The organism is Chryseobacterium piscicola, from assembly GCF_900156685.1.
Lineage (GTDB): Bacteria > Bacteroidota > Bacteroidia > Flavobacteriales > Weeksellaceae > Chryseobacterium > Chryseobacterium piscicola.
Genome location: NZ_FTOJ01000004.1, coordinates 230,686 through 288,356, shown reverse-complemented (window position 1 = coordinate 288,356; position 57,671 = coordinate 230,686). Strand labels below are relative to the sequence as shown.

The 57,671-nt window shown below is 34.2% G+C and carries 49 protein-coding genes (2 of these 49 only partly in view); 25 read left to right on the top strand and 24 right to left on the bottom strand.

Annotation, left to right across the window (positions count from 1 at the left end; translation table 11 throughout):
* Positions 1 to 363 carry the 5' portion of an orotate phosphoribosyltransferase gene (locus tag BW939_RS08740; protein WP_076451646.1) on the bottom strand. 27 nt of this gene lie to the left of the window's left edge, so the window shows 363 of its 390 coding nt (coding positions 1-363); it begins with the start codon at positions 361 to 363; the stop codon falls past the left edge of the window.
* Positions 364 to 393: 30 nt separating this feature from the next.
* Between BW939_RS08740 and BW939_RS08735 the strand changes: the two genes are divergently transcribed.
* Positions 394 to 1,005: an NUDIX hydrolase gene (locus tag BW939_RS08735; RefSeq protein WP_076451645.1), complete on the top strand. Its 612-nt coding sequence runs from the start codon at positions 394 to 396 to the stop codon at positions 1,003 to 1,005.
* Here the strand turns inward: BW939_RS08735 and BW939_RS08730 are convergent.
* Entirely contained in the window at positions 998 to 2,269 is a 1,272-nt protein-coding gene (locus BW939_RS08730; RefSeq protein ID WP_076451644.1) for a UDP-N-acetylmuramoyl-tripeptide--D-alanyl-D-alanine ligase, read from the bottom strand. The two genes, BW939_RS08735 and BW939_RS08730, sit on opposite strands and share 8 nt — an antisense overlap.
* 63 nt (positions 2,270 to 2,332) lie before the next feature.
* Entirely contained in the window at positions 2,333 to 3,934 is a 1,602-nt protein-coding gene (gene gldJ, locus BW939_RS08725) for a gliding motility lipoprotein GldJ (protein ID WP_076451643.1), read from the bottom strand.
* A gap of 162 nt (positions 3,935 to 4,096) precedes the next feature.
* Between gldJ and porU the strand changes: the two genes are divergently transcribed.
* From porU to BW939_RS08710, 3 genes are all read left to right on the top strand, one after another.
* Positions 4,097 to 7,990, top strand: a complete 3,894-nt coding sequence (gene porU, locus BW939_RS08720; protein WP_076451642.1) for a type IX secretion system sortase PorU — start codon at positions 4,097 to 4,099, stop codon at positions 7,988 to 7,990.
* 56 nt (positions 7,991 to 8,046) lie between these two features.
* Positions 8,047 to 9,210 (top strand): type IX secretion system outer membrane channel protein PorV, encoded by a 1,164-nt coding sequence (gene porV, locus BW939_RS08715; RefSeq protein WP_076451641.1) that lies wholly within the window; start codon positions 8,047 to 8,049, stop codon positions 9,208 to 9,210.
* Positions 9,211 to 9,474: 264 nt separating this feature from the next.
* The gene (locus tag BW939_RS08710; protein WP_076451640.1) at positions 9,475 to 11,736 is read left to right on the top strand and encodes an FUSC family protein; all 2,262 of its coding nucleotides are present in this window, start codon (positions 9,475 to 9,477) and stop codon (positions 11,734 to 11,736) included.
* On the opposite strand, the gene BW939_RS08705 is transcribed toward BW939_RS08710, so the two are convergent.
* On the bottom strand, positions 11,717 to 12,331 hold the full coding sequence (locus BW939_RS08705) for a 4'-phosphopantetheinyl transferase family protein (RefSeq protein ID WP_076451639.1): 615 nt from the start codon (positions 12,329 to 12,331) through the stop codon (positions 11,717 to 11,719). The genes BW939_RS08710 and BW939_RS08705 overlap by 20 nt on opposite strands.
* A gap of 310 nt (positions 12,332 to 12,641) precedes the next feature.
* Positions 12,642 to 13,172, bottom strand: coding sequence for a HugZ family pyridoxamine 5'-phosphate oxidase (locus BW939_RS08700; RefSeq protein ID WP_076451638.1), 531 nt, complete (start codon positions 13,170 to 13,172; stop codon positions 12,642 to 12,644).
* 163 nt (positions 13,173 to 13,335) lie between these two features.
* Between BW939_RS08700 and ahcY the strand changes: the two genes are divergently transcribed.
* The 4 genes from ahcY (at position 13,336) to BW939_RS08680 (ending at position 18,663) form a co-directional block, all read left to right on the top strand.
* A complete protein-coding gene (ahcY, locus tag BW939_RS08695) occupies positions 13,336 to 14,652 on the top strand; it encodes an adenosylhomocysteinase (RefSeq protein WP_076451637.1) in 1,317 nt (438 codons plus the stop codon).
* A gap of 190 nt (positions 14,653 to 14,842) precedes the next feature.
* Positions 14,843 to 15,235, top strand: a complete 393-nt coding sequence (yiaA, locus tag BW939_RS08690) for an inner membrane protein YiaA (protein WP_076451636.1) — start codon at positions 14,843 to 14,845, stop codon at positions 15,233 to 15,235.
* Between the two features lie 69 nt (positions 15,236 to 15,304).
* Entirely contained in the window at positions 15,305 to 16,981 is a 1,677-nt protein-coding gene (locus BW939_RS08685) for a BspA family leucine-rich repeat surface protein (RefSeq protein WP_159439261.1), read from the top strand.
* A gap of 11 nt (positions 16,982 to 16,992) precedes the next feature.
* Positions 16,993 to 18,663 (top strand): BspA family leucine-rich repeat surface protein, encoded by a 1,671-nt coding sequence (locus BW939_RS08680; protein WP_076451634.1) that lies wholly within the window; start codon positions 16,993 to 16,995, stop codon positions 18,661 to 18,663.
* A 42-nt stretch (positions 18,664 to 18,705) separates the two neighbouring features.
* Here BW939_RS08680 and purE read toward each other — a convergent pair whose 3' ends face one another.
* Positions 18,706 to 19,209 (bottom strand): 5-(carboxyamino)imidazole ribonucleotide mutase, encoded by a 504-nt coding sequence (purE, locus tag BW939_RS08675; RefSeq protein WP_076451633.1) that lies wholly within the window; start codon positions 19,207 to 19,209, stop codon positions 18,706 to 18,708.
* A gap of 147 nt (positions 19,210 to 19,356) precedes the next feature.
* On the opposite strand from purE, the gene BW939_RS08670 reads away from it, so the two are divergent.
* Positions 19,357 to 20,262 (top strand): DMT family transporter, encoded by a 906-nt coding sequence (locus tag BW939_RS08670; RefSeq protein WP_076451632.1) that lies wholly within the window; start codon positions 19,357 to 19,359, stop codon positions 20,260 to 20,262.
* A 224-nt stretch (positions 20,263 to 20,486) separates the two neighbouring features.
* Here BW939_RS08670 and BW939_RS08665 read toward each other — a convergent pair whose 3' ends face one another.
* Both BW939_RS08665 and BW939_RS08660 read right to left on the bottom strand, forming a co-directional pair.
* Entirely contained in the window at positions 20,487 to 20,951 is a 465-nt protein-coding gene (locus BW939_RS08665; protein ID WP_076451631.1) for a thiol:disulfide interchange protein, read from the bottom strand.
* Between the two features lie 215 nt (positions 20,952 to 21,166).
* A complete protein-coding gene (locus BW939_RS08660; protein WP_076451630.1) occupies positions 21,167 to 23,239 on the bottom strand; it encodes a TonB-dependent receptor plug domain-containing protein in 2,073 nt (690 codons plus the stop codon).
* A gap of 123 nt (positions 23,240 to 23,362) precedes the next feature.
* Between BW939_RS08660 and BW939_RS08655 the strand changes: the two genes are divergently transcribed.
* The 7 genes from BW939_RS08655 (at position 23,363) to BW939_RS08625 (ending at position 30,998) form a co-directional block, all read left to right on the top strand.
* Entirely contained in the window at positions 23,363 to 24,550 is a 1,188-nt protein-coding gene (locus tag BW939_RS08655; protein ID WP_076451629.1) for a homogentisate 1,2-dioxygenase, read from the top strand.
* Positions 24,551 to 24,728: 178 nt separating this feature from the next.
* On the top strand, positions 24,729 to 26,003 hold the full coding sequence (locus tag BW939_RS08650; protein WP_076451628.1) for an acetyl-CoA hydrolase/transferase family protein: 1,275 nt from the start codon (positions 24,729 to 24,731) through the stop codon (positions 26,001 to 26,003).
* A 294-nt stretch (positions 26,004 to 26,297) separates the two neighbouring features.
* Positions 26,298 to 27,428: a 4-hydroxyphenylpyruvate dioxygenase gene (hppD, locus tag BW939_RS08645; RefSeq protein ID WP_076451627.1), complete on the top strand. Its 1,131-nt coding sequence runs from the start codon at positions 26,298 to 26,300 to the stop codon at positions 27,426 to 27,428.
* A gap of 67 nt (positions 27,429 to 27,495) precedes the next feature.
* On the top strand, positions 27,496 to 27,975 hold the full coding sequence (locus BW939_RS08640) for a hypothetical protein (protein WP_076451626.1): 480 nt from the start codon (positions 27,496 to 27,498) through the stop codon (positions 27,973 to 27,975).
* Between the two features lie 176 nt (positions 27,976 to 28,151).
* On the top strand, positions 28,152 to 29,399 hold the full coding sequence (gene fahA, locus BW939_RS08635; RefSeq protein ID WP_076451625.1) for a fumarylacetoacetase: 1,248 nt from the start codon (positions 28,152 to 28,154) through the stop codon (positions 29,397 to 29,399).
* A gap of 118 nt (positions 29,400 to 29,517) precedes the next feature.
* A complete protein-coding gene (locus BW939_RS08630) occupies positions 29,518 to 30,339 on the top strand; it encodes a flavin reductase family protein (RefSeq protein WP_076451624.1) in 822 nt (273 codons plus the stop codon).
* On the top strand, positions 30,318 to 30,998 hold the full coding sequence (locus tag BW939_RS08625; RefSeq protein ID WP_076451623.1) for a hypothetical protein: 681 nt from the start codon (positions 30,318 to 30,320) through the stop codon (positions 30,996 to 30,998). Before BW939_RS08630 ends, BW939_RS08625 begins: the two co-directional genes overlap by 22 nt.
* Before the next feature lie 182 nt (positions 30,999 to 31,180).
* On the opposite strand, the gene BW939_RS08620 is transcribed toward BW939_RS08625, so the two are convergent.
* The 3 genes from BW939_RS08620 to BW939_RS08610 all read right to left on the bottom strand — a co-directional run bounded on the left by BW939_RS08620 (position 31,181) and on the right by BW939_RS08610 (position 33,949).
* Positions 31,181 to 32,626 carry an aminoacyl-histidine dipeptidase gene (locus BW939_RS08620; RefSeq protein WP_076451622.1) on the bottom strand — a complete coding sequence of 482 codons (1,446 nt, stop codon included), beginning with the start codon at positions 32,624 to 32,626 and terminating at the stop codon, positions 31,181 to 31,183.
* A 213-nt stretch (positions 32,627 to 32,839) separates the two neighbouring features.
* Positions 32,840 to 33,328 carry a hypothetical protein gene (locus tag BW939_RS08615; protein WP_076451621.1) on the bottom strand — a complete coding sequence of 163 codons (489 nt, stop codon included), beginning with the start codon at positions 33,326 to 33,328 and terminating at the stop codon, positions 32,840 to 32,842.
* A 15-nt stretch (positions 33,329 to 33,343) separates the two neighbouring features.
* Positions 33,344 to 33,949 carry an LURP-one-related/scramblase family protein gene (locus BW939_RS08610; RefSeq protein ID WP_076451620.1) on the bottom strand — a complete coding sequence of 202 codons (606 nt, stop codon included), beginning with the start codon at positions 33,947 to 33,949 and terminating at the stop codon, positions 33,344 to 33,346.
* Between the two features lie 175 nt (positions 33,950 to 34,124).
* Between BW939_RS08610 and recR the strand changes: the two genes are divergently transcribed.
* Both recR and BW939_RS08600 read left to right on the top strand, forming a co-directional pair.
* Positions 34,125 to 34,736: a recombination mediator RecR gene (gene recR, locus BW939_RS08605; RefSeq protein ID WP_076451619.1), complete on the top strand. Its 612-nt coding sequence runs from the start codon at positions 34,125 to 34,127 to the stop codon at positions 34,734 to 34,736.
* 1 nt (position 34,737) lies between these two features.
* Positions 34,738 to 35,577 (top strand): glycosyltransferase family 2 protein, encoded by an 840-nt coding sequence (locus tag BW939_RS08600; protein ID WP_076451618.1) that lies wholly within the window; start codon positions 34,738 to 34,740, stop codon positions 35,575 to 35,577.
* 234 nt (positions 35,578 to 35,811) lie between these two features.
* Here BW939_RS08600 and secG read toward each other — a convergent pair whose 3' ends face one another.
* From secG to BW939_RS08585, 3 genes are all read right to left on the bottom strand, one after another.
* Positions 35,812 to 36,180: a preprotein translocase subunit SecG gene (gene secG, locus BW939_RS08595; RefSeq protein ID WP_076451617.1), complete on the bottom strand. Its 369-nt coding sequence runs from the start codon at positions 36,178 to 36,180 to the stop codon at positions 35,812 to 35,814.
* Positions 36,181 to 36,302: 122 nt separating this feature from the next.
* Entirely contained in the window at positions 36,303 to 38,348 is a 2,046-nt protein-coding gene (locus tag BW939_RS08590; protein ID WP_076451616.1) for a M16 family metallopeptidase, read from the bottom strand.
* Positions 38,349 to 38,464: 116 nt separating this feature from the next.
* Positions 38,465 to 39,778, bottom strand: coding sequence for a M16 family metallopeptidase (locus BW939_RS08585; protein WP_076451615.1), 1,314 nt, complete (start codon positions 39,776 to 39,778; stop codon positions 38,465 to 38,467).
* A 114-nt stretch (positions 39,779 to 39,892) separates the two neighbouring features.
* Between BW939_RS08585 and BW939_RS08580 the strand changes: the two genes are divergently transcribed.
* From BW939_RS08580 to BW939_RS08570, 3 genes are all read left to right on the top strand, one after another.
* Positions 39,893 to 40,633 (top strand): hypothetical protein, encoded by a 741-nt coding sequence (locus tag BW939_RS08580; RefSeq protein WP_076451614.1) that lies wholly within the window; start codon positions 39,893 to 39,895, stop codon positions 40,631 to 40,633.
* A 78-nt stretch (positions 40,634 to 40,711) separates the two neighbouring features.
* Positions 40,712 to 43,048 carry an ATP-dependent helicase gene (locus BW939_RS08575; protein ID WP_076451613.1) on the top strand — a complete coding sequence of 779 codons (2,337 nt, stop codon included), beginning with the start codon at positions 40,712 to 40,714 and terminating at the stop codon, positions 43,046 to 43,048.
* Positions 43,049 to 43,129: 81 nt separating this feature from the next.
* Positions 43,130 to 43,519 carry a hypothetical protein gene (locus BW939_RS08570; RefSeq protein WP_076451612.1) on the top strand — a complete coding sequence of 130 codons (390 nt, stop codon included), beginning with the start codon at positions 43,130 to 43,132 and terminating at the stop codon, positions 43,517 to 43,519.
* Positions 43,520 to 43,754: 235 nt separating this feature from the next.
* On the opposite strand, the gene BW939_RS08565 is transcribed toward BW939_RS08570, so the two are convergent.
* From BW939_RS08565 to BW939_RS08555, 3 genes are read right to left on the bottom strand one after another with little or no spacing between them, the layout of a single operon-like run.
* The gene (locus BW939_RS08565) at positions 43,755 to 44,756 is read right to left on the bottom strand and encodes an alpha/beta hydrolase (RefSeq protein WP_076451611.1); all 1,002 of its coding nucleotides are present in this window, start codon (positions 44,754 to 44,756) and stop codon (positions 43,755 to 43,757) included.
* Between the two features lie 14 nt (positions 44,757 to 44,770).
* The gene (locus BW939_RS08560; RefSeq protein ID WP_076451610.1) at positions 44,771 to 45,154 is read right to left on the bottom strand and encodes a DUF3037 domain-containing protein; all 384 of its coding nucleotides are present in this window, start codon (positions 45,152 to 45,154) and stop codon (positions 44,771 to 44,773) included.
* Positions 45,141 to 45,914, bottom strand: a complete 774-nt coding sequence (locus BW939_RS08555; RefSeq protein ID WP_076451609.1) for a HipA family kinase — start codon at positions 45,912 to 45,914, stop codon at positions 45,141 to 45,143. Before BW939_RS08555 ends, BW939_RS08560 begins: the two co-directional genes overlap by 14 nt.
* Positions 45,915 to 46,102: 188 nt before the next feature.
* Between BW939_RS08555 and BW939_RS08550 the strand changes: the two genes are divergently transcribed.
* Positions 46,103 to 46,942 carry an alpha/beta hydrolase family protein gene (locus BW939_RS08550; RefSeq protein ID WP_076451608.1) on the top strand — a complete coding sequence of 280 codons (840 nt, stop codon included), beginning with the start codon at positions 46,103 to 46,105 and terminating at the stop codon, positions 46,940 to 46,942.
* A 152-nt stretch (positions 46,943 to 47,094) separates the two neighbouring features.
* On the opposite strand, the gene BW939_RS08545 is transcribed toward BW939_RS08550, so the two are convergent.
* Complete coding sequence (locus tag BW939_RS08545) at positions 47,095 to 47,424, bottom strand: 2Fe-2S iron-sulfur cluster-binding family protein (protein ID WP_076451607.1); 330 nt, start codon at positions 47,422 to 47,424, stop codon at positions 47,095 to 47,097.
* Between the two features lie 12 nt (positions 47,425 to 47,436).
* Positions 47,437 to 48,492 carry an NAD(P)/FAD-dependent oxidoreductase gene (locus tag BW939_RS08540; RefSeq protein ID WP_076451606.1) on the bottom strand — a complete coding sequence of 352 codons (1,056 nt, stop codon included), beginning with the start codon at positions 48,490 to 48,492 and terminating at the stop codon, positions 47,437 to 47,439.
* Positions 48,493 to 48,643: 151 nt separating this feature from the next.
* Between BW939_RS08540 and BW939_RS08535 the strand changes: the two genes are divergently transcribed.
* Complete coding sequence (locus tag BW939_RS08535; RefSeq protein WP_076451605.1) at positions 48,644 to 49,414, top strand: DUF3108 domain-containing protein; 771 nt, start codon at positions 48,644 to 48,646, stop codon at positions 49,412 to 49,414.
* Between the two features lie 755 nt (positions 49,415 to 50,169).
* On the opposite strand, the gene BW939_RS08530 is transcribed toward BW939_RS08535, so the two are convergent.
* The 4 genes from BW939_RS08530 to BW939_RS08515 form a co-directional block, all read right to left on the bottom strand.
* Positions 50,170 to 50,811, bottom strand: coding sequence for a response regulator (locus BW939_RS08530; protein ID WP_076451604.1), 642 nt, complete (start codon positions 50,809 to 50,811; stop codon positions 50,170 to 50,172).
* Positions 50,808 to 52,397, bottom strand: a complete 1,590-nt coding sequence (locus BW939_RS08525) for a sensor histidine kinase (protein WP_228417164.1) — start codon at positions 52,395 to 52,397, stop codon at positions 50,808 to 50,810. The genes BW939_RS08530 and BW939_RS08525 overlap by 4 nt, the downstream gene beginning before the upstream one ends.
* Positions 52,398 to 52,771: 374 nt before the next feature.
* The gene (pheS, locus tag BW939_RS08520; RefSeq protein ID WP_076451602.1) at positions 52,772 to 53,782 is read right to left on the bottom strand and encodes a phenylalanine--tRNA ligase subunit alpha; all 1,011 of its coding nucleotides are present in this window, start codon (positions 53,780 to 53,782) and stop codon (positions 52,772 to 52,774) included.
* A gap of 139 nt (positions 53,783 to 53,921) precedes the next feature.
* On the bottom strand, positions 53,922 to 54,584 hold the full coding sequence (locus tag BW939_RS08515) for a YceI family protein (protein ID WP_076451601.1): 663 nt from the start codon (positions 54,582 to 54,584) through the stop codon (positions 53,922 to 53,924).
* A gap of 73 nt (positions 54,585 to 54,657) precedes the next feature.
* Here BW939_RS08515 and BW939_RS08510 point away from each other — a divergent pair, with 73 nt between their 5' ends.
* Positions 54,658 to 55,593 (top strand): sulfate/molybdate ABC transporter ATP-binding protein, encoded by a 936-nt coding sequence (locus BW939_RS08510; protein ID WP_076451677.1) that lies wholly within the window; start codon positions 54,658 to 54,660, stop codon positions 55,591 to 55,593.
* A gap of 505 nt (positions 55,594 to 56,098) precedes the next feature.
* On the opposite strand, the gene BW939_RS08500 is transcribed toward BW939_RS08510, so the two are convergent.
* Complete coding sequence (locus tag BW939_RS08500; protein ID WP_076451599.1) at positions 56,099 to 56,431, bottom strand: zinc ribbon domain-containing protein YjdM; 333 nt, start codon at positions 56,429 to 56,431, stop codon at positions 56,099 to 56,101.
* A 375-nt stretch (positions 56,432 to 56,806) separates the two neighbouring features.
* On the opposite strand from BW939_RS08500, the gene BW939_RS08495 reads away from it, so the two are divergent.
* Positions 56,807 to 57,671, top strand: partial view of an RsmB/NOP family class I SAM-dependent RNA methyltransferase gene (locus BW939_RS08495; protein WP_076451598.1) — the 5' portion only. 341 nt of this gene lie beyond the right edge of the window; the window shows 865 of its 1,206 coding nt (coding positions 1-865); its start codon is at positions 56,807 to 56,809; its stop codon lies off the right edge, out of view.

Here is a 57,671-nt window from a genome sequence, read left to right as displayed (position 1 = left end):
CAAGGAGTTAATAAAATTCTGAAGCGGTTTTTCAACCATCATTTTTATGAAAGGATTAAATTTCCCCTCAAACAACATCTGAACCTCAGTCTGGTTTTCGTTTAAAGGATTCAAAGCCGCTGTAAGAGCAAAATCTAGGCTAGAACTTGCAGATTTCAACACAGCCTTCGTATCGGTAACTTCGTCTATTTTTAAAGCAATTTCAGGCATTCCCTGAAGTCCGAATTTGAAGCCATCTTCACGTGTTTCAAATTTCTGCAGACCGTCTGGCATAAACTGTTTGTAATTTTCCGGCGTTTTCAAAACCTCTGAAAGTTCTTTTGCAGATTTATTCACGATTATTTTTCGTCCTTCTAAATTCATTTTTTTATTTTTGTAATTAAATTATTACAAATGTATAAAGTTTTTGTCAACGAAAAAAAATTATTACTGTCTAAGAATCCCGAAAACTTAGAAAAAACAGTCGGTTACGAAAACCCTACCACATTAGAAATCGCTTTAGACCTTCTTCAGAACACATCTACTTCTGAACTGAATGTGCATGGTGAAAATCTAGAAAGAATTTGGGAAGAATTTAATCTACTTTTCAGAAAAATAGAAGCTGCAGGAGGTATTGTAAACAATGCTTCCCAAGAAATTCTTTTCATCAAAAGACTTGGAAAATGGGATCTCCCCAAAGGTAAAATGGAAAAAGGTGAATCTCGTGAAGAGTCTGCCATTCGTGAAATAGAAGAAGAAACCGGTCTTACGAATGTAGTCTTAAAAGATTTTATCAATACCACTTATCATATTTATATTGAAAGAAATGGCGACCGTGTGTTGAAATATACCCACTGGTTTGAAATGTTTTTTGATGGAGAAGACACTTCAAAACCACAAACCGAGGAAGGAATTACAGAAGTAGCTTGGAAAAACTGCGCACAGATTACTGCTGAAGTTTTCCCAAACACTTTCAAAAATATTAAGTTGATTTTAAGTGATTTTAATGAGAATAAGTTTAAATAAAATCTAACGCTTTCTCTAGAGCAATTCCTCTGGATGCTTTTAGGAGAACGTTTTTGGAATTAATATTATTCTGCTCGAGATAATCTATAAGTTCTGCTGTATTTAAGAATGCTTCAGAATATAAATTAACTTTTTTAAACTCTGCTCCAACGGTAATAATTTGATCAAAACTTAAACTTTGAGCCAGATTTATGATATTTTGGTGCTCATTCTCGCTTTCCTCACCAAGTTCTAGCATATCACCTATAATGATCGTTTTTGTACCTTCAAAACCTACAAAATTACGCAACGAAACACTCATAGAACTGGGATTGGCATTGTAGGTATCCAAAACCAAAGTTTTACCTTCTTTTTGCACTATTTGAGAACGCATATTAGTGGGTGTATAATTTTCTATTGCGTGTTTAATTTTATCTACATCAACTCCGAAATGCAAACCTAAACTGGCAGCTGCGCAGAGATTGGTAAAATTGTATTCTCCGGTAAGCTTTGAAATGATTTTTTGATGTTTAAAACTTAATCCTACAAAATGTTCTTCAGAAATTATTTCAAACTGATAATTAGAATTTTCTTTTCCAAAAGTGATTTTTGGAGAATACCCTTTAGTTTTATCTACTTGAATTTCATCATTTTCGTTAACAAGAATTGTTTGATGATTTGTTTTTAAATATTCGTAAAGTTCAGATTTTCCTTTAACAACACCTTGAAAACCACCAAAACCTTCTAAGTGCGCTTTTCCGAAATTAGTAATGTAGCCAATCTCTGGTTTGGCAATAGCGCAAAGCGACTCAATTTCTTTTTGATGATTGGCGCCCATTTCTACCACAGCCATCTCATGCTCTGGCTTAATAGAAAGGATTGTAATAGGAACTCCGATGTGGTTGTTTAAATTACCAAAAGTATATTGTACATTATATTTTTCAGACAAAACAGCATGAATAATTTCTTTAGTTGTTGTCTTCCCGTTACTGCCTGTAAGCCCAATAATTGGAATTCTAAGCTGATTTCTGTGATATATTGCTAACTCTTGTAGAAAATCTAACGTAGATTCTGTATAGAAAATATTTCTATTTTCATTTTCAAACTCTTTCTGCTCTACTATTACAGCTAAAGCGCCTTTATCTATGGCATCTTCAGCCAATGTAGCAGCATTGAAGCTATCTCCCGAAAAGGCAAAAAACAAGTCATTTTTGCTAATTTTTCTACTATCTATAGTTACCTTATCAGCCTTTAAAAATATTTTATAAAAGTCTTGTACATTCATAGTTCAAAAATAAAAAACCTTCTGAAAAATCAGAAGGTTTTTGTATAATATTTTGATAATAAATTATCTTCTCGTTCTACCTTTGTTTTTTGAAGTAGCATCTTGAGCTACACGGAAACCAATCCAAGCAAACCCTGTATTCTCAGCTTTGAATCTTCTTTGTCCTGGATCTAGCCAGTACGCTGAATCTTGCCAAGAACCTCCTTTTACCACTCTGATTTCATTTGAAATTTGAGTTGTTCTTTTACCACTATCTTTTTGCATTTTCACTTTTCCGTTAGCATCAACGAAGAAGTTTTTCTTAGCTCCGTTGTACATATTGTAAGATGTTGCAGAGTCTGAAGCATTTCTGTAGTTAAGAGAAGACTGCTTATCTCCATCTCTGAAGTTGGTGTAGTCTGCAATAGTTTCTCTTTCATACTGACCTGGAAGGTTTTTTGCAACCAATCTTCCGTCTCTTAAAGTATCATACTTCATATTGGTTTCGTCAACCATTTTGTAAGTACCATCTCCATTTCTTACAATTGCTTGAGGAGCATTACCTCTGTAATAGTTGAAATCACTGTATTCATCGTCAACGATTGGTCTGTACACATCAGCTGTCCATTCTGCAACGTTTCCATACATTCCATAAATACCTAAAGCATTTGAAGGGTATAATCTTACGTCTGAAGTTTTAGCTGAACCGTCGTTTTTCCAACCTGCAGGACCAGAATAATCACCTTGTCCTTGTTTGAAGTTTTCAAGAAGCATACCTCTGTCTCTTCCCTTCGTACCTCTAAGGTTTTGAATTTGAGGAGTTTTTCCCAGATAGTTGTTATATTCTCTATTTTTCTCCATTCCTAGAGCGGCATACTCCCATTCAACTTCGCTAGGAAGTCTGAATTTAGTTACCATATCTGCACCTGGAGCTCTGTTTGCAGCAATAAGTCTAGCATTGGTAGTTTTGATACCTGTTTTTTGCTGCCTTCTTTGCTCATTGATGTAGCCTTGCATTTCAGGATCATTCGATTTGAATTTATCCATATTAAATGCAGTACCACCTTGGTTATTAGATTCGTTAATATATAAATCTTTAGCAATAATACCTGCGTTCATCAAAGCTTTTTCGTTTGCTCTGTCTGTCAACCATTCACAGTATCTGTTTGCCTGAGCCCAAGCTACACCTACTACAGGATAGTAGTCATAGTTAGCATCTCTGAAATAAGTTTCATTGAAATCATTTCTAGAAAGCTTGTTGTCCCACAATAAAGTATCTGGCAAAGCGCCGTTGTAGATTTCTTTAAAACTAGGATCACTTGGTGGGAATACATACTTCAACCATGTAAGGTATTCGCGGTATTCGTAGTTAGTAATTTCTGTTTCACCGATATAGAAAGAGCTTACCTGCATTCTGCGAGGCGAGTTATTCCAATCGTGCATTACATCATCTTTCACTAATCCCATTGCAAAAGTTCCACCTTCCACATACACCATTCCCGGCCATCCTTTCTGCTCTTGTTGTTTTCCTGCAAAAAACCAACCTTGTTTTTCGTTTGGTTTCCAACCTGTTTTAGAGACAAAACTTTTGGTACCACCACCTTTGCCGGTACCCGAACCACCACAACTGGTTAATGCAAGTGTAGAACTCAATGCTATTAATGAAAACAACTTTAGTTTTTTCATAGTCGATATAAATATTATTCAAAGTACAAAGAAAAGTAAATTATTCAATAAATCAAATAAAGATTTGATTTTTTTGAAAAACCATGTGAAATTAGTTTTATTGTTTTCTATGTATTTCTAAAATTTTCGTTTATTTTGTAATTTGGAAATCCATACATAAACATGAGACTGAAAATAATTCTTATATCCCTGTTTTCTTTAGCAACCACATTAAAGGCGCAGCGTGTTGCCATAGAATGGAACGGCTCTAAAACTGAAGATTTTGGTACAGTAAAAAAAGTGTTGCCTGCTTTTAAAAACGAAGGCTTTGCTTTTAGCCAGAATAATGTTTTTATACACAATAAAGTAAAAACAGGAGAAACCCGATTGAAAATCACAAATTTGCAATGGGAAAACGTTTCTTACAAAGATCTTTTTGAGCTTAGTGAATCACAACTTCCAGATTACGAAATAAAAGATGTTACCTATGTTGATATTGAAGGTGAGCGATATGCTAGCTATAATGTTTCGCTATTTAAAAAAATAAATGGTGCAGTACAGAGACTATCCTCTTTTCAACTCGTTGATGACGGAGCTTCTCAAAATTTGAACACAGCAAAAATAGGCACTACAATAAACCCTCTTTCTGCGGGAGGATTTTATAAAATAAAAGTTGATAAATCTGGTATTTTTAAAATTACAACACAGTTTTTAAAAGATATTGGCATAAATCCCACGAATGTAAACCCGAAGAATTTCAGAATCTATGGAAATGGTGGTGTGATGCTACCAGAATACAATCAAGACACAAAATACAGTGCACTTCAAGAAAATTCTATTCAAGTTGTAGGTGAAGAAGATAATGTATGGAATGATAATGACTACGCATTATTTTATGCACAAGGCCCAAACGGATATAATTTATATGACACTTCAAATGGTAGCGGATTCAAGAGAGCAGACACTAGAATTGACAGAAGCAATGGTTTAAAAAATATCTATGAAGAATTTTCTTATTATTACATCAATTTTGATAAAGGCGCTGGAAAAAGAGTGCAAAATGTTGATGTAAATTTACCAGCAACTTCTCTTATAACTAGATATGATGATTATCAAGTCATTAATAATGACCAAAAAAACCTCTTGAAAGTAGGAAGAATTTGGGCGGAAGAAACACCATTTTCTGCTCCCAAAAATATTGTAATTAATGTAGCTACCCCCATTCAACCAGGTGATGTCATAAAATACCGTACTCAGGTAATAGGTTTCAATGCACAACAAAATAGTGTGTCTTTCAACATTAACAACTTGAACCCCTTCACTTCAGCAGTTCCTGCAAACACACCATTCTATAATTATGATTATTTCCAGATGAGATATTCTGGGAATATATCAAACCTCACAGGAAATCAAATAACATTTAATTATCTTCCTAATATTGGAACAAACCCAAATGGAGCATTTCATTTCGATTATCTTGAAGTACAATACAAACAAGATTTGACGTATAACGGATCTCAAATGATTTTCAGAGATTTCTCACTTCAAAGCGGAAGCAATACTACCTATGGTTTTGGAATCTCTAATACCGGAAGCCTTGAGCAAGTTTGGGATGTAAGTGATATTACCAACGCAAACAGAAGAGTAAATAAGGCCGGCTCTGGAGCATTTAATTTTGCATATACTACTTCTAATCTTTTTTTTAATAATGAATTTGTAGCTTTTAAAGCAGACGCTGCGTTTGCACCACAATTTGTTGAAAAGATAGGTAACCAAGATTTATCTGCTATGCAAAATGTAGATTATTTGATTCTTACAACGCCAGAACTCATGGGGCAAGCACAAAGAATTGCAAATTACCACCAAACAAAAAATAATTTTAATGTACAGATTGTAGATCCTACAAAAATTTACAATGAATTCGGAAGCGGAAGCCGAGACATTACCGCCATTAGAGATTTCATCACAAAGCTAAACACCCCGGCAGGACGATTGAAATATGTATTCATACTTGGCGATGCTTCTTTTGATTACAAAAATAGAATACCAAATAACAGCAACATTGTTTCTAGCTACGAAAGTGAAGAATCTGGAGACTTTGTAAGCTCTTATATTACGGATGATTACATTGTAATGACTAAACCTCAAACTAATATTACTCTTACCAGTAACCTTCCCGATATTCCTATTGGCAGGCTTCCAGCTGCAAATTCTACTGAAGCTGCAAATATGGTTGATAAAACACTAGCCTATTATAATGCTTTACCAGGACAATCCAACTCATTTGGAGAATGGAAAATGAAGCTGGACTTTGTAGTGGATGATGATAATGATGGCGGACCAGCTTTCCACACAGTGATGAATAATACTTTACAAAGTATTTTTGAAATCCCTGCAAATACCAACCTTAAAGAATACAATGTTCGAAAACTTTATTTAGATTCATTTCAAGGCCAGAGTACAGCTGGAGGCAGAAGATATCCGCAGGTAAACCAAGCCATAGCAAATGATATGGGTAATAGTCTTTATCTTTTTTATTTTGGGCATGGAGGTATCAGCGGATGGGCGCAAGAAAGAGTATTTACTACAGACGAAATTCAAGCCGCTAACAACTTTTCAAATATTTACAGTAGATTTCCTTTTGTATCAACCATTACTTGTGAGTTTACATTATGGGATGAGCCAGGAACATCTTCCGCCGGCGAGCAACTTATGAAATTAAAACAAGGAGGTCCAGCTTCCATGATTACTTCCAGTCGTGCAGTAGGTGTAGGGTATGGTATTGATTTTACCAATCTTTATACGAGAGAAATGTTTAAATTGACGAATGACGATTTTATTTCAATTGGTGATGCACACTTAAATGCTAAAAAACTTAAACCAAGCGATCCCAATCATTTCAAAGTAAATGTTTTGGGAGATCCTGCAATGAAACTCAGCAGACCAAAGAGACTTTTGGTTATTGATAATATTGAAAGCCCAATTCCAGGATTAATCAGAGGTTTAGATTTTGTGAAAGTAACCGGTCATATTAACAATGCAAACGGAACTTTAAATAATACATTCAACGGTCGTGTAGTCATTAATATTTTTGATAAAAAATTAAATAAGAAAACTTTAAACAATCCCGGTTACCTTACTCCTATTCTAAATTATACAGAAGAAGGAAATGCAATTGTAAAAGCTTCGGGAATTGCAAAAAATGGTCAATTTACAGTAGAATTTTATGTTCCTAAAGACATTAATTATACTTTGGGACAAGGTAGAATTTTAGGTTATGCTGACAATAAAGTTTCTGATGTCTTCAATAATCAGTCGGTTCAGGTAGGAGATTTAAATCCAAACGGAATTAATGATAACGAGCCTCCAAAAGTAAAGTTATACATGAATAACACCAATTTTGCGAACGGAGGAATTACCAATCAAAACCCCACTCTATTGGCATGCTTAACAGACGATACAGGGATAAACTCTACCGGATCTGGTGTAGGACACGACATTACAACATATCTTGACGGGCAAATAATCAATACCGTTGTACTCAATGATTTCTTTGCTCCTGGTGAAGGAAATGGATGTCTTAATCCCTCTCTTGCAGAATATCAGAAAGGAAATGTAACTTATCCTTTCAGAAACCTAGCCATAGGACAACATCAACTAAGTTTTAAAGTTTGGGACATCAACAATAATTCTACCATATCCACGTTAAACTTTGAGGTAAAAGATCAGTCTGATCAACATTTGATTATCAACAGACCAATGAACTGGCCCAATCCTTTTACCAATAAAACCTACATTCATTTTGAACACAATTGTGATGATATGTTGGATGTAAATGTTCAAATCTATACAATAACGGGGAAATTAGTAAAAACAATTTCTTCAGCAGTTATTGCAGAACCATTCTTACAGGGCTACAGAACCCCTAAACAAGCAATAGAATGGGACGGAAAAGATGATTTTGGTGACACTGTAGCAAAAGGTACGTATATTTTTAAGATATTTGCAAAAAGCCAAAATCAAGAAAAATGCAAAGGAAGTGCTACAGCTGTAGAAAAAATGGTACTTTTGAAGTAAAATTATAATTTTAACGAAATATATCTATAAAACTGATAATATATAAAAGACAACATATGAATTTAACTACTAAACTGCTTTTAGGAATAGGTTTTAGTGCCAGCTTTTTAAGCTACGCTCAAGATTTAAGTCAGGTAAGACCTGTATTGACAGGAGCTCCTTTCCTAAGAATAGCACCAGATGCAAGATCAGGAGGTATGGGAGATCAGGGTGTGGTAACTTCACCAGATGCATTCTCACAATTCTGGAATGCAGCTAAATATCCTTTCAGCAGAACAAGTTCTTCAATTGGTTTGAACTATACACCATATATGAGTAAACTTACGAATGATGTATTTTTATTGTATGGTGCCTTTCATAAATTTTTAGGATCAGAAGAAAGATCTACCATCTCAGCAAGTATCTATTACTTCAATATGGGAGAAGTAGACCTTACTCAATTGGTAGGAAACGAAGTTACTTCTTTGGGAACTTCAAAACCAAACGAATTCTCTATCGATGTGGCTTACGGTCTTAAGCTTTCAGATTCTTATTCAATGGCAGTTACAGGTAGATTTATTCGTTCAGACTTAGCCGGAGGATTCAACACAGACACTACATTAAAACCAGCAAACTCTTTCGCAGTTGATGTTTCAGGTTATTATACTTCCCCAAGATTTCAAAGTTTCGGAAATTATGAAGGTAAAGTAAACGGAGGTTTTGCCATTACCAACTTAGGTCCAAAATTAGATTACACAGGAAACGAAGAATCTAGATCTTACCTTCCAACTATGGCAAGATTAGGTTTAGGATATGATTTGTTTCTTGATGATATGAACAAAGTTGGACTTTCTGTAGAAGGTTCCAAAATTCTGGTTCCAGGATCTGAATTTGTCGGTAACGATCCTAATACAAGACAGCCAATATACGCAGTACCAAATGTAGGTGTGATGGAAGGAATCAGTAAATCTTTCAACAACACCAACTCTATCATGTATAGCGGTGCTTTAGAATATTCTTATGACAATGCATTTGCTTTAAGAGGAGGTTACTTCCACGAAAGTGAGGAGCAGGGAGCAAGACAGTTTGCAACTGCAGGTATCGGTTTGAAATACCGTTCATTTGGTTTAGATATTTCTTACCTTATCAATATGTCTAAAATAAATACTGCATTAGATAACACGCTTCGTTTCGGGCTTACCTGGAACATAGGTGCAGAAACGTCTAACGTAGATTATTAAGAAATTTATTTTCATTTAAATACTAAAGCTCCTTTTCAGGAGCTTTTTTTGTTTGTTTAAATAAGTGCAAACAATTGTTATCCTTTGGAAGAGTGGCAAAAAATTTTCAAACGTTTTGATTGGGTAGTTGATTTTATTTTGTTTAATCTTCCTCATCTTATATTTTTTTTAAAAAACTTGTTTAAAATATAATTATATTTAAAACTTAACAATTACCCTATAAACTAAACCATCCAATTCACATATAACGCTTATTTTTGCAACATGAATTATTCTTCGGAGCTCAAAAAATTTGTAACCAGCCAATATGTTTATTCTGCCATTAGAATTACATTATCTACGGTGCTTCCGTGCCTAGTGCTTGCTCATTTTGGGATGCTCAAAGAATACTTCCTATTTCCTTTGGGAACCAGTTTTGTAGCGCTTACAGATCAGCCAGGCCCATTTATTCGAAGAAGAAATTCTCTTGCTTTTGCCATTTTCTGCTTCGTAATCGTGGCCACTATCGCCAGTTTGTTTAAAGGAATTATTCCTTTAGTTATTTTCGAAATCTTTGCATTCGGAATGTTTTTCTCACTCATTGGCGTTTACGGACAAAGATTGGCAGCAGTAGGCTCATTAGCTTTAGTAGTATTAGCAATTTTTATTGACGGACATTTAACAGGCGTAAATATCCTCAAAAGCCTAATGATTTTTGCAGCCGGATGCATTTGGTTTTTATTAATTTTCTTGGTTGTAACGACGATTCAGCCATATAAATTGGCGAGTCAGATGATTGGCGAAAATTATCTACAGCTTTCAGAATTTTTAAAAATAAAAGCAAATTTTTATCAGAAAAATCCAGATTTTAATCGCCTTACAACACAAGTGATTGCGAAGCAAATAGAAATCAAAAATCTCCAGGAAGAAACACGAGATACTGTTTTCAGAACCAGGATGATTGTAAACGAATCCACAACTATCAGCCGTTTGCTTATGCTGATGTTTCTGAATTCTATGGATCTTCATGAGAAATTAATGACCTCCGAAAGTGATTATAAAAAACTTCAGGCAAGCTTTGAAGACAGTAGTATTTTAGTGAAAATACACGACTATCTGAATATTCTTTCACAAGAAATTACCAACATCGGAATTTCGCTTCAAAGCAGCACGCGAGCAAAGCCCATCTTCAATCTGGAAGTTCTTTCTCATGAGCTGAATGTTCATTATTTTGATTTGAGAAACAAAGAAATGACTCCAGAAACTTTGGAAAATTTTATGATTCTTCGTCAGATTATGATGCGCATTAGCGAGATCACAAAAGAAATCACTGAGATTTATAAAGTATTTGCACAAAATGTGAAGCTTGCAAAAAGTCTTTCCACAGGTTTAGATTTGAAAAAATTTATGCCTAATGAGGAAAAAATAAATTTTAAAGTTCTGAAAAGTAATATTTCTCTTACCTCATCCCATTTTCGTCATGCCATCAGAGTGACATCAGCTTTATTATTAGGATATTTTGTTTCTCGGCTCCCATTTATAGAAATTGGTCATACCTACTGGATTTTAATTACAGTAGTTGCCATTTTAAAACCCGCCTACTCCATTACCAAACAGAGAAATCTTTTGCGTTTTTATGGTACTGTTGCTGGTGCAGTGATTGCTTACGCTATTTTACATTATATAGACATTAATGCAATTTTGTTTTCAATTCTTTTGGTGAGTATGATTTTATGTTTCAGCTTTTTAAAAGGAAGGTATTTCTGGGCCGTTTTGTTTATGACGATATACGTTTTTCTGAGTTTCAATTTCCTAAATCCCGGGAACATCAACATTATTTTTAAAGACAGAATTGTAGACACCATTATCGCAGGAATCATTACATTTCTCGTTTCCTATCTCATTCTTCCAGTTTGGGAACATACCCAGAATTTAGCTTTAATGAAAAAATCTGCAGAATCTAACCTGAGTTATTTTCACAGCGTAATGTCTAAATTTCTGAATGAAGATTTTGATGTGGAAAATTATAAAGTAAAAAGAAAAAATGCCATAATCTCGCTTGCCAATCTTTCTGATAATTTCCAAAGAATGATTACCGATCCCAAACATCAACGAAAAAAATTGGAAGTAGTACACCAATTTGTGGCAACCTCACATTTAATTACAGCTTATACCGCCTCGCTTTCGCAATATTCTAAAAAGGAAAAAAATTACACAGAAATAGATTCTGAAAGCTGGACGAAAAAAATAGAAGCAGAGATGAACCAAGTTTCCGTTTTGCTGAATGGCGAAAAAATTTCTGAAACTTTGAAAATAAACAGCCGTTTGGAACCTGAGGATTCTTCCATCGATGATTTGCTTTCTAAAAGAAAAACCGAACTTTTGGAAAATGAACATTACGATACAAGAGATCCCAATAAAATCTCTCATTTAACAGAACTGAAAAATATTCACGATGTTTTGGAACTGATTTATGATGTTGCTAAAGAACAACGGAAAGTAATTGAAAACTATCGTAACGAAGAGATTATTCCTCAACAATCGTAAAGCAGTATTCGTCAAAAAACTTTACACTTGCTTTATATTCATCTGAAATTTTATCATCATGAACCCTGCAGCTAATGTCAAAAAGATGTTTCAGCTCAAAAGGTTTCACTTCATAGTGTTTTTTTAGAGACCAATGCTTAGAGTGATGAATTTTGTACATACTTTCCTTAACGCTCCAAATAATCGTGTAAAAAACCACTTCTGCATCAAAAGGAATAAAACTTCGTTCGTTTTTGTAGGTAAATTTGTCAATAACTCGTAAAATTTTAGGATTAAATTTTTCAATATCAATCCCAATTTTATTTTTTGAAATCGCAATTGCAGCATAAGGAAAAGAATGTGTGATTGAAATCTCTGCATCTTTTGGTGAAAGAAAAGGCTCTCGTTCTTTATACAAAATTTTAGAATTGGGTTTCAAACTTTTCAAAAGCTTTCTTACCATCAAAACCTCTAATAATTTTTTGGGGTGATAATCTTTAACCTTTTCTGCATTCTCAGGTTCTAAAAGTTCATCAACATTCAGCTCTTCACCTTCCTCATATTTCCAGATAAGAATAGTTGCAGCGTCGTCAGAAAAATCACGATAAAGAGGCATGGGCTTTATTTATTGGGTAAAAATAAGAATTTTTTGATTGGGAGCTAGCCACTCTATGTCTGAAGTTTCTCTATTAACTCTAAAACAATTCGGCTGTTTTATTGAAATCGCGGATTCTATGAAATAAAAAAATCTTAATAATATTGTATCCCACTTTCTAGAGAAGCTTACTGCGCGACAAAAAAAAACTTAAAAATAGGATTGATTTTTTTTTTTTAAAATCTTAAATAGTACAACTTAAGTGAATTGAATAGTATTTAAAAACCCAAAAAATAAGCGCAAACATTTAGAATATTTCGCTTCCCGATTTCTATTTAGCCTGATGATTTTGATTATTTCTGTGCTGCGAAATTTCAAGATTCTCATCTACAAAATACGCACTTCCAAAACCATTCACATAAGAGCCTTTCACAGGATGAATACCTATTAAGATAAAATCATTCATTTCAGAAATTACCTCCACTACTTTCCCATGTGTTTCTTTTAGTTGAGAAACTACAGTATTCCAAATCTCACAATTTCTCTCCACCTGCGAAGTATACGCATCAATCGTTAATCTCTCACGCGCATAAATTTGTTTTGTAGCACACTCGTCTTCAATAAACATGATTGAAGTTTTTTTTCCTTCTGCAAGATTTTGGGTATGTTTTGCCAAGAAAGAAACCAAAATATAGAATGTATTTTCTACTTGTACGAAGGGTGCATAGCTAGAATTGGGCGTTCCCTCAGCATCTAGGGTTGCTAAAATAAAACTTTTAGATTTTTGTACTAATTCTTTTATTTTAGAATCAAGCGGTTGTGCCTGTCTCTTAGAATCTTCCAGATTTTGGGAGTGATTCATCTACTACGATTTATTATTTTGCAAAAATACGTTAATTAGAATAAAAACAAATAAAACTAACACTGTAAAATCTCATATCGGGTAATTTTTTATCTGTTTTTTATATAAATTATATGTTGTAATTTTGTGCTTTAAATATTTGAATTTAAATCATTCATAAGATATGAGTACAACTACACAATACGTTCCTTATAAAGTTAAGGATATTTCCCTAGCAGAATGGGGAAGAAAAGAAATTACCCTTGCAGAAGCAGAAATGCCTGGTTTGATGGCTATTCGTGAAGAATACGGATCGTCTCAACCTTTGAAAGGGGCAAGAATTGCAGGATGTCTTCACATGACAATTCAAACTGCAGTTTTAATAGAAACTTTGGTTGCTTTGGGAGCTGAAGTTACTTGGTCTTCTTGTAATATTTTCTCTACGCAAGATCATGCTGCTGCTGCTATTGCTGCTGCAGGAATCCCTGTTTACGCTTGGAAAGGCTTAAATGAAGAAGAGTTCGATTGGTGTATTGAGCAAACTCTTTTCTTTGGTGAAGATAGAAAACCATTAAACATGATTTTGGATGATGGTGGAGATTTAACGAACATGGTTTTCGACAAATACCCAGAATTCACAAAAGACATCAAAGGACTTTCTGAAGAAACAACTACCGGTGTTCACAGACTGTACGAAAGAATGAAAAACGGAACTTTGGTAATGCCTGCAATCAACGTGAATGATTCGGTTACGAAGTCTAAATTTGATAACAAATATGGTTGTAAAGAATCTGCTGTTGATGCAGTAAGAAGAGCAACCGATATTATGTTGGCTGGTAAAAGAGTGGTAGTTTGCGGATATGGAGACGTTGGTAAAGGTACGGCTGCTTCTTTCAGAGGCGCTGGTTCTATCGTTACAGTAACTGAAATCGACCCAATCTGTGCTTTACAAGCCGCAATGGATGGTTTTGAAGTAAAAAGATTAGATTCTGTTGTAGATAACGCAGATATCGTAATTACTACTACTGGTAATTTCAGTATTGTGAGAGGAGAGCATTTCCTTAAAATGAAAGATAAAGCAATCGTTTGTAACATCGGTCACTTCGATAACGAAATTGATATGGCTTGGTTGAACGAAAACTACGGTCATACAAAATCTGAAGTGAAACCACAAGTTGACATCTATACTTTAGAAGAAGGTAAAGAAGTTATCATCCTTGCTGAAGGTAGATTGGTAAACTTAGGATGCGCTACCGGACACCCAAGTTTTGTAATGTCTAACTCTTTCTCTAACCAGACTTTGGCACAAATTGAGCTTTGGAATAATTCTGAAGCTTATGGAAATGAAGTATATATGTTGCCTAAACATTTGGATGAAAAAGTAGCAGCTTTACACCTTAAAAAACTAAGCGTAGAGCTAGAAGTACTTTCTACAGAACAAGCTGAATACATTGGCGTTGATGTAAAAGGACCTTACAAGCCAGAATATTACAGATATTAATTATTTGTAATTGGTAATGAGCTATTCATTGGCAATTAATCAATATAGAACGCTCCAGAATTTTTCTGGAGCGTTTTTTTGTTTAAAAAAAATCGATTTGCCTTCATTTTTCAAAAAACAGCGATATATTTTAAATATTTATTTTAAAAAACAATATATTTGGCTCAATTAAACATTAAAAACATAAATAATGAAAAAACAAGGAGTTTCAAATGCATTTGTAGCTGCATCATGGGTCGCATTGGGAGCAGGAATGGTAGGATTTATTGTTGGTTTGGCAAGAGCTGAAATGCAACTTAACGAAAAAGGATATTATTTTACCGTACTACTCTATGGTTTATTTGCTGTAGTTTCTTTGCAAAAGGCCGTCCGCGACCGATTAGAAAACATTAAAGTAACGGATATTTATTACGGTATTTGCTGGTTCGCCACACTTTCATCTATCGTCTTACTGGCAATCGGACTGTGGAATGCGACTATTCTGCCAAGCGAAAAAGGTTTTTATGGCTTTGCCTTTTTGCTGGCATTATTTGGCGCCATCTCCGTCCAGAAAAATACGAGGGACAATATGACTCAAGAATAAAACGACTTTCGCCCACCACATTTGGTGGGCTTTTTTATTATGCCTATATTTATTTCACAAAATATTGACATGAAATTCACACTACTTTCCTTTATTTGCTTTGTATTCTCTTTTAACATTATAAAAGCTCAAAACGAGTTTATTACCACTTGGAAACCCAGCAACATCCAGAATCCTATTCCAGACAGTCCTCCCTATATTTCGTCAAGCACGCAAGCTTGGGCTCCGTTTCGGGGAACAGGCTACACTATTTTTTGGGAAGAAGTAGGCTACCCTTCACATAATATGACGATGGCCAACGTTAGCTCTAGTAACCAAGTTCTATTAGATTTCGGAACACCGCACAATCCTATCCCAGGAAACGCTACCTACAAAGTGAAGGTAAGCAATGGCAGTGGTAACTTTTATAGAATAGCATTCCGGGATAATACTTTGATTGGGAATATGAATGATATTATGGGAGACAGCTCGAAAATTTTAGAAATCAATCAATGGGGTTCTATTGCATGGTCTTCTATGGGATCTGCTTTTAGTGGATGTACAAACTTAAATATGTTAGCTATTGATAGCCCTAATCTTATGGGAGTTTCAGACATGTCGTATATGTTTCAAGGCTGCTCTACACTTTCGGGAAATACCTCATTTAATAATTGGAATATCTCTTCTGTAACCTCTTTATTAGGAACTTTTAGCGGATGCTATCTTTTTAATCAACCTATTGGAAACTGGAATACAAGCAATGTACAAAGCATGGCCGCTCTTTTTTTAATGGCTCAAAATTTCAATCAACCAATAGGAAACTGGAATACTTCACAAGTAAGCGCTATGGATGCAATGTTTAACAGTGCTAAAAACTTTAATCAAGCTATAGGAAACTGGAATGTTTCTAATGTTTTGGAGATGGAATTCATGTTTGCTAATGCTTGGGCTTTTAATCAACCCCTTGAAAGCTGGAACACTTCTCAGGTAACAGAGATGAACGGAATGTTTTTATTTGCAAAAGCTTTCAATCAACCAATAGGGAGCTGGAATATTTCAAAAGTTACAAAACTTCAAAATATGTTCACTAGTGCTATCGTTTTTAACCAGCCGATTGGAAACTGGAATACTTCTAATGCGACTTCTATGTCTGCCATGTTTCAAAATGCAACCTCATTCAATCAAAATATCAGCAATTGGAATACATCGCAAGTAACCAGCATACAAAATATGTTTACCAATGCTACAATTTTTAATCAAAACCTAGGAAATTGGAATCTTTTTTCCCTCCTTTATGCCGGCGGAGTATTTAATAATTCAGGACTCAGTTGCCAAAATTATGACAGTACCCTGTATGGTTGGAGCATACATCCTCAAACACCCAATAACATCAACCTCAATAGTGCTTCGCCACTGATCTACACGCATCCGGCAGCTGTAAATGCCAGAAACTTTCTTATTACAACAAAAGGGTGGACAATAGCAGGAGATTCCTACGATGACAAATGTGAATCTATACTTTCTACGAAAGAAATAACCGCAGAAAACCAACTATTAATCTATCCCAATCCTGCTTCAGACTATGTTTACATTAAAAATTTAAAAGGTAGAGCCAACTACAAATTTTTTGACAATAGCGGTAGATTGATTTTACAGAATAGTTCAGATAAAAATAAAATCAACATCAGAACATTGACCAAAGGAAATTACTTTCTTCTGGTGGAAACAAAAGACATGGTGAAAACCTTTAAAATTTTAAAAAACTAACACCAAATAATATGAAAAAGTCATTTTTTATTATATTCGTCTTTCTTTCATGCTTTTTCCCGAAAGCACAAAATGAGTTTATAACGATTTGGAAACCCAGTAATACACAAAATACTTTTACCCACAACCCACCTTATGCATCATCCACCACCCAGATATGGGCTCCTTTTCGAGGAAATAATTTTACTATCTATTGGGAAGAAAACGGATACCCTACTCATAATGTTACATTAACCAACGTAACTTCTTCCACACAGGTTTTACTTGATTTCGGAACGGCACAGAACCCAAATGCCAATGCAGCAACTTATACTGTAAAAGTAAGCAATGGCAATGGTAATTTCCATCAAATTATGTTCAGAGATGCTACATTGGGAACATCCAACAGCACCATGGGTGATACAGCGAAAATGATAGACATTTCTCAGTGGGGAAACATACATTGGTCTGCAATGGAAAATGCCTTCGCAGGCTGCAACAATCTTAATATAACAGCGACAGATATTCCTGATTTGTCTTCTGTAAATAATTTAAACGGTACATTTCTAGGATGCACTAGTCTTATAGGGAATAACTCAATCAATAATTGGAATATTTCTTCCGTCAGCTCTTTGGTTTCTACATTCTCTTCTTGCTCCATTTTTAATCAACCTTTGAATAATTGGAACACTTCTAATGTTATATACATGGAAAACACTTTCCATTTGGCAAAGGCTTTTAATCAGCCACTTTCCAATTGGGATACTTCCAACGTGATAGATATGACCGCTATGTTTAATAATGCTCAAAGCTTTAATCAGCCCCTTGATAACTGGAATGTATCCAGCAATACAGATTGCGAATTTATGTTTTCTAATGCATGGGCATTCAATCAACCATTAAATAACTGGAATGTCTCTAATGTTGTTCTTTTTCAGAATATGTTTAACAGAGCTCTTGCTTTTAATTCAAATATTTCAGAATGGAATACTTCCAGTGCTGTAAACATGAGCGGAATGTTTCAATACACTCCTGCATTTAATCAAAATATCTCCAGCTGGAATACAAGCAATGTTACCATTATGAGTAGTATGTTTCAAAATGCAACTGCTTTTAACCAAAATATTGGAAATTGGAATACCTCTCATGTGACGACCATGGTTAACATGTTTAATGATGCTACGAGCTTCAATCAGAACCTTGGAAGCTGGAATCTTTCTTCTCTTTTGTACGCAAGCAGTATATTTAATAATTCTGGACTCAACTGCCAGAATTACGACAGTACACTCTATGGATGGAGGCTGAATCCTCTTACTCCAAATAATATCAGCATCAGCAATGCATCTCCTATGATCTACAGTCATCCCGCAGCAGTGGCAGCTAGAAACTTCCTCATATCAAACAAAGGATGGTCTATATCTGGAGATTCCTACAATCCTACTTGTGTTTCTGCTCTTTCAATAGACGAAGCTTCAATTCTATCACCACCTCAAATTTATCCCAATCCGGCTACAGACTTTATTTACCTAAAAAACTTCAAAGCCCTCGAATCTTTTAAAATATTTGATTATTCAGGAAGAATACTTATGCAAAATATTTTTAAAAACTACGAAATCGATATCAGAACGTTAAAGAAAGGAAATTATATTCTACAATTAAAAACAAAAAATGCTATTGAAAGTTTTAAATTCATAAAAAAGTAAAGCCTCAAAAAAAATGAGGCTTATTTTTCTATTTTAAATTTACTAAATATCGAAATGATTGGGATGTTTAGATTTGATATCATCTACAGTACCCAAAACTTTATCTTTCAATGTATCTTGATACTTTTGTAGATTTTCTGCAACTGCTTTGTTACTACTTCCAATAATTTTTGCCGCCAAAATCCCTGCATTTAAAGAACCATTCAATGCAACTGTTGCTACAGGAATACCTCCCGGCATTTGAAGAATAGACAAAACAGAGTCCCATCCATCAATAGAATTACTTGATAAAATAGGAACTCCAATCACTGGTAATGTGGTACAACTTGCCACCATCCCAGGGAGATGTGCTGCACCTCCGGCGCCGGCAATTATTACTTTCAGGCCTCTATCTTTAGCCGATTTTGCGTAATCAAACATTCTTTCTGGCGTTCGGTGAGCAGAAACCACCGTCAATTCGTAAGGAATCTCTAGAGATTTTAAAAAAATTGCTGCTTGTTCCATAATTGGCAAATCACTTTGACTTCCCATAATAATTCCTACCATTTTTCTTCTATTTATTAGATTGTTCAAAGATAAACATTCGCTATTCAAAATTTAATTTAAAATTTAAAATTAATGCTAAAATGGACGATAAAAACTAATGCTTCGTTCTTAAACAAAAGATTATCTTTGCCACTACAATAGGATATCTTGAAAGATTTCAAACTTACTTTAGCAATTTTCACCGTCGCCATTGTTTGGGGAACAACATTTTTAGCAATACGCGTAGCTGTGGAAACTATTCCGGCGTGGTTTGTGGCAGGAATCCGACAGTTTTTAGCGGCAATTATCATGATTTTGATTCTTCTTTACCGGAAAGAATTTAAATGGATTGGCTGGAAAAACCTGGGATATCAAATCCTTTTTTCAACATTAATGCTCATTATTGCCAACGGAATGACTACTGTTGCAGAAGAAACTGTAACGAGCAGTTTGGCTTCTTTAATGAGCGCTTGCTCGCCGATTGTAGTTTTTCTGGGAAGTGTAGCAATTGGTTTACAAAAATTTAGCTTCCGTGCTTTGCTGGGGATTATATTATGTTTTTCGGGTATTTTATTCATCTTTTGGGATGGTTTGAATGACTTGGCAAATCCAGATTACTTAATGGGAGTTATCTTTTTGTTTATAGCTATTTTAGGCTGGGCTTCCGGAACGATATTTACAAAAAAAATTAATATTCAAAGTGCCAATATTACGCTTAATCTATTTTATCAATTCCTTTTTGCAGGAATTGTTCAGCTTGTTTTTGCATTTTTGTTTTCAGAAAATTACAATTTCGGAAACTGGAGTATAAAAAGTATTTCTGCAATGATATATTTGTCTGTATTTGGGTCTGTAGCCGCATTTTTCGCATTTCATTATGCTTTGACAAAAATCTCTCCGGTTCAGGTTTCTATTTTGGCCTATTTCAATACCATTATCTCTATTTTTCTGAGTTGGTTTCTTTTAAATGAAAGTATTTCTGCAAAATTTTTAATTGCTGCAGTACTCATTATTGGTGGTGTTTTTATAATCAACTATAAACCTGAAATGTTTAAAAGGAGACGAGTTCAATAGTTTTCTATACTGAATAAAATCAAGATTAAAAATTTAAATTGAACAGAAAAATATCAGAATTTTTATTGTCACAACTTTTGCCCTTATTTTAGAATAACTGGTGCATTTTCTAAAAAAAAATATTTACCACAAAAAATAAGAATATCAATCTTGTATAAAATTAAAAGTTCGTCTTTTTAGTAAATGAGATACTTAAAATCACAAAAAAAATAATTTGGGAGATTTCACGGGAATAATTCTAATAACTTCTCTTTTATTTTTTCAGGTTTAAACTCTCCCTCATGATAATAAACCAACTTATAATTAGCGTCTAAAATAATCCACAACGGATAAACGGGCTGACTTTTATTTTTAGACAAAGCCAATGCTAGCTCATGAATGCCCGAATTTCCATTTGGAACATAGTTAAATTCTTTGCCTTGAAAATTAATTTTTTCTTTCGTTTTCTCAGCTTCAAAGTTGATAAAATTAAAATTTTCATTAATTATTTTAACCAATTCTTTATCCTTATTAATTTTATAAGATTCAATTTTGCAGATAGTACACCAATCGGTATAGATATGAATAATCGTAGGTTTTGCTTTGTCTTGTTGCTGAATTTCCCAATCCGAAAAAGTGCCTGTTTTTATCTGAGAAACACAAAAACACGGCACCAACATTAAAAATAAAAATATCTTTAAGTTTTTCATTTTAAAAAATATTGAATTTTCATTACTTTAGAATTTATTTGATGCAAAAATTTATTTAGAATAACATATTATTTAAAAAGGTAAAGGCACCTAAATCTGCTTTGCTAAGCTTGAAAATATAGCTTAATCAAATCAACTTGTTGATTCATCTTTGATCCTTAAAATAGAAGTTTTAATATTTTAAAAACTTTGCACTGAACACAGACAAATCAATCTTACTTTAAAATATATTTTACTCCTAAAAAACCTCTTATTCTCTGCATCGGAGCATAGCCATAGGTTGTATCAAATGTATAATGATTAGGATTACTGATTGGGTCATTTACATTAGTATCAAACGGATCAAAAGGTCGCATTAACGGATCTTTCGGAGTAAAATTGAACAAATTTTTCACACCAAAATATACTTCAAACCCGGACTTAAAACTTTTTGAAACCTGAATATTCGCCAAAGAATACAATGGTGAATATTCTGGTCGGTAATCGTTAGGTAAAACCGGCAATCGCATCGGCCCGTAAAACTGTCCGGTAAAATCTATGGCAAGATTATTCTTAATTTTATAGGTTAAACTATAGGTACCACTCCATTTCGGAGCATGAAGCTGACGGGATTTTTCTGTTTTATCATCAAATTTCTGATAAACATCTAAATAAGTAACACCCAAATTTATACTTAACGGAAAACTGAAACTGAAATCAACATTCATCGAGGCACCTCTTGAAATACCGTAACCATTCAAATTATCATAAGTAATTTTCTGAGGATCAGTATCAAAATCACCAACAATTTTATTGCTGAAATAGGTGTAAAATATAGAAGTATCAACATTAAGCAAACGTTCACCCATTGGGATTTTCAAGACATAATTTAAATTTCCGTTGATGGATTTTTCAGGCTTTAAATTAGATTGAATCACCACTTCCCGCGAACCCGTCAACGCTGCATGATCTTCGGTAAATAAATTCACCACCCTAAAACCCGTTCCAAAATTAAACCTAAAAATATGATAAGGATTCGGAGAGTATTTCCATGCAAAACGCGGCGAATGCACAGAGTGATGAATTTTATCGTAATCAAAACGGTAACCCAGCAATACCGTATTTTTTTCATTAATTTCCCATTGATCTTGAATAAATGCTCCAAAAATAGGTGACTTCATCGGCTGGTTGGTGGCTTCATCCGAACCCAATGTTCCCGGAGTATTGTCATCGTAAAATGTCTTTTTGAAAGTTAAGCCCAAAATAATATCATGGCTTCCCAGCTTTTTATCCCAATAGGTTTGCGCAAAAGCGACTTTCTGTAATGCTTGATAAGGTGTGTTTCCGTAAAATGAATTCTGATCGTGGTAATTATAGGAAAACTGAGTAAAGATTTGCTCCTTCAGTGGTAACTGATACATCCCAAAAGCCTCTACCCTATTCGTATAAATGCTTTCACCATACACTTCGTTGCTTCCACGAAATGATTTATTCCACTGCATTTCTCCACCAAAACGGTCTTCATATAAATACCGCAAGGCAAAACTCGCCATTCGGTTTTCTTTTCTTTTAAAATTCCATTTATTAAAAACAGAAATTCTATTTTGAAGCGCCGCATCCGTGAAATTATCTTTATTCTGGTCTATTTTTTCATTAAAACTGAAATAATTTAAACTCAATAAAGAAGCCGCATTTTTGCCAAGATTAAATTTTGTTGAAAAATCAACATTGTTTTCGGCCCAAGTTGTTGTCATCAAATTCATACTTAATTTCGGAGCAGTTTGGGCATTTTTTGTAATTATATTAATCACTCCACCCATCGCCTCAGAACCATACAGTGAAGAAGCTGGGCCTTTCACCACCTCAATTCTTTCAATAATGCTGTTTGGGATTCCACTTAAACCATAAACAGTGGAAAGTGAACTGACTATCGGCATCCCGTCAATCAAAATCATGGTGTATGGGCCTTCCAAACCATTAATATGAATATCTCCCGTATTACAAACCGAGCAGTTCAACTGTGGCTGTACGCCATTCACCATCGCAATCGATTCAAAAACGCTTGGTGTAGGATTTTTCTGGAAGAATTTCTGACTGTAAATTTCCACATTCACCGGACTTTTAGATTTGCTTACAGGCTTTATCGTTCCGGTTATCACAACATCGTCAATATCTTTTGTTTTGATTACTTTTCTTTCAGAAATTTTAACAGAATCGTTTTTTTGGATTTTATTTAAATCTAAACTGTCCGTTTGCTGAGCGAAACAAAACGAAGATAATAAAACAGCAGAAAGAAATATTCGTTTCATGAAATAAAATTGTTAGACAAAACTAATATTTATTTTTAGAACAACAAAACTCAAATAAAAAATTGTTTTTAATTTCAATTCATTAAAAAATATTAAATTTGAGATTCAACATAAGAAAGTAAAATGAGATACCATCAATCGGGAAATATCCCTCAAAAAAGGCATACAATTTTCAAATCGCCTGAAGATAGATTCTACTATGAGCAACTTTTCGGAACAGAAGGTTTTCATGGGATTTCTTCTTTGCTGTATCACGTTCATCGCCCTACACAAATCAAATCGATTGGAGAGCCGAAAGATGTAACCCCGAAAATTGCCGTAGACAAAAATGTTACTCCAAGAATGTTTAAAGGAATGAACGTTACTCCTGAAGACGATTTTATGGACAGCAGAAAGTTTCTTTTGGTAAACAATGACCTGAAAATGGGATTGGCAAAACCAAGAAAATCTATGGACTATTTCTACAAAAATGCTGAATGTGATGAACTTTTATACGTTCACAACGGAAGCGGAATTTTGAAAACTTTTGTAGGAAATCTTGAATTTTCTTTTGGTGATTATCTGATTATTCCTAGAGGTACAATTTATCAGGTTGAATTAAATTCTGATGACACGGTATTTTTCGTAGTCGAAAGTCACTCACCAATTTACACTCCGAAACGTTACAGAAACGAATTTGGACAATTACTGGAACATTCTCCGTTCTGCGAAAGAGATATTATTGCACCTACTTTTGTTGAACCAAAAGACGAAAAAGGAGAATTCTTAATTAAAGTAAAAAAAGAAAATCAGATTACCGATTTCATCTACGCAACGCATCCATTTGATGTTGTGGGTTGGGACGGCTATTTTTATCCGTATAAATTTAATATCAAAAACTTCGAGCCGATTACGGGAAGAATTCATCAACCGCCTCCAGTTCACCAAACTTTTGAGGCGCACAATTTTGTGGTTTGCTCGTTCTGCGCAAGAATGTATGATTACCATCCAATGGCAATTCCTGCACCTTACAATCATTCGAATATTGATTCTGATGAAGTTTTATTCTACACGGAAGGCGATTTCATGAGCAGAAACCATATCGATTTAATGGATTTTACTCTTCATCCAGGCGGAATCGTTCACGGACCTCATCCAGGAGCAATGGAAAGAAGTATTGGCAAAAAATTCACTGAAGAATATGCCGTTATGGTTGATCCTTTTAGACCATTAAAAATTACTGAGGAGGCAATGAAAGTGGAAGATCCTTCTTACAAAACTTCTTGGCTGGAAAGCGAAGATCATAGTCTGGAAGATCGTTCACAAGAGTGATTTTCTATTGTTTAAAATTATAAAAGGACTGAGTATAAACATTCAGTCCTTTCTTTTTAGCGAAATTTCATCAAAACATGATAAATATTTTCTCTTATTAATAGCCTGTAAAAATTAGATAAGCTATCTTTAAAGTAAGAAAGAAATAGTAAAATTTATCCTTTAAAATTTTAGAAAAATGTACAATTATATAAGTGCAGAAGAAGCTGTATACACAGTAAAAAGCGGAAACCGTGTATTTTTTCATGGAAGTGCGTGTACTCCGAATCATTTAATTGACGAATTGGCAAGACAGTCTCACCGTGTTGATAATGTAGAAATTGTTTCTATTACACAACAAGGAAATGTAGAAGTTGCAAAACCAGAATACAAAAATAAGTTTTTCGTTAACTCATTATTTGTTTCTACACCTGTGCGAGATGCCGTGAATTCTGACCGTGGAGATTTCGTTCCCGTTTTTTTAAGTGAAATACCCATTCTTTTCAGGAAAAACATTTTACCGATTGATGTAGCATTTATTACGGTTTCTCCGCCTGATAAACACGGGTTTTGTACATTAGGAACTTCTGTAGATGTTGCGAGAGCCGCAGTCGATACCGCTCAGACTATTGTTGCCATCGTCAATCCTTTGATGCCGAGAACACACGGTGACGGAATGATCCACATCAGCAAAATTCATAAATTAGTTTGGCATGAAGAAGAACTTCCGACCGTAGATTACGGAGCAAAAGTAGGTCCAGACGAAATGCTGGTAGGAAAAAATGTAGCGGAATTAATTGATGATAAATCTACTTTGCAAATGGGTATCGGAACTATTCCTGATGCGGTTTTAAAATGTCTGGGAAATCACAAAGATTTGGGTGTTCACACCGAAATGCTGAGCGACGGTGTGATTGATTTAATTCAAAACGACGTCATCAACAATAAATACAAAGGTTACAATGACAATAAAACCATTACGAGTTTCTGTTTCGGGACGAGAAAGCTGTACGATTATGTAGATGACAACACTGTTTTTTCTTTTGACGATGTAAGTACAGTTAATTTCCCGATCAACATTATGAGAAACAAAAAAATGGTTGCCATAAATTCAGCCATTGAAATTGATCTCACCGGACAGGTCTGTGCAGATTCCATCGGAACCATGCAGTACAGCGGAATCGGTGGACAAATGGATTTTATGCGAGGAGCGGCGCTAAGTGAAGACGGAAAACCCATTATCGCCATCACTTCAAGAACAAAAAGAGGTGTTTCCAGAATTGTACCTTTTCTGAAACAGGGCGCAGGAGTAGTGACCACCAGAGGCCATATCCATTGGGTGGTAACAGAATATGGAAGAGTAAATTTATATGGTAAAAATCTCAGACAAAGAGCTCAGGAACTTATCAGCATTGCACATCCTGATGATAGAGAAATGCTGGAGAGAGCGGCTTATGAAAGATTTAAACATTAAATTCAGGTAAAATTTTTCTTAGCAATGACACATTAGTAATTTCATACTTTTTATATGAAAATGCAAAAAATATTTGATTTTGCGTGAGGCGTTCTGGCGATTTTTAAAAATCAGTAGAAACCAAATGTATCTTGTGTGTTTATTTTATCTCTTGATTTCCTTTACTCTTTAAAGTTCCAAATTCTCTGATTTCAATTTTTATTAAAACTTTAACTAACAACCTTTTTTTTCCATTTTAACAGTTTCTCAGAATTTTGTAATTTGCATCCTAAATAAAAGTAAAAAATAGAAAATATGTCAACACTTACATTTGCCGAAAAAATTGCTCAGGCAGAGAACTTTTTGCCAATCAATGGTACAGATTATATCGAGTTTTATGTGGGTAATGCCAAGCAGGCAGCTCATTATTACAAGACGGCGTTCGGTTTTCAGTCTGTTGCGTATGCAGGTCCTGAAACAGGTGTGAGAGATCGCTCATCATACGTTCTTCAGCAAGGAAAGATAAGATTGATTCTTACAACTGGTCTGAAGTCTGACTCTCCTGTTAGCGAGCATGTAAAAAAACACGGCGATGGTGTGAAAATTTTGGCACTTTGGGTAGATGATGCCTATTCTGCATTTGAAGAAACTACAAAAAGAGGAGGAAAACCCTATTTAGAGCCTACAACTTTAACAGATGAGTTTGGTGAAGTAAGAATGTCCGGAATTTATACTTACGGAGAAACCGTTCACATGTTCATCGAAAGAAAAAACTATACAGGTCCTTTCATGCCTGGCTACCAGAAATGGGAAAGTGATTACAATCCAGAAGAAGCAGGTTTATTGTATGTAGACCACTGTGTAGGAAACGTAGATTGGGACAGAATGATCCCTACCGTTGAATGGTACGAAAAAGTAATGGGTTTTGTAAACATTCTTTCTTTTGACGACAAGCAAATCAACACAGAATATTCTGCTTTGATGTCTAAAGTTATGTCTAACGGAAACGGATTTGCTAAATTCCCAATCAACGAACCAGCAGAAGGTAAAAAGAAATCTCAGGTTGAAGAATACCTAGATTTCTACGAAGGTGAAGGCGTTCAACACATTGCTGTTGCTACTAAAGACATTATTCACACAGTTACTGAATTGAAAAAAAGAGGGGTTGAATTTCTTTCTGCTCCACCAGAAGCTTATTACGAATTGGTTCCTGAAAGAGTGGGACACATCGATGAAGATCTTAAAAAACTTCAAAGTTTAGGAATCTTAATTGACCATGACGAAGAAGGTTATTTACTTCAAATCTTTACAAAACCCGTAGAAGACCGTCCTACTCTATTCTTCGAAATTATAGAAAGACACGGTGCACAGAGTTTTGGAGCCGGTAATTTCAAAGCGTTATTTGAAGCTTTAGAAAGAGAGCAAGAAAAAAGAGGTAATCTTTAATTTTAACTAAAATATAGTTTTTGTCAGGACAAAAAATCCTGACAAAACTTTTTATAAACACAGAATTATGATCAAAATTTTCAGCGGATTATTTCTTGTAGGAGCTACTATTTTTGCCAACGCACAATACGGAAACATCAATGCACTTCTCACCAAACTGGAAGAGAGAAAGGGCATTAACCAAAACTTAAGCAACGTTAATATTGATGACAAAAAATTTATTCTCATTAAAGATTCTAAAGATCACACCGAAAGAGATTTTATCATCATGAAAGGCAATAAAGCAACTTATGTAGAAGTTTTTGACGACAAAGCAACGGGAGAAAGCTATTCTAATGTGTTTTCCGGAGATATTGTGAGAAGCAGAAAAAATATTATCTCTCTAAGAGCTGATTTATTAGAAAACAAGAAAGTTCCTATTCCTGTAACCAAAACACTTCTAATGACAAGGCTTGATGACATCTTATATCTTATTGATGTCAACAATAAAGACCGCTGGATTGATGAAGCTTCATTTTCAAAGACTAAAACTTCGTCTAAAAAATAAAAAAGCCACCCGCCAATTGGCTTATGGTTTTTAGAACTATTTTATCTAATATTTAATGAATATATTAGTTTAAAAACGTATAAAATACATTTAACAATCTGCACAGAAATTTTCAAGAACAATTACATTTAAATTGGTGAAATACGATAGAATTCGTGCAATAAAAAATAAAACTTATGAAATCATTTGTAGAGTATAATTCAGATTCAGACTTTTCCATACACAACATTCCTTTTGGTGTTGCAGTTTTCAACAAAGAATTTATCGCTTGTTGTACAAGAATTGGTGATCAAATAATAGATCTTGCCACATTATACGATCTTGGATATTTTGAAGAAATAAAAGGGCTTGATGATAATATTTTTGAAGCATACACGCTCAACGAGTTTATTGAACTTGAGAAACCTGTTACCAATGCAGTACGTTTGAAAATTCAAGAATTATTATTAGAAGGTTCTATCTTATCCAAAGACGAAAAGACCATCGAAGAAGCATTCTACGATTTGGATCAAGTAAAAATGATGATGCCAGTTCACGTTCCGAACTACACAGATTTCTACAGCAGCATAGAGCATGCTACCAATGTTGGAAAAATGTTCAGAGATCCCGCAAATGCATTGCTTCCCAATTGGAAACACCTTCCAGTAGGCTACCACGGAAGAGCTTCATCCATTGTAGTTTCTGGAACAGATATTAACCGTCCAAATGGACAGACGAAACCTGCAGATGCAGAAAAACCCGTTTTCGGACCATCAAAACAATTGGATTTTGAATTGGAAATGGCTTTCATCCTAAATAAAAACACTGAAATGGGCGAAAGTATCTCTACGAAAGATGCTGAAGATGCTATTTTCGGGATGGTGATTTTCAACGACTGGTCGGCTAGAGATATTCAAGCTTGGGAATATGTTCCGCTGGGGCCGTTTTTGGCAAAAAATTTCGGTTCGTCTGTTTCTCCATGGGTAGTAACTTTGGAAGCTTTAGAACCTTTCAAAACCGCTTCTCCTAAGCAAGATCCTGAAGTTTTGGATTATTTGAAATTCGAAGGAGACAAAAATTACGATATCAATCTTGAAGTGTATTTACAGCCAGAAAATGGTGAAGAAAATCTAATTTCTGAAAGTAACTACAAACACATGTACTGGAATATGACGCAGCAATTGGCCCATCAAACAGTAAACGGATGTAATGTAGAAGTGGGAGATTTATATGCAAGTGGAACCATCTCTGGAAGCGATCCTAAATCTTACGGTTCCATGCTAGAATTAACATGGAGAGGGCAAAACCCTATCACATTAAACAACGGTGAAGAAAGAAAATTCATCAACGACAATGATACGGTAACCATGAAGGCTTGGGCTGAAAAAGATGGTGTGAGAGTTGGTTTTGGGGAAGTGACAGGCAAAATTATTCCTGCAAAATAAATTTTTCCACAAATAAGTTTTAACACATGGGTCACAAAAGTTTTATAATTTGGGGGCTAAAATTTTAGACCCTCGAAATATAATGTGCCTCATGTGTCAAATTAATTTTATCTAAAAAATGAAAACAGTAATACCTTCAGAAATAAATTCTTTTCAGCTGCAAACCATTATGCAAACAGCCGTTTCGCCAAGACCTATTGCACTGGCTTCAACAATTGATAAAGAAGGAAATCCTAATCTTTCTCCGTTCAGCTTTTTCAATATGTTCAGTACGGTACCTCCGATTTTGATTTTTTCCCCATCAAGAAGAGTTCGTGATAATACAACGAAACATACCTTGGAAAATGTTCTAGAAGTTCCGGAAGTGGTGATTGGAACCGTAAATTTTCCAATTGTGCAGCAAATTTCTTTAGCATCAACAGAATACGGAGACGACGTTAATGAGTTTACAAAATCAGGCTTAACGATGAAAGACGCAGATTGGGTAAAGCCAAAACTCATTGCAGAATGCCCTGTGAATTTTGAATGTAAAGTTCTGGAAGTAAAATCCTTGGGAGACCAGGGTGGCGCAGGAAATCTGGTGATTTGTGAGGTTCAGAAAATCCACATCAGAGAAGAATATCTGAATGAAGAAGGAAATATAGATCAAGCAAAACTGGATATGGTTGCCCGTTTGGGTGGAAATTATTATTCAAGAAATAACGAAAAAAATCTTTTTGAAGTCCCGAAACCTTTGGTAACGAAAGGAATTGGTTTTGATCAATTGCCCGATTCAATTAAATTTTCAAAAATATTTACAGGAAACGATTTGGGAATGTTGGCCAATGTAGAAGAACTTATGAATGGCAGTTTTTCGGATGATGAAAAGATTCACCTTGAGGCTCAAAAATTATTAATAGAAAATAAAATCTATGAAGCGTGGAAAATTTTAAATTTTTAAAACTGTCAAAAAGCAGATTTTTATTTATTGCAATCATCATTTTACTACAAAGTTGTGTAGTTCCCGTGAAACGCGATTATCAGGGTTTAAGCAGGTCTTTGCCATTCAATCAAGATAAAAAATGGTTAATCAATAATATGTTTTCAAGCTTTGGTTCCGAACAGCGTGAAAAAAACAATAAAAAAATCTTTGAAACTTTTAATGAATTAAGCAATGGAAAAGCGACGTCGATGGATGATGCTAGAAAGCAAAATTTACTGGCTTCTAAAGTCTCATTTTCACCTTCTTTAGAAGAACTAGAATCGTTGCAAAATAATTCGGATTTCGACTATCTGGTGAATTCTTATACTGAAAAAGTACATGATCAGATTTCGTCTTTAGAACTCAATTCACCTTTGCAATACAGCAAAAATGAAGCTTTTGCCATCATTGAAATCTATGATTTGAAAACTCTGAAGCGAATTTATTTTCAGAAAGCATCATCGGAAACTTCTTTAGACAGAAAGAAAATATATCCTGAATATTCCGGGGAAGAACTGTACTCCGACAAAGCGAAAGGGAAAAGTGATGGTCCACATTTTAGTTTTTCAGCTAATCAACTGGCTCAAAAAAATTTAAATAAAATATTGAAAGACATTAAAAAAAATGCGATTCAATAGAAAAAATTTCACCATCATAAAACTGATACGCTGAATAAAATACTCATATTGTAGCTGAGCTATTTTTGGTAAAAAGCGAGATTGATGAAGCGTAGAAAGTTTTGATGAAATAATTATTTATAAAAATGAAAACTCCCGAAAATGGTATATTTCCGGGAGTTTTTTAGTATAAAACAGTTCTTTTACTTCAAAGGAATATTAGCTAAAATATCTTTTGTGAAACTCCAGAACTTCTGGGTTGACGAAATATTTGCTTTTTCATCCGGTGAGTGTGCTCCTCTGATGGTTGGTCCGTAGCTCACCATCTCCATTTCAGGATAATTGGCACCGATAATTCCACATTCTAAACCTGCGTGACAAGCGACAACGTGTGGTTTTTCCGAGAATTTTTCGGTGTAGATTTTCTCCATCATCTGAACGATTTCCGAACCTGGTTTTGGTTTCCAGCCAGGATAGGACCCGTTGAATTCCACGTTCATTCCTGCCAGTTCTGAAACCGATTTCAATTGTTCAGCAACAGAATCTTTAGATGAATCTACCGATGATCTGGAAAGGTTTAAAATTCTCAAACCACCCTCTTTTAATTCAACTCTTGCCACATTGTTTGATGATTCCACTAGATCCTGAACATCCGGGCTCATTCTGTAAACCCCATTGTGAAGAGACTTTAAAACCAAAATAATTTTCTTGGAATCTTCCTCAGAAAGCGCTTTCTCTGAACTTGTAGAATTTTCTATATTAATTTGAAGCCCGGCCTCGATAGACGCAAACTCTTCTAAAATTTCTTTTTTAATTCCGTTTGTCACATTTTCAATGAATTCTCCTGAATTTCTTACAGAGATCAAAGCAACAGCTTCTCTCGGAATCGCATTTCTTAGACTTCCACCGTCTATAGAAATCAACTGAACGTTTTCGTTAGCTAATCCTTTATAAAGAATTCTGCCTAAAATGATATTGGCATTCCCGAAACCTTTGTGAATATCCATCCCTGAATGCCCGCCTTGCAAACCTTTCACTTCAATTCTTACAATTTGTCCGTTTGAAGCTTCAATTGAATAGTTTTGACTTACCGTAACATCAATTCCACCGGCACATCCGATGTCTATTTCGTCATCTTCTTCTGTATCTAAATTTAAAAGGATTTGACCGGTTAATTGTCCGGGTTTTAAACCCAAAGCTCCTGTCATTCCCGTTTCTTCATCAATGGTAAATAAAGCTTCCAAATCCGGATGTGGAATGTCTGAACTTTCAAGAATCGACATAATCGTGGCAACGCCTAAACCGTTATCAGCCCCTAAAGTTGTTCCTTTTGCTTTCACCCAGTCTCCATCAACTTCCATCTGAATTCCCTGCGTTTCAAAATCAAAATTCACATCGTTGTTTTTCTGACAAACCATATCCAGATGCGATTGCATCACGATGGATTTACGGTTTTCCATTCCTGCAGTGGCAGGTTTTTTAATGATGACATTTCCTACTTCATCCACCGTGGTTTCTAAACCTAGATTTTCACCAAATTCTTTGATGAAAGCGATTACTTTTTCTTCTTTTTTAGACGGTCTCGGAACAGCATTTAATTTGGAGAAATTCTTCCAGATAATCTGCGGTTCTATATTTGATAGTTCCATAAAATTTATTTTTATCAAAATTACGAAATCGCTATGATTTAGAAACTAAAATACTACCTAAAACTCGGCGATTGCATAAGACAAATAAAATAAATACATACACATGAAATAAAAAATGCTCCCGAAATTCAGGAGCAAATTGTTATTTTTTTATGGTTCTGCATTTTTCATTGGAAACGTTCGAAATCTATTAGCCAATTTCCAGAAGCTGTTTTAGCATCCACATTCGCCGTAAATAGGAATTACCGTTTTTGTTCCATCTGCTTTTTCTAACGTTAAAGTTCCATCAAAAAGCATAGCCTCTTCCGTTGCCAGTTTTTTACCCTTTACAGAAATTTTGTAATTTTCATTTTCAATTTCTTTGGTTAAAACATCATCTACTTCCATGTCGCTGGATGAAATCAATGGTAAAGCAAGACGTTTTCCGTCAATTTTCATATACGCCAGAGTTCCGGCATTATCTGCATAAATATAGTTTTCGTTTTCAAAATCTTTTTTGTTTCGTGCAAAATAGCATGAGCATTCTTTGATTTCCGTAGGAAAAGGAAAAGTCTCTACCGAAATGGCATCATTAGGTTTTTCCATGATTGAATCTTTTTTTAGAACCAAGGTACTGTCTGAATCTTTATCAATAGGAGTTTGAGTTTCTTTTTTGCAGGCTGTTAAAAATAGGGCAGCGGCGAAAACAAAAATATATTTCATAAATTAATTGTTAGGTTATCCTCTTGCTCTTTCTAATAAAATCATCATCAGCAAAGAAAGGATTACAAGACTTTCGTCTTCATCATCAATATCAACCATTCTGTCCAGCTGAAATCTTCTTCCAAACATCGACGGCATTTTTTTTAGTTTAAAATAATCTTTTCCATCAATACCTTTTACGGTGTAAGTAGGATTCAGAAAATATCCTGTAAACATGCCAACAACAGGAATCTCTCCCACTATTCCGTCAAAAAATTTAACCCACGCATTATCTTCAGTTATGGTAAATTTTGTTTTATCATTGGTATCAAGTACATCGTAGCTTGATTTCCAGATAGAACGCATTCCTTTTCTCGCCAATCTTCCAAAACTGTTGCCTGTGGCAATTTCAGTCATAGAATAGGATGCGTTAAAATCAATCCATTGGTTGGCTTTAATTCTGAAAAGCTCTTTCGTTTTACTCTCATTATTAAAAACGATTACGTCTTCTTTCAGCTTAAACATTTTTTGACGAACGTATGCTACTGCATTCCCGTTCTTATCTGTAATGTTGAAATCACTTGCTAAGGTTGTCAGTTTGAATTTAAAATCTAGTGGATAATTTAGATTATTTAGTGCCATATTTTTTTTTCATAAAGTTTCTCAAAGATAACAGTTTGTGGAGAATTATTTGGTTTAAATTTTATTTTTTGTGGTTTTGTAGGTTTTATTATTTAAAATTTTCTTGGTTTAAAAATTGGGTTTCCATTATTCCATTCTGTTTTTTATTCATCATCTTTTTGCTTATTTTTGTGCGATGGATTATCCAAGTAAAGTTTTGGCAAAGGCTGTTGAAGAAATTTCGGGATTACCTGGAATTGGTAAAAAAACGGCTTTGCGTCTTGCACTTCATTTACTCAAACAACCCAATTCTCGGGCGATAAGTTTGGGAAATTCAATCGTTAATTTAGTCAACGAGATTAAATATTGTAAAGATTGCCACAACTTTTCCGACTATGACATCTGTGACATCTGCAGTAACGAAAAAAGAAACAATGACTTGATCTGCATCGTTGAAGATGTGCGCGACGTTATTGCCATAGAAAATACAGGGAAATACAGAGGGAAATATTTAATTCTTGGCGGAAAAATCTCTCCGATGGAAGGTGTAGGACCTCATCAGCTTAATATTGCGAGTATAGATAAAAAACTACAGCAAGGCTTGGCGAAAGAATTTATTTTTGCCTTAAGTGCTACGATGGAGGGTGATACTACGGCTTATTATATTTATAAGAAATTTAAGAATTCGGGGATACAATTTTCTAGTATTGCCAGAGGAATTTCTGTTGGAGACGAACTAGAATATGCGGATGAAATCTCTTTGGGCAGATCGATTGTTAATAGACTTCCTTATAACGAAAAAGATTAAAATGAGTCCGAAAATTTCAATCATCATCGTTCATTATAATGTTACTCATTTTTTGAAAGATTGTTTGTTTTCCATTGAGAAATACGCAAAAGACACTGATTATGAAGTAATTGTAATAGACAATAAATCTACAGACAGCTCTTGGGGCGACCTCATTCCCCAGTTTCCAAAAATACATTTTATTGCATCTGAAGACAATGAAGGTTTTGCAAAAGCCAATAATAAAGCAATAAAATACGCCAAAGGAGAATATGTCTTGATTCTAAATCCTGATACAGAATTGGAAGGTTTTTATTTAAATGAAATTTTAAATTTTGCCAGTTCCCAATCTGATTTTGGGTGCCTCGGAGTAAGAATGCATGATGCTAACGGAAGCTTTCTGCCTGAAAGCAAAAGAGCAATTCCGGATATGTTTAATTCTTTTGAAAAACTTTTTACTGGTTTTAAAAAAAACAATTCAAAATCTTACTACCGAAACGATATTAATGAATTTGGTGTTTCGGAAGTGGAAGTGATTACTGGGGCCTTTTTACTTTGCAAAAAAGAAGTTTACGAAAATTATGGAGGGTTTGATGAAAGATATTTTATGTATGGCGAAGATGTAGATTTGTGCTATACGCTGCTTCAAAAAGGATTTAAAAACTATTATTACGGAAAAGCATCCATCCTCCATCATAAAGGTGAAAGCACAATAAAAGATACAATCTATCTCGAAAGATTCTACGGAGCCATGCAGATTTTCATAGACAAGTATTATAAGCATCAAAAGCCGATGCAGTATTCTTTTCTAAAAGCAGGGTTGAAATTAAGACATAAGATAGAGCAGATTAAGCTTAAATAATTTGAGCTCAATACAAAGAGTACTAAACGTTATGCTCGCAAAACTATGATTACACAGTTGAAAACAAACTTCATTTGCAAAAGAACTGTGCTTATACAATATTTTTCAGACAATTTAATTTTAGAATAACAGAGATTTTGAAATCTAGGGTAATATGAAACTGTAATCTAAACATAAGTAAAATAAAAAAGCAACTTCTGATGAAGTTGCTTTTTTATATCAATATCTTTTTTATTATTTTGCTGGAGCTACTGGAGTAGATTGTACAGGAGCTGCACCTTGAGTAGCGGGAGTAGACTGTACTGGCGCTGCACCTTGAGATGCTGGTGCTTCTTTCTGAGTTGGAAGAGCTGGTGCTTTTACAGAAGGTTTTCCTGTTACAACAACACTTACCAAAATCAATATAATGATAATAGTACCTAGAGTCCAGGTTGCTTTTTCCATAAAATCATTGGTTCTTTGTACACCAAATTGTGCAGATGAAGCACCTCCGAAAGTACTTGAAAGGCCGCCTCCTTTAGGGTTCTGTGCCATAATAACGATTACCAATAAAACGCTGGCAATCATAATAAGAACCATCAATAGTATAAATATAGTTTCCATTAATTTTAATATCTTTTTGAATGGGCAAATTTAATGTTTTTTTGGCGAACGACAAAATAAAGATCCTTGTTAAAATAAAAAACGGCAACAAAAGTTGCCGTTCAGATTAATTATGTTGATTATTATTTGAAATCAGCATCTTTCGCTTGGTTTACTTCGATAGATTTTACTTCCATCGTCATATCCATACCCATTTGGTTTACGGTAATTGTGTACGGCATTTTCACACCTGCAACATCTTTGTAATTAGAAAAAAGTGTTGGAATCGTCATTTCCTGCCCATTGTTTTTTACCGTTTTTGTTTCACCTGTTTTAAGACCAGATTTCACACTGTAATAGTAAGTAGTGTCGCCACCTTTTACTACGTAAGAATCTTCGCCACCAATTTTTTCAATACCTGCAATTTTCATATCTGCAGATTTAGCAAAGCCAAGTTCTTCAAACAATTCAGTATTTTTCATTCTGTCTGTAATTTCTTCTTTAGCCATAGGAACTTTTTGTCCTTGTTGCTCAGAAAATCCTGTTTTCCCATCGAAAACTTGTTTTTGAAGAGTCATTGTTCCCATAGATACCAATGTAAGCTCTTTACCTCCTTGCGCTTTTACAGTTTTAATGTCAATATTTTGTCCTTGCATAGACATAGTCGCTGTCATGCTATAAGAAGAAACTTTAGCCAAATTTGCTTTACCACCAATAGCAGCTATGTATTTATCTGCTACTGAAGCTACTGTAACATTGGCATCCACTTTTTGAGCTGTGGGCTTTGCCACAGGATTGGCATTGGCATCAAAATATTTAACAGGGTAACCTAATTTCTCTAAACTTTCAGAAATATCAGAAGCTTTACCTGCGATAAAAATTCTGCTCTGGCTAGGATAAACTGTAGCTTTCACAGCGTTTGAAACATCTGCAACAGTTACTTTATCAATAGATTTTAAATAGTTTGTATAAAAATCAGCCGGAAGATCATTTACTTTTTGGCTCACAGCAAATCTTGCGATAGTTGCAGGTTGCTCAAGAGACATGATGAAACTTCCTTTCAGTTTTGCTTTTGCGTTGGCTAACTCATCAGCTTTCACAGTAGAAATCCCGTTGATTTCGTTCATAAATTCTTTCACTGCTTTGTCTGTCACTTCATTTCTCACGCTTGCATCAGCAGAAAATTCTGGAGAATATTTGCTTGCGCTCATGTTTGAGTAAGCACCGTAAGTGAACCCATTTTTTTCACGGAGATTCATAAAAAGCCTTGCTTCACCACCACCACCAAGGATGTAGTTGGCAATAGTTGCAGGGAAATAATTAGCATCTTTCATCTTCAGATTGTTGATATTTCCTACAGATACTACAGATTGTACTGCAGTAGGCACATCTACAATATTAATTTCGGTTTTAGCAACATTAGCAGCCGGCTCAAGAGAAGAGAAAGTGGTGTTTGCTTTTTTCCAGTTGGCGAAAGCTTTTTCAACCATTGGTTTTACTTTGTCAAACTTTACATCACCTACAATCACAAGATAAGCGTTGTCTGGAGCGTAGTATTTTTTATAGACACTTTGTACATCGGCTAACTGAATTTTGTTGATTGATTCAATAGTTTCAAACTCTCCTCTTGCGGTATTTTTTCCGTAAACCAAAGCATTAGAGACTTTTGAAGCAATAGATGAAGCATTTTTTTCTTCACTCTTGATACCTTCAATAGATCTGTCTTTTGATTTTTGAATTTCTTCAGCAGAGAATTTAGGATTAATAATAGCATCTGCCATTAAAGCTAAAACTTCAGGGAAATATTTTGAAAGTGAATTAGATGACGCTCCTCCGGTGTTGAAACCTAAGTTTGCACCTAGAAAATCTACTTTTTTGTTGAATTCGTCTTTGCTTAAAGTAGTTGTTCCGTTACCCAACTGATCTGCCATAATTTCGCTTACTCCGGTTACAGCACCTTCATAGTAAGGCTGTCTGTCCATAGACAGGCTCATGTTTACTCTTGGTAATTTGTTGTTTTCAACCACCATTACTGTTAAACCATTTTTTAACTGGAAAGTCTTTGGCTGAGCAATGTTGATTGTAGGCGTAGGACCCGCTTTCGGCATTGCATTAAGGTCAATTTTTTGTGCAGAAAGCATTCCTGTGAATAAAAATGCTACAGCTATATATGTTAATTGCTTTTTCATTTGTAAAAATTTAATTTTAATAATCCTTTATTTAAACTGATCATTGTATTAAGATTTATGAAGACGAATAATAAGTCTTTTATCTGAAATCTAATATCTTATAATCTATTTAATGATTACTTTTTTTCAGGTACGTAATTAATGATTACTCTTTGGTTAGAATTAAGATACTTCTTGGCAGCATTTTGCAAATCTTGTTTTGTGATAGATCTGTAAATGTCGATTTCTTTATTAATCAAATTGGTATCTCCCATTAAGACGTGGTTTGTAGCTAATGAAGCCGCAATTCCTTGTATGCTCGAGTTTGAGTTTACAAACTGATTTTCGAACTTATTCTGTAGTTTTTGATAATCTTCCTGAGAGATTAATGTAGTCTGAAGCTTTTTGATTTCTGCATCAATGTCTGTTTGTAGAGTTTTTCTTTCTGTAGCTCCCATTGGGATGGCAAAGAAACCAAACACACCATAATCCTCCATTCCAAGGTTGAAAGCCTGTACTTCTAATGCTTTTTTCTCCTGATCTACCAGCTTTTTGTATAATATAGAAGATTTTCCGCTGCTTAAATAAGATGAAAGCATATTTAAGATATAAGAATCTTTTTCTTTATTTGAAGGGCTTCTGTACGCAAAAATATAAGCTGGAAGCTGAATATTCGGGTCAGTAACAGTTTTTTCTGTCTCCTGAGTGATAGGAGATTCTTTAGGGAAGTTTTTAGGAGTTACAGTTCCTTTAGGTATGCTTCCGTAGTATTCCGCAATCCACTTTTTAGTCTGCTCAGGCTTTATGTCTCCGGCAACTACCAAAGTAGCGTTGTTTGGAACGTAGAATTTTTTATAGAAATCTCTGAATTCCTGCAATTTAGCAGAGTTCAAATCTTCAATAGACCCAATTACAGAACCACTGTACGGATGATTGGTAAATAGATTTTGTTGAATGGCATTCATCAAATTCCCATAAGGCTGATTATCCATTCTCAATCTTTTTTCTTCTTTTACTACCTCTCTCTGAGTATCTACACCAATCTGGTTGATCTCAGCGTGACGAAGTCTTTCTGCTTCCATCCAAAGACCCAACTGCTCATTATTTGACGGGAAAGTTTCGTAATAATACGTTCTGTCCATCGTAGTATTGGCATTGTTTTGACCTCCGTTTGAAGATACAAGTTTAAACCATTCTCCTCTTTTAATATTGGGAGTTCCTTCAAACAAAAGGTGCTCAAAAAAGTGTGCAAAACCAGTTCTTCCTTTCACCTCATCTTTTGCACCTACATGGTACATTACAGCTGTGGTAACTACAGGCGCAGTATTATCCTGATGAAGGATTACGTGCATACCGTTTGGTAAATCATACTCTTCGAATTTGATTTGTTGTGCATTCAGCATTACTCCAAAAAAAGCAGCCGCTGCAACAGTAAGAAGTCGTTTTTTCATAAATAGAAATTGTTTGTCAATTGGTGGTAAATTTACTTTAAATGTTACAAAAGAAGAATTTTTTTAATAATTAAAAAGTATATTTATGTTTATTACTTTTATTCAAATTAAAACATGAAACTCATATTCATTTCAGTTTTCTTAATTTTTTGCTCATCCAAGGCGCTTTCACAAAAATTGAAAGATCCCTACGAATGTGAGAAGCTTGAAAAAAAAGACAGTTTACTCTACTCTCAACTATTAAAAGAATCAAAAAGAGTGAACTATGATAAGCTTGCAGAAAAAATCATTGCCGACCTCGATAAAAATGAATTTTCACAACCCAATCTGGTGGTTTACATAGAAGATTATTATGAGGCGAAAAAACCTATATTTTATATGGAACCCTGTGATTGCTGTTTCAAGCGACTTGCAGAAAATCCTGTTTATAATGATCATCTGTTCTGGACTCAGAAAAACATTAAAAAAATCGTTGAAAAATTTAGAGTAAATGTAATTCCCAGAAATGCCACTTTCGGATATTTTTTTTACCAAAAAGCTTCAGAAGCTGAAAATTCAAAACTAAGGAAAATTTACAAGAAGACAAAAAAGCAAAAATCTGGATTGTACAAAGATAGTTCCCCAAATAATCATCACTTTTACTACTTCCCTTTTAATGATAAAGAAAATCTCATTCTCGTCGATCAATATCCTGAACTAAACTTTAATACCCTACAACTGTACTTCAGAAACGAACTGGGCAATAAAGTTTCTCTGAATTATCGTTATGATGTAGACAACATATACAAGAAATCTGTAAGCAAACTTTATCAGTACAAAGATGGTAAATGGAATGATATCACTTTACAGGAATAGGGCCATAATTAAATTGTTTCAAGCCTTTTGCATTCCCAACCCAAAATCCTACCTTTGTAATCCTATTTTTTTTGCATTATGGAGGATTATTTGAAAGGACTGAATGAATCACAATTTGAAGCTGTTACCACGCTCCAAGGCCCGCTGATGGTACTTGCTGGTGCCGGTTCCGGGAAAACGCGTGTTCTCACAATGCGTATCGCCCATTTAATTACGAATGGCATCGATCCTTTCAACATTCTGGCGTTGACCTTTACCAATAAGGCTGCAAAAGAAATGAAAGAACGTATTGCAAAAGTAGTGGGACAAAGCAATGCGAGAAGCCTCTGGATGGGAACTTTCCACTCTGTTTTCGCAAGAATTTTAAGAAGTGAAGCGCATTATCTTGGCTATCCATCCAACTTTACAATTTATGATCAGCAAGACGCTTTGAATGTCATCAGAAAAGTATTGAAAGACATGAATATCGATGCGGACTTGTACAAACCAAAGAAAGTTCAGGCTAGAATATCCAATTATAAAAACAACCTCATCACCGTAAAAGCCTACTTCAACAATCCTGAATTGATGGAAGCTGACGAAAAGGCCAATATGAAACATATCGGACAGATTTATCAGCGATACGTGGAACAATGTTACAAAAACGGCTCGATGGATTTTGATGATTTGTTGTTGAAAACCAATGAACTTTTAACAAGATTTCCAGAAGTTTTGGCCAAATACCAAGACAGATTCAGGTATATTTTGGTGGATGAGTACCAGGATACGAATCACTCTCAGTATTTAATTGTAAAAGCTCTGGCTTCAAAATTTGAAAACATCTGCGTGGTGGGAGACGATGCACAGTCGATTTACTCTTTCCGTGGTGCCAATATTTACAATATTCTAAATTTTAAAAAAGATTATACCGAAGCTGTTACTGTTTCTCTGGAGCAAAACTACCGCTCTACACAAAACATTGTAAACGCAGCAAATGTGGTGATTTCTAAAAACCTACAGCAGTTTAAAAAAAATGTTTTCAGTGAAAATGAAGAAGGCGAAAAAATAAAAATTTACCGTTCACTTTCTGATGCCGATGAAGCCAATTTTGTAGCCGGAAACATCTGGGAACTTCGAAATACTGAGCAGAAAATGTTCCGCGATTTTGCTATTCTGTACAGAACCAATTCACAAACAAGAGCTTTTGAGGATGCTTTAAGACGAAAAAATATTCCGTATAAAGTGTATGGCGGACTGTCATTTTACCAAAGAAAAGAGGTAAAAGATTTAATTGGATACTTACGTCTTTTGGTTAACGAAAACGATTCTGAAGCCTTGATGAGAATCATTAATTATCCTGCAAGAGGTATTGGCGAAACTACTCAAAATAAACTGATTGTTTTTGCAGATGCTCAAAACCTTCCAGTATCAGCAGTTTTAGACAATCTAGGAATGTATTCGCCACAATTGAAATTCAATAACGGAGTTTTAACGAAACTGAGTGATTTTTGGTCGATGATTAAAGCGTTTCAAGTTTTACTTAAAACAGAAACAGCATACAATGTCGCAATGGAAGTGGCAAAGCGAAGTGGTTTGATAAAATTTTTAAAAGACGATCAAACTCCTGAAGGAATTTCACGTGTAGAAAATGTACAGGAATTAATGAACTCTATGCAGGGATTCATAGAAGAACAACAACAGATTGAAGATGGAGACCCAAGTTTGCCCAACTTTCTAGAAAACATAGCACTTTCCGCAGATACACAGAAAAAAGACAATGATGAAGATGATATGGTTTCTTTGATGACCATTCACTTGTCAAAAGGTCTAGAATTTCCGGTGGTACATTTGGTTGGATTAGAAGAAAATCTATTCCCAAGCTTTATGAGTTCGGCAACCCGAGAAGATCTGGAAGAAGAAAGACGCCTATTCTACGTTGCCTTAACAAGAGCTGAAAAACAAGTGTTTTTCTCGTACGCCATCTCAAGATTTCAATGGGGAAAAATTACCGACGCCGAGCCTTCAAGGTTTTTAAGCGAAATTGATGGGCACTTTTTAGAATTCCTTAACCCAGCATTGGAAAAGAGATTTATCAATAATTCTGGAGTAACTTCTAATATTTTTGATGAGCATCCTTCGGAAATAAGAAGCTTTAAAAAAGTAGAAAAGAAAACGATTTCTAAAAGTGAAAACAACAAACCGATTGCAGAACCAAGAAAATTGAAACCCGTAGCCACCGCAAAAATCATTAATCCAAGCGGAGCCTCTTCTCAGGATATTGAGGTGGGCGACAAAGTAAGACACGACCGTTTCGGAATTGGCGAAGTTGCATTTTTAGACGGAACTGATCCGCAAAACATCAAAGCTAAAGTGATTTTCTTGCATGAAGGTGAGAAGAATTTGATTTTAAAATATGCTAAGCTGACGAAGATATAGCCCTAAAAAAAACATCACTTTATTTAAAACATTTCACAATTGTAAAATGTAAATTAAAGTGGGCGATTTTCAAAAAAACCAATGAGAATTTTAGTTTTTTGTCTGCTTTTTTTACTATTTTCTTGCGACAATCCGGAGGATAAAACCATTATTGGTTCTTGGGAATTAATAGATTCAAAATGCGAAACTTATAAGGAGAATATTAATGAAAAAACTGATTTTGAATACATTTTAAGTTTTTACAGCAATGGAGAATATCGGGAATCAATTAATGGAAAACAGAGCAAAGATCAATATATTATCACCAGAAATAATTTAATTTTATTAATTAATTCCAAAACATCAGACAGTGTTTTTTATAAATACAAACTCGATGACCATAAATTAATTTTGGAAGAGGTTGATAAAAATGGAAGATTTATTGGTGCTGAAAGTTGTTCAAAAATAGTAAGAAGATTGAAAAAAGAATAGAGAAGCAAAACCAATTGCCTCATTTTATTATAATATAATTACAAACTCTCTTAGCCACCAATTTTTCATATTCTCTACGTGTAAAGCCATATTTAAAGTTTTCAGCATCAGCAACCACTTACTGTTTTCTTAACCTACCAATAAGAAAGCCTTAAAACCAACGCAAAAAATCTCTAAATTTTCTAAAAAAATTCTTTAAAAACGGAAAGCAAATTGCGAAAATGAGCAAAGAGCGCTATTTTGTGTGCAAAACGATGAAATCTACCATTATTTTATTGAGTTGAGATTGATAAGCGGGCTCTGTATTATAGAAGCCATGAATTCCTTTTTTAACGGTCACAAATTGATGCTCAATTCCATTTTCTTGCAAGCTTTTTTTCAGTCTTATCGAATGTCTTATGGGAGCTATTTTATCTTTATTTCCGTGTAAAATTAAAGTGGGAACTGCATTTTTAGAGTAATTGATGGGAGAGATTGTTTCACAATACTCCACGACAAGTTTTTTATCTTTTTGGGCATCAAGACCCGTAATTCCTGTAATAAGTTTTCCACGGATATCAATAATTTTTTTCGAAATTAAACCTACAGTTGCGAGTAGCGGTTTCGGAGCTTTAGTATGCAAAAGACGATTCATATCTACCGGTCCGAAATTATCAACCACATAATTTACTTTTGATGAAAAAGGCTTCAATTCCGGAGAGCCTATAAAATCATCATCTTGCGTATAGGCATTAAGCAAAGACAAGTGTGCACCAGCAGAAACACCCCACATCCCAATATTATTCACATCAAAATTATATTGATTTGCATTTTTTCTAACCCAGCGTATTGCATCTTTTGTATCTTGAATAGGTGCAGGAAAATGGGTACTTTCATTCAAAAGTCTGTAATTGATGCTTAAAATTGCGTATTTTCTTTCTAAAAGCATCAGCATCGTATGCTCCACATAATTATCTGCTGTAATTATTTTATCACCCTCAACCCAAGCTCCACCGTGAACAAAAACTACAACAGGAATTTTTTCGGAACTGCTATTTTTGGGCAGATACATATCCAAATAAATTTCTTTTCCGCTTTCATCATTTTTATAGGCGATGTTTTCTGTAAAGTTTGAATTTTCAGTTAATAATATACTTTTATCTATTTTCTGAGACCAAAGTAGCGCTGTACATGCAAATATTAAAACAAAAGAAAGTAGATTTCTTATCTTATAATTCAAGTTTTCAAAAAATATCATAAGGTAATTTTGAGTTATTTCACCAACTCAACAAAAAGTTTACCAAAAGTTTTCTGTAAATCTTTAGACTTTCCAGGATGAGGTCTTGAAGTTTGCACCACTGCGCTTCTCACTGCGGTAAGCCAACGAAATCTGTCTGGTATATCCAGTATCGCAATAGGGCCACCTTCTTGTTTTCCTTCTGCAATTTTTTTAAAACTTTCTAAATTTTTAATAACGTCATCATAATCCAATTTACTTTTTATGAGTTTAAATTTATCTGGGCATAAATAAAATTCCACTTGGATAAATTTTTCTCTTTTGGAAAACATGATGAGTCCTATATTGAAAAATTCTTCCCTCTCCACCTTTGGTACCAAACGTATAACAGCGTATTCGTATATTTTATCTTCTTGCATTTTTGGCTTCATTTACAAAAATTTGGGAATGTTCTAATCGGGTTTTCAAGAAATTAAAATACACTTCTCTTATTTCATCAGGAGTTTCATCAGCATCGTTCCAATGCAACCAATCTTGCGGGATTAAATTAACTATTTCTCTGAAAACATTTTCATTCAAAACTTCGTGTGCCCATTGGTCTGCCTCATCCAATTTCGTTGCTTGGGGAAGCAAGACATGGTCTTTCACATATTTGAAAGGAGTCTTAGCTGCAGTATCAAAATTTTGCCAAGAATGATGAAAGTAAAATGAAGCGCCATTATCTATTATCCATAATTCTTTATGCCACATCAAAAGATTGGTATTCTTAAATGTACGGTCTATATTGGTAATAAATGCATCCAACCATACAATTTTAGAAGCCAAAAGTGAATCTACCTTGATACTAGAGTCGAAAGCAATGGATTCTGAAAGATAATGAAGTCCCAAATTTAGACCTTCAGAAAACTTAAGCAAATCTTGAATCTCTTCATCAGCTTCTGTTCTGCCAAAATCTACATCGAGAATAGCAAAAACCAGCTCGGGTATTGGCAATCCTAAAGCTTGCGTGATTTTTCCGCCTAGAAGTTCTGAAATCAGCATCTTCACACCATGGCCCGCTCCTCTAAATTTTAAAACATATTTAAAATCATCATCAGCTTCTGCTAATGCCGGTAATGAACCCCCTTCCCGAAGTGGAAGAATATATCGCATCACCGTTACAGTTCTTAAATTCAACATACGCAAAAATAAGGTTTTACTTTGTGTTTAATTCTATTTATGCTATTTTAGGTTTAAAATTTGTTTCATCCTACAATATTTCTCTCGCAAATTGCATTGATTTGGCTTATTCTCTTGAATTAAACAATGATAAGCAAAATCTGTAAACTTACAAGAAATAGCAAAGACAACTAACAAAGATAAAAATTATGAAAATCATTAATAATCAAAACATTAAACTCTACAATCCTGAAACCAAAAATTTCTTGGCAGATGCCTATTATCCCGAAACAGAAAACAAAATTCCATTGGTGATTTTAGTACATGGGTACAAAGGCTACAAAGATTGGGGTTGTTGGAATTTGATGGCCGAAAGATTTGCAGAAGCCGGATTTTATTTTGTTAAATTTAATTTTTCACACAACGGTACAACTGTTGAGAACCCTGATGAGTTTGCAGATCTTGAAGCTTTCGGAAATAATAATTATTCTAAAGAGCTTTCCGATTTGAGCTTTGTTATTGATTATTTTTCAAACGAAAGTAAGGTAGATAAAAATAAGATAGTTCTTATCGGTCACAGTAGAGGTGGCGGTATTTCTATTGTTAAAACCGCAGAAGATAGTAGAATTCACGGTTTGATTACATTGGCTAGTGTAGATTCTTTGGAAAGATTCCCAAAAAATGAAGTGCTGGAAAACTGGAAAAAAGAAGGTGTTTATTTTGTAGAAAACGGCAGAACAAGACAACAGATGCCTCATTACTATCAGTTTTTCGAGGATTATGAAAATAATTTACACCGTTTGGATGTTGAGAGATCAATGGAAATGGCAAAAGCTCATGTTTTGGTAGTGCACGGTAGTTCTGATGAATCTGTATTGCCAAAAAATGCTGATCATCTTCATCTATTAAATCCCAATTCGGAACTTTTTTTAGTAGAAAATGCCAATCATACTTTTGGTGCAAAAGAACCTTGGGAAGAAACCTCCATGCCTTATGACCTTGCATTGGTAACGGAGAAATGCATCGATTTTATAAATAAAAAATTGTGAATGAAGATATTGTAAAGTAGTTGGAAATACTTATTTCAAAACAATAAATGAGGAAAGATTACATTGCTATTAAGGCAAAATTTATAATTTTTGAAATAAAAATAAAACTCCCGAAAAATCTTCGGGAGTTTCTATATGATTTAAGTAAAATTCTAAGGATATGGAGCAATAGTTACTTCAAGACCTTCCATCTGCGGAACGATATGCAACTGACAACCGAGTCTGCTGTTTTCTTTCACATGATAAGCTTCTGCAAGCATTGCATCTTCTTCAGCGCCCATCTCCTCCAAACCTGGATCTTCTTCTACATAAACCTGACAAGAAGCACACATTGCCATGCCCCCACAAACTCCTATGGTTCCTTCTTCTGCCAATTCATAAGCTCGAACGACTTCCATTAGGTTCATAGACATATCTGTAGGTGCTACAATAGCGTGAGTTACACCTTCTCTGTCGGTAATTTTAATATTAATATCTGACATAATTTCTCAAAATTAGTCAATTTTTTTCACAACTGCTTTTTCCGCTTCTTTTCTCGAACCATCAAAACCGTCTACTCCACTCACTGTTGTGTACTTTAAAACGAATTTTTTTCCCGGATTAAGCCTATTATAAACGCTTTGACACATCAAAGTAGCCTCGTGGAAACCACAAAGAATTAATTTAAGTTTTCCAGGATAAGTATTGATATCTCCAATTGCATAGATACCTTCAATGTTAGTTTGATAATCTAAAGCATTGTTTACCACAATCGCATTTTTCTCAATATTAAGACCCCACTGAGCAATTTCGCCCAATTTCGGGGTTAAACCGAATAGAGGAATAAAATAATCTGTTTCAATATCGAAAGGTTCTTGTCCGTCAACTGCTACTGTAATAGCTTCAACTTTCCCTTCGCCTTTTATTGCTGTAACTTCTGCCGGGGTGATTAATTTAATTTTACCTTGATTCTTCAAATCCTGAACTTTTTCTACAGAATCCAAAGCTCCACGGAATTCATTTCTTCTGTGGATCAAAGTTACTTCGCTAGCAACATTTGATAAGAAAACGCTCCAATCTAGGGCAGAATCTCCACCTCCTGCTATTACCACTTTTTTATTTCTGAAGTGTTCAGGTTCTTTTACAAAATATTCAAGACCTTTTTCTTCATAGTCGGCAATATTCTCCATGGTAGGCTTCCTTGGCTCAAATGTCCCTAGTCCTCCTGCAATCGCTATGGCTTTACATCTATGAACAGTTCCTTTGTTGGTCACCACTTCAAACCATTCGTCATCAACTTTTGTATATGAAATTGCGGTTTCACCTAAGGTAAACCCAGGCTGAAACTGTTTTATTTGTTCCATTAAATTATCTACCAATTCACCGGCATTCACTGAAGGATAACCAGGGATATCGAAAATAGGTTTTTTAGGATAAAGCTCTGCCAACTGACCACCCGGCTGAGGAAGGGCATCAATGATGTGGCATTTCATTTTTAGCAAACCAGCTTCAAAAACGGCAAAAAGCCCCGTTGGACCCGCTCCTATTATCAATATATCTGTAGTTATCATACGTAATAATTTTATAGAAAATAATTAAATGCAAAAATACAAATTTTAATGCAACGCATATTTAATTAAGTCTAAATAAAAAACTGAGATTTATCAAATCTCAAACGATAAAGGTATTATATTTGGCAATATTTTTGAAACACAAAAGTTTATGAAAAAGTTATTCAGTATTCTTACGATTTTTTTTGTGAGTTTTTCGCAAGCTCAGCTTAGTAATATTGCAGATGGGGAATCTATTAATCTTAGGATTCACTATGGGTTTTTAACTGCCGGAAATGCTAACCTTACTACTAAAAGAGGAAATTTCCGAGGTGTACCTCATTTATATGTAAAAGGGACAGGCTCCACGACTGGTGCCGTAAAAGCTTTTTTTAAAGTTGAAGATCTCTACGAAAGTTATATTAATACTGAAACAGAATTGCCAACATTCTATGTAAGAAACGTAAAAGAAGGTAGCTACAGACAGCATTTCGAAACCAATTTTAATCATAACAACAACACGTTGCTGCTAACTGATAAAAAAACGCCCTCAAACGGAACCAAAACAATAAAATCTGTAAAAGGTGTTCAAGATATGCTTTCTTGCTTTTATTATCTCAGAAGCAGAACCCCCAATGAACTGCGTACTGGAAGGGTGATTAACATGAATGTTTGGATTGATGATGAAATGTTTGCTTTTCAGCTAAAAGTGATGGGAACAGAAAATTTAAACACAAAATTCGGAAAAGTAAATTGTTTGAAAATTATACCGTCTGTAAAAAGCGGAAGAGTTTTTAAGGAAAAGGAAGGCGTTACAATGTGGGTAACTAATGATGCCAATCACATCCCAGTGCTTCTGAAAGCAGAGCTTGCGGTGGGATCTCTGAAAGCAAGTTTGGATAGTTATAAAAACGTGAAATATCCAATAAAATTTATTAAATGATATTATTTATAGAAAATACAAAAGCCTTCAGAAATTCTGAGGGCTTTTGATTTATAAAAACTAAACTAAACTGTATTGGTTGAAAATACATTATCATTAAAGCCATATTGGCATTTTAGCAAGAAAAAAAGCACCTATTTAAAAGCCGTTAGGCGTAATAAATAGGATACTTTTGGTTAATCAATTGTGTTTTTAGAATATATATAAATGTGTTTTTATTAATAATTTTTCAGTTTCAAAAAACAGAGCCTTTCGGCTCTGTCAATATGATACTAGGTGTTCATCATTTGTGTTCATTCACACCAAATCAAAAATTAATATATTGAAATAATTTTCCTAATACCTTTGCTCACTGATAGGATGTGTTTTATTTATTGCATGGAAATCACTTAATCCTTTTCAGAAAACATATGTTTAACCTGTGTTACAATGAGCATTTTTCTTGATACAAATATAGAGTGATATGAAAGTAGAAAACGAATAAATCTTGTAGATATTTATCACTCAGCTTGTAGATATTTTTCTACAAAACGCTCCGTATTTTTACGATAAATAAATGATAAGAATATATTAAAGTAGAAAAAACAAATTCTACTAAACAAAAAAAACACTAACAATGAATGAGTTAGCGTTTTAAAAACGATATTTTTTTTATAAAAATAAAATTAGTCTTGAATATTAAAATCAATATTTATGATAAGCAAAAATATTGAGCTTCACAAAAACGTTATAGAATCAAATAAAAGTGAATAATATTAAAGGCTTTTTAGCAGGTCAGCAAGATCTACGAGATTATCAATATCAAGTTTTTCGAAAACACGTTTTTTTATTGTGCTTACTGTATTTTGTTTAATGTCTAGCTGGTTGGCAATTTCTAAATTACCATAGCCTTGTACATACATTTTTACAATCTGAATTTCCCTTTCTGTAAGTTTTGAAAGAAGATTTTGTTTTGGCGACACTTGTAATGAGGCCATCATTAAACCTTGAGAAACAGTAGAAATATATCTTCCTTCATGATAAATTTTCAACAGCGCATTTTTTATCTCTTCTTCCTCGCTCACTTTCGTCAGGAAACCATTAGCTCCTGCGTTGAAAAATTTCAGGGCATAATCTTCTTCTTCCAAACCAGAAAACACAAGAACCTTGAGCTCAGGCTTTATTTTTTTTAGTTCAGGAATAATGGTTACACTATTTCCGTCGGGGAAAACAGCGTCTATAACCGCAATTTCGATTTCATTTTCAGAAACGCACTTCAATAGCTTCTGTAAAGTTGATGCATGGTAAATATTGCCCTCAAAACCTGCTTCTTCAATGACAATCTCCATTCCTTGTCTTATTAAACTATGGTCATCTGCAAGTACAAACGTTACGTTTTTCAAATTTTGATTTGTCATTTTTTTATTTGTAAGTTCAATAAAAATTCTACTTTAGTACCGACATTTTTTTCACTATCCACTTTTAAAAAGCCAGAATACAATTCTGCCAATTCTTTGCAAAGACTTAGACCCAAACCAGCACCAAGATTTTCCACCTTGTCAGAAATCACACCTTGATAATAGGGTTCAAATATTTTTTCTAAATCAGACTTCGAAATTCCAACGCCAGTATCCGTAATTGTGGTTTTTAAAACTGCAGTATCGGCAGATATCTTCTCGGCTGTGGTTACTACTTTTATTTCTCCGTTTTCTGTAAATTTATTTGCATTCCCCAAGATATTCATAAAGATTTGATTTATTTTATTATTATCAGAATAAACCATTAATCCAGGATTTATATTTTGTTCTACAACAAAATTATTGTTTCGGGTTTCAATGTAAGGTTGTATAGAATTTAAGATCGCATCTATTTCTTCGTTTAAATTAAACTCAACAAGATTCAATTTATTATTTATCTGTTGGTTTTTTGTGTAATCTAAAATCTGATTGGCTTGTATTAACAAAGTATTATTGGTAAAACTTATAGATTTTAAATATTCTTGGATACTTTCGTCATTGGTTTTCTTTTTTATTCTTCTGATAAAAATATCCATAATCTTCAAAGGAGATCTCAGCTCATGGCTCAACATTCCCAAGATTCTATTTTTGAAATTAAGATTTTCTTTTATTTTAAGATTGGCTTCATTGAGCTTTCTTTCATACACAAAAGCAATTCTCGTAAGCAACATGATTAAAATAGAAACCACAAACATCAAAATCATCGATCCGAAAACAAGATATGTTCTTATCTCGTTATTCTTGTCGCTTTGCTTTTCATATTCTTTCTCAAGATCAGTTTTGGAGGCTTTTATTGCAGTTTCATATACATTCATCAAACTGTTGCTATAGATAAAAAGATCATTAAAAATTTTATAAAAATTATCATTATCAATTTGATTGTCTTTTACTTTTACCTTAATCTTATTATTTTGAACTGTATAATGATTGTTAACCTGCTTTATAATACGGTCAAAATCTTTTTTTATGGATTTTGAGGTAGGCATCACACCCTCTTTCACCGTGATTACGACGCTGTCTTTTTCTCTTTTCCCTTTCCCAGAAATGGCCTCACCCAATCTCCCGAAAAGACCTTTCTTTACTACGGTATCGCTATAGATTTTGGTATCTAAAACTACATTAAACTTATCAAAATCATAATCTAAATTGAATTTCTCGAAATCTGGAAGCTCACTTTGATTGTTTAAATTAATATCACTTGTATACTGGTGAGTAGAATCTATTAGTTTTTTTAAATCTTTCTCGTTAGCAAAATTCTCTTTTCTAGATGCTAGAAGATTTTTAATTTTTGGAAACCTGTCTTCGTATTTATTAATATTATTCAAATGAGCATCAAGAGCTTTCAAAGATGCAAAGTAAGACTCTAGAAAAGTTTCATCTTTTGAAGTCATAAATTTATGAAGATAATCTTGTGCAACTAGAAGTTCTCGCCTAGATTCTGTAGTTAGATTTTCTAAAGAATGAATCTCATCTAGTTGTTTTTGCAAGAAAGATAATTTTTTACTCTTTACAAATTCGTTATAAAAAAAAGCAGCAATTATCAGTTGAATAAACAGGATGCATAGAATTAAAGAATAGTGTACAAGCTTTCTGTAACGAAAACCATAAGGTTTTGAAATATCTGCAACATTTTTCATACTCAATCAGGTAATGTTTAGTTTTAATGTTTCTCCTCTCAAAACAAAATAAAAGACAGTAAATTTACACTTATTTACAAAAACAATTTAAAATTCATGTAAAAAGTGAAGTAACTTTTATGATTAAAAAATATTTTTCGAAATTACTACTACTTTATTGAGTTTTAAGGTACAAAAAAAATCCCGTAAAAAAATCACAGGATAAATATTTATAAAATTTAGGATTACAAAGTCTTAAATTGTTCTAAAGTTCTAATATCATTTTCAAAAAACATTCTGATGTCGCTCATTTGATAAAGAAGCATCACAATTCTCTCAATCCCCATACCAAAAGCGTAACCAGAGTATTTTTCAGAATCTATATTTACATTTTTCAAAACTGCAGGATCTACCATTCCGCAACCCATAATTTCTAACCAACCCGTTCCTTTTGTAATTCTATAATCGGTTTCAGAATTTAGTCCCCAATACACATCAATCTCTGCGCTTGGCTCTGTAAAAGGAAAGTAAGAAGGTCTTAATCTAATTTTAGATTTACCAAAAAGCTCAGTAGTAAAAAACTGAATGGTTTGTTTCAAATCTGCAAAACTCACATTTTCATCAATATACAAACCTTCAATCTGATGGAAAATACAGTGCGAACGTGAAGAAACCGCTTCATTTCTGAAAACCCTCCCCGGAGAAAGAATTCTGATTGGGGGCTGATTTTCTTCCATATATCGTATTTGAACAGATGAGGTATGCGTTCTCAACAAAAGATCAGGATTTTGTTCTATAAAGAAAGTATCTTGCATATCTCTCGCCGGATGATATTCTGGGAGATTAAGGGCGCTAAAATTATGCCAGTCGTCTTCAATTTCAGGGCCGTCTGCTACAGCGAAACCGATAGACTTAAAAATTTCAATAATTCTATGTTTTACCAAATTGATAGGATGTCTTGAGCCTAAGTCTAAAGGAAATGCAGGTTTCGTTAAGTCATCTTTTTCAAGGATAAGTGTAGTTGCAGAAGCGTTCTTAAGGTCTTCTAATTTTACATTTACTGCATTTTTAAGAGTATTAATCTTTTGTCCAAATTCCTTTTTTTGGTCATTCGGAATTACCTTCAATGTTTCATAGAAATCATTCAAGACACCTTTTTTGCCATTGTACTTTATACGAAAGTTCTCAATATCATCTTTTGAAGATGAACTGAAACTATTTACTTCCACCAAAAGTTCTTCTATCTTTTCTATCATTATTATTACCCTTTCAAAAAATGTTTGTGCAAAAATACGATTTTCAGTTTAAAAATGTTTTGTATTTAAGATAAAAAATCCGTCTCTTTAGAAACGGATTTTAAATTTTACCAGAGCGTTGTTTAGGTTTTGATTATTTTCACAATTTTCTTTCTAATGCCTTCACTTTTATTTGTAAAGTAACATCATTTTTAATCACCCCGTTTTCTGTCGGAGATTGAAATTTTACCTCAAAATCTTCACGCATAATATCTTTTGGCTCTGTCGCTATACTCACTTCACTGCCCTTCACAGAAACATTTGCCTTAAACTGTACCGGCTTTGAAATTCCTTTAATACTAAGATTACCCTCTAAAACAGTATTATAATCGCCATCTGCGGTGGGTGAAACTTTTGTAATTTCATAAGATGCGGTAGGAAATTTATCAACCTCAAAAAAATCTGCACTTTTTAGGTGACTGTTCAATTTTTCTAGCTGATCAGCTTTATCTTTAAGGTCTTCAGAACTTAGAGAAGTCATATCTGCTACGAATTTACCACTTTCTAAAGTTCCATCTTTTATGGTAACGTCTCCACTTTCAAATTTAATATTTCCAAAATGACTGGTGTTTTCAGATTTAAATACTTTGTACCCCTTCCACTCTATTCTGCTGCTTAAAGTATCCAAGACATATTTTGCTCCATCTTTTGTAGTGGCAACTTCATTTGCTTCGCTATACACAGGCTTTTCTTTACCGCAAGAGACTATAAGCAAGCCACCCATCATTACAGACAACACAATTGGAAATAGTAATCTTTTCATCTTTTTCTAAATTTTTAAAAGGCTAATTTACTAAAAAATGAGAGTTTTTTGGCAAAAACCTTACATTTGTACAATGCTTTTAGAAATTAATAACTTGTTTTTTTCTTATTCTGAAGAGAAACCGCTTTTTCAGAATATGAATCTAAAATTCGATTCTGGTAAAATAATTGCACTTGCCGGAGAAAGCGGTTGCGGAAAATCTACGCTTCTGAGTCTTATTTATGGACTTCTTAATTGGGAAAGCGGCGAAATTATTTTTGAAGGAAAAAAAACTTTTGGCCCAAAAGCAAACCTAGTTCCAGGAGAACCAGAAATGAAATATGTAGCCCAAAATTTTGATCTGATGCCGTATGCAACCGTTGCCGAAAACGTGGGTAAATTTTTATCTAATAGTAATCTTACTAAAAAAAAAGAGACGATAAATGAACTTTTGGACGTCGTTGGGCTTACAGAATTTGCCTCTATTTTACCTAAATATTTGAGTGGAGGACAACAACAAAGGGTTGCTATTGCAAGAGCTCTTTCCGTGTTACCAAAACTTTTGGTACTAGACGAACCGTTTTCTAATCTTGATTTTTCTAGAAAAATTGAGCTAAGAGAAAGGCTTTTCAGATATGTAAAGCAAAATGACATTTCTCTTATTATTTCTACACACGAAATTCAGGATATTTTGCCTTGGCTAGATCAAATGGTGATTTTGAAACAAGGAAGGTTGATTCAGAATGATCATCCTAAAGAAATTTACAAAAATCCATACAACGAATATGTTGCTCAACTTTTCGGCGAAGTCAATATTTTTAGTGAAGAGGAAAAGAATGAATTTAATATTTCAAAGTTTTCATATTATCCCAGAGAAATAAAAATTTCAGAAAACGGGATTGCTGCAGAAGTTCTTGAAAGCCGTTTTGCAGGCAGTTTTTATTGGAATAAATTGGCCGCAAAAAACAAAGAAATCATTATTTATACCGAGGATAAAACTGAAGGATTTGTTAACTTAAACTTTATTTAACCTCAAGAAAAACAACGGCTTAATATAGATAAATAAAATATCAGAAAGATTACACTGTACAATTCTCTCCCTTTTTTATTTTTCTTAAATGTACTTTGTTTTGATACTTGAAACCCATAATTTGAGCTGATATAAAAACGATTAAAAAACAACACATCTCCAAAGAAAATTCTCTTTCTAAATAAAAATAGGTAAGGCACATTATAGCAATCATTGTAGAATGTGTGAGTAAAATAGAAAACAGCCCTCTTCTTTTCGTGATAAAAAAAAGTATATTTTCTACAATAGCACTGTAAAAAAATAAAGCAGCAAAAACCATCAATATCCCAAAACCTGCCAATATTATTTCTTCGCTAGTATTGGTATTAATAGCACTGAATATCATCCAACAAAATATAAATCCGGCTACAGAAGCCAGCATATTCCTTAGAATATTATTAAAATAAATTCTACTTGAAAGCATATTTTTTTACTAATTTTTGAAAGTGAATTTTCCAAAATGCGATTACGCCTTCTTTACAAACTCAGATTTTAAAGCCATTGAGCCAAAACCATCAATTTTACAATCAATATTATGGTCGCTATTGGGTCTTAAACGGATGTTTTTCACTTTAGTTCCTGCTTTTACAGGTTTCGGAGCTCCTTTCACAGGTAAATCTTTTACAACCACTACAGAATCGCCATCTTTCAATTCATTTCCGTTGGCATCCAGAATTTTATCTGAATCATCTGTTTCTGCAGGATTCCACTCGTGAAAACACTGCGAACAAACCATCAGATCATCTTGCTCATAAGTAAACTCAGACTGACATTTCGGGCAAATCACCGCGTCGCTCATTTTTTTTAATTTTTTGCAAAGGTAAGGTTTTGTGTTGGATGAAATAATATTATTAACTATTGCATTGCAAATCTTTCAATATTAAAATTCAAAAAAAAAAAAAAGAAAATCAAAATAAACCGACCCTACGCAATTCATTCTTAAGAAAGGTATCGCTCTTATAGAACTATCGTTTATCATTATTGTCTTTGGTACAAAGGCTTTGCGTGTAACAAGCAATCATTTACTAAAATTGAAATTATAATTTGTTTACAATATTGATCACGATGAACCATCTCCAAAGCTTGAATTTTGAATTCCACAACCAAAACTTTAAACGCTGAACCTTAAACTTAATTTTGTATTTTTGCATATTCAAACAGCTTACAGCAATTTATGGAATTAATTCACAGAAACCTGGCGATCGGTATTCACGATGCTTTACAAGAAACTTTTTTCGAAAAAAACAAATACGCAGATAAAGTAATAGAAAGACTTTTGAAAGCCCACAGACAATGGGGAAGCCAAGACAGAGCAGTTGTTTCTGAGATTTTCTATAATATCATCCGCTGGAAAAAACGCCTTGAATATTATATGGGAGAAGGTGTGAAACCCACTAATATCTACAAATTAATCATTGCTTATCTTCTTTGGAGCAAAACCAATTACAAGAGATTTGAAGAATTTGAAGGCATCAAAATCGCCGACATCACTACAAAACTAAAAAAAGGAACTGTTCCTACTAAAGCAATAGAGCATTCTATCCCAGAATGGCTTGTAGAGACTTTAGAAAAAGAGTTGGGCGAAAAATGGGAAAAGGAAATGATTGCCTTAAATGAAAAAGCACCTACAGTTTTGCGCGCAAACTCTTTAAGAACAACACCAAGAGAACTTATTTCTGATCTTTCAGATGAAAACGTAAACGCTTTTACCATTAGAAACTATCCTGATGCGGTACAGCTTGAAGAAAAAAAGAATGTTTTTCTTACAACCGCATTCAAAGAAGGCTTATTTGAAGTACAAGATGCTTCTTCACAAAAAATTGGATATTTTCTTGATGTAAAAGAAGGACAGAGAGTGGTTGATGCCTGTGCAGGTGCAGGTGGAAAAACACTACATTTGGCGGCTTTAATGGGAAATAAAGGACAAATAATTGCCCTTGACATTTTCGAATGGAAATTGGCAGAACTGAAACGTCGTGCAAAAAGAGCCGGAGCTCACAACATAGAAACCAGAGTGATAACAGATACAAAAGTGATAA

Coding starts and splice junctions, on each gene's coding strand:
- BW939_RS08565 (WP_076451611.1), bottom strand. CDS start 44,756: ATGATATTTTTTGAAAACTTGAATTATAAGATAAGAAATCTACTTTCT.
- BW939_RS08685 (WP_159439261.1), top strand. CDS start 15,305: ATGAAATTCACACTACTTTCCTTTATTTGCTTTGTATTCTCTTTTAAC.
- hppD (WP_076451627.1), top strand. CDS start 26,298: ATGTCAACACTTACATTTGCCGAAAAAATTGCTCAGGCAGAGAACTTT.
- BW939_RS08585 (WP_076451615.1), bottom strand. CDS start 39,778: ATGAAAAAACGACTTCTTACTGTTGCAGCGGCTGCTTTTTTTGGAGTA.
- BW939_RS08545 (WP_076451607.1), bottom strand. CDS start 47,424: ATGTCAGATATTAATATTAAAATTACCGACAGAGAAGGTGTAACTCAC.
- BW939_RS08600 (WP_076451618.1), top strand. CDS start 34,738: ATGAGTCCGAAAATTTCAATCATCATCGTTCATTATAATGTTACTCAT.
- purE (WP_076451633.1), bottom strand. CDS start 19,209: ATGGTAGGAATTATTATGGGAAGTCAAAGTGATTTGCCAATTATGGAA.
- fahA (WP_076451625.1), top strand. CDS start 28,152: ATGAAATCATTTGTAGAGTATAATTCAGATTCAGACTTTTCCATACAC.
- BW939_RS08540 (WP_076451606.1), bottom strand. CDS start 48,492: ATGATAACTACAGATATATTGATAATAGGAGCGGGTCCAACGGGGCTT.
- porV (WP_076451641.1), top strand. CDS start 8,047: ATGAATTTAACTACTAAACTGCTTTTAGGAATAGGTTTTAGTGCCAGC.
- BW939_RS08655 (WP_076451629.1), top strand. CDS start 23,363: ATGAGATACCATCAATCGGGAAATATCCCTCAAAAAAGGCATACAATT.
- recR (WP_076451619.1), top strand. CDS start 34,125: ATGGATTATCCAAGTAAAGTTTTGGCAAAGGCTGTTGAAGAAATTTCG.
- yiaA (WP_076451636.1), top strand. CDS start 14,843: ATGAAAAAACAAGGAGTTTCAAATGCATTTGTAGCTGCATCATGGGTC.
- BW939_RS08650 (WP_076451628.1), top strand. CDS start 24,729: ATGTACAATTATATAAGTGCAGAAGAAGCTGTATACACAGTAAAAAGC.
- secG (WP_076451617.1), bottom strand. CDS start 36,180: ATGGAAACTATATTTATACTATTGATGGTTCTTATTATGATTGCCAGC.
- BW939_RS08500 (WP_076451599.1), bottom strand. CDS start 56,431: ATGAGCGACGCGGTGATTTGCCCGAAATGTCAGTCTGAGTTTACTTAT.
- BW939_RS08640 (WP_076451626.1), top strand. CDS start 27,496: ATGATCAAAATTTTCAGCGGATTATTTCTTGTAGGAGCTACTATTTTT.
- BW939_RS08510 (WP_076451677.1), top strand. CDS start 54,658: ATGCTTTTAGAAATTAATAACTTGTTTTTTTCTTATTCTGAAGAGAAA.
- BW939_RS08570 (WP_076451612.1), top strand. CDS start 43,130: ATGAGAATTTTAGTTTTTTGTCTGCTTTTTTTACTATTTTCTTGCGAC.
- BW939_RS08535 (WP_076451605.1), top strand. CDS start 48,644: ATGAAAAAGTTATTCAGTATTCTTACGATTTTTTTTGTGAGTTTTTCG.
- BW939_RS08735 (WP_076451645.1), top strand. CDS start 394: ATGTATAAAGTTTTTGTCAACGAAAAAAAATTATTACTGTCTAAGAAT.
- pheS (WP_076451602.1), bottom strand. CDS start 53,782: ATGATAGAAAAGATAGAAGAACTTTTGGTGGAAGTAAATAGTTTCAGT.
- BW939_RS08590 (WP_076451616.1), bottom strand. CDS start 38,348: ATGAAAAAGCAATTAACATATATAGCTGTAGCATTTTTATTCACAGGA.
- BW939_RS08530 (WP_076451604.1), bottom strand. CDS start 50,811: ATGACAAATCAAAATTTGAAAAACGTAACGTTTGTACTTGCAGATGAC.
- BW939_RS08575 (WP_076451613.1), top strand. CDS start 40,712: ATGGAGGATTATTTGAAAGGACTGAATGAATCACAATTTGAAGCTGTT.
- BW939_RS08665 (WP_076451631.1), bottom strand. CDS start 20,951: ATGAAAAACTTAAAGATATTTTTATTTTTAATGTTGGTGCCGTGTTTT.
- BW939_RS08730 (WP_076451644.1), bottom strand. CDS start 2,269: ATGAATGTACAAGACTTTTATAAAATATTTTTAAAGGCTGATAAGGTA.
- BW939_RS08550 (WP_076451608.1), top strand. CDS start 46,103: ATGAAAATCATTAATAATCAAAACATTAAACTCTACAATCCTGAAACC.
- BW939_RS08680 (WP_076451634.1), top strand. CDS start 16,993: ATGAAAAAGTCATTTTTTATTATATTCGTCTTTCTTTCATGCTTTTTC.
- BW939_RS08660 (WP_076451630.1), bottom strand. CDS start 23,239: ATGAAACGAATATTTCTTTCTGCTGTTTTATTATCTTCGTTTTGTTTC.
- BW939_RS08620 (WP_076451622.1), bottom strand. CDS start 32,626: ATGGAACTATCAAATATAGAACCGCAGATTATCTGGAAGAATTTCTCC.
- BW939_RS08710 (WP_076451640.1), top strand. CDS start 9,475: ATGAATTATTCTTCGGAGCTCAAAAAATTTGTAACCAGCCAATATGTT.
- porU (WP_076451642.1), top strand. CDS start 4,097: ATGAGACTGAAAATAATTCTTATATCCCTGTTTTCTTTAGCAACCACA.
- BW939_RS08515 (WP_076451601.1), bottom strand. CDS start 54,584: ATGAAAAGATTACTATTTCCAATTGTGTTGTCTGTAATGATGGGTGGC.
- BW939_RS08630 (WP_076451624.1), top strand. CDS start 29,518: ATGAAAACAGTAATACCTTCAGAAATAAATTCTTTTCAGCTGCAAACC.
- BW939_RS08700 (WP_076451638.1), bottom strand. CDS start 13,172: ATGAATCACTCCCAAAATCTGGAAGATTCTAAGAGACAGGCACAACCG.
- BW939_RS08580 (WP_076451614.1), top strand. CDS start 39,893: ATGAAACTCATATTCATTTCAGTTTTCTTAATTTTTTGCTCATCCAAG.
- BW939_RS08560 (WP_076451610.1), bottom strand. CDS start 45,154: ATGCAAGAAGATAAAATATACGAATACGCTGTTATACGTTTGGTACCA.
- BW939_RS08705 (WP_076451639.1), bottom strand. CDS start 12,331: ATGCCTCTTTATCGTGATTTTTCTGACGACGCTGCAACTATTCTTATC.
- BW939_RS08610 (WP_076451620.1), bottom strand. CDS start 33,949: ATGGCACTAAATAATCTAAATTATCCACTAGATTTTAAATTCAAACTG.
- BW939_RS08615 (WP_076451621.1), bottom strand. CDS start 33,328: ATGAAATATATTTTTGTTTTCGCCGCTGCCCTATTTTTAACAGCCTGC.
- gldJ (WP_076451643.1), bottom strand. CDS start 3,934: ATGAAAAAACTAAAGTTGTTTTCATTAATAGCATTGAGTTCTACACTT.
- ahcY (WP_076451637.1), top strand. CDS start 13,336: ATGAGTACAACTACACAATACGTTCCTTATAAAGTTAAGGATATTTCC.
- BW939_RS08555 (WP_076451609.1), bottom strand. CDS start 45,914: ATGTTGAATTTAAGAACTGTAACGGTGATGCGATATATTCTTCCACTT.